Genomic DNA, 53,885 nt, shown 5'->3' with positions numbered 1-53,885 from the left:
CCTGCTCGCCGCCGCGTTTGTTTCCACTGCCTGGGCAGACGACTACCCCCACGCCCAGGAACCCATCGGCACGGTCGAGCAGATCTACGACGGCGCCATGCTCCCGGACCTGGCGGTCAGCACCTATCGCAATATCGGCCGGCTGTTTCCCACCCACACCATCCAGGCGGGCTATCATCCCTATGCACTGCCGAAGTCGGAGCGACAACTGCCCAACGTGCGCTTCACCGTCGAGGGCAAAAAGTACGACCTGTACGACTTCGTGGCGCTGGACAGTATTACCGCGATGCTGGTGATCAAGGACGGCAAGATCGTCTTCGAGACCTATCAGCGCGGCAACACCGAGAAAACCCGCTGGATGTCGATGTCGATGGCCAAATCCATCACCTCGACCCTGACCGCGGCGGCAATCAAGGATGGCCTGATCAAGGGCCTTGACGCCCAGGTGGTCGATTACGTGCCGGCCCTCAAAGGCAGCGCCTACGACGGGGTGACCGTGCGCAACGTGCTGATGATGTCCTCGGGGGTGAAGTGGAACGAGACCTACACCGATCCGGCGTCGGATCGGCGGACGTTGCTCAAGGCGCAGATTTCCCAGCAGCCCCATTCGGCCATGGCGCTGATGGCGAGCCTGCCGCGCGCAGCGGAACCCGGCACGGTAAACAACTACAGTACGGGCGAAACTCAGGTCCTCGGCGAGATTGTGCGGGGCGCGGTGAAGATGCCGCTGGCCGAGTACCTGTCGAAGAAGATCTGGCAGCCGTTCGGCATGGAAAGCGACGCGACCTGGTGGCTGGACTCCCCTGACGGCGTGGAGATCGGCGGCAGCGGCATCAGCGCCACCCTGCGGGATTACGGGCGCTTCGGCCTGTTCTTCATGAACGATGGCAAGATCAACGGCACTTCGATCCTGCCCGACGGCTGGGTCAGGGAGGCGACGCTGCCAACCACCCTCAAAGGCGGCAAGAGCCTGGATTACGGCTACATGTGGTGGACCGCCTGGACTGCGCCCTCGGTCAAAGATGGCGCCTATTCGGCAGTCGGCATCCAGGGACAGAACATTTACGTTAACCCGGCCAACAACGTGGTGATCGTCACCTTCGGCGCGCAGCCCAAGCCGGTTGACAAAGAGCCCATCGACCCGATGGCCTTCTTCGATGCGGTGGTCGCGGCGTTGAAATGATGGCAGGTAGGAGAGACTCAACCGGTCCGCTGGATCAACGCGATCCCTGTGGGACCGGCTTTAGCCGGGAAGACGCCTGTGCAAACGACATCATTTTTGCGGAGTCTTCGCCGATGCGTTCCCGGCTAAAGCCGGTCCTACCAGCCTGCTAACGCCGCCCCTGCAAGCCCTTCGACATCACCCCATATTCCCCCAGCAATTGCTCCAGCCAATCCATGAACACCCGGCACCGCTGGGGCAGGTGCCTGCGATGGGCGTAGAGCAGTGACACCGGCATCGCCGTTGGCCGGTACTCGGGGAGGATTTCGATCAAGGCGCCGCGTTGCTGCTGGTAAGCGTCAGCCAGGCGCGGAATCTGGATGATCCCCAGCCCGCCGACACACGCCGCCTCGTAGGCTTCGATGTTGTTCACCGTCACACTGCAGGGCATCGACACATGGAAATCCTTGCCCTCGCGGCAATACTCGAATAACGATTCGGCAGCGCCGAAAGCCGGTGCGTAGTTAATGAGCCGGTGCTGCTGCAGGTCTTCCAGATTCTGCGGAATCCCGAACCGCTCGGCATAGCTCTCGCTGACGCAGTTGATCATCCCGAACAGGCCGACGTTGCGTGCGATCAGCGGCGTGTCCGGCAGGGCGCCAATGCGCAGCACGCAATCAAAGCCCTCGCGGATCAGATCGACGCGCCGGTCGGTACTGCTGATCTCGAGCTCGATCAGCGGGTGCCGCTCAAGGAATTCACCTAGCCGTGGCATCACCAGGCGCCGGGCAATGGCGGTGGGCATGTCCACCCGCAGCCGTCCGCTGAGCGCCGAGTTGTCCTGGCGGAACAGGCCTTCCAGCTCGTCCATCTGACTGAGCACATCCTTGCTGCGCTCATACAGCGCCTGGCCATCGGGGGTCACTTGCACCTTGCGCGTGGTACGCAGGAGCAGTCGCGCGCCGAGCAGTTCTTCGAGGCTGCGCACATGCTCCGACACCGTCGAGCGCGGCAGGCCCAAGGCGTCGCCGGCGTGGGTGAAGCTCGACAGCTCGGCGACCCTGACGAAGGTTTTCAGCAAATCCAGCTTGTTCATTTTGACGCACCCATCTAGTGCCTGAATGTATGCCCGAGCTCATCCCCGACGTCAGCCCGTCAACCGTTGATGTAATAGATGCACAGCGACAGCGTCACCAGCGAGCCCAGCGTCGAGATCAGAATCGTGCTCGACACCACCGACGCCTCGCGCTTGTAGTACTCGGCCAGCATGAACGGGCCGGTGCCAGTGGGCAGGGCGCTCAACAACAAGGCAGAGTTCGCCCACAGCGGCGGCAGGTTGAACACCCGATACGCCAGAAACCAGGTCAGCAGCGGGTGGGCGATCAGTTTTATCAGCACCAGCAACGTCGTGCCCTCACGCGGCCCTTGCTGTTTTTGGGCGAGAAACAGGCCCAGGGAAATCAGCGCACAGGGCGTCGTCGCCGCACCCAGCAGGCTGAGAAATTTATCCACCGCGCCCGGCAATACCACGCCGGTGGACGCCCAGCAGGCGCCCAGTATCGGCGAGACCACCAGCGGGTTTTTCGCCAGTGCCAGCAGCACTTTGAGCACGATGCGGTGCACCCGGGCCTCGCTTTGCAACCCGATTTCGATGCACACCAGGGCGATGCCGAACACCACGCAGACCACCAGCAACGAGGCGATGAGCGCCGGTTCCAGGCCGTCCTGCCCCAGCACCATGACGCACAGCGGGATGCCGATGTAGCCGGTGTTGGCGTAGGAGGCGCTGAGGGCGTCGATGCTGGCATCGGCAAAATACCCGGCTTTCCGGCGCCGCAGCAGCAGGGTAATGACGAACATCGCCATAGTCGACAGGGTGAAGGTCAGCACGAAACCCGGGTGCCAGATCTGCGCCCAGGTGGCGTGGGCAGTGGCGGTGAACAGCAGTGCCGGCAAACACAGCCAGACCACCATTCGGTTGATTTCAGAGGCGGCGGTCGGTCCGAGGCGGTTGGTGCGGCGACAGAGGTAGCCCACCAGAATGAGGGCGAAGATGGGCAGCAAGACATTCAAGACGGAAGACATCGAACCCGGGCCTATGGCGCAACAGACAGGAGCCGCAGAGTAGAGGGCGCAATCGTTAGGGTGCAACCTTTCTTGTCAGCCGTTGCAAGGGGTGGCGAGCATTTGGATGAGGGGAAAAGGCAAAGCGGTGCCCGAGGGATGTCGGGCACGGTGGACGTTACGTCGGCAATTACTTTTTCAGCGGTTTGAGATTGCCCGGCGCGATGTCTAGGACTTTGCCGTCTTCCATGTTGATGAGCGCATATTTATCGCTGATCAGTACCCATTGCGTGCCTTCTTTGGGCGCGGTCAGGCCCTTGCCTTGCCAGTCCTTGACGCCGACGCGCTCGTCTTTGTAAAGGTCATGGGTGGTGTCGCCGACCTTGTACTGTTCATTGGTGTGTTCCGCCTGCACGCTTTTGGTCGCAGGGGTTTGCGCCATCGCCGTGAAGCTGGTGCCGCTCAGACAAGTGACCACTGCCGCGCAAGCCATCAGTTTTTTGATGTTCATGGGAATTCCTTTGGTCGTCCGTATAGGTTCTTTGACCTGGTGCGCGCCGCACGGACCCGACGCGCTGGGTCAGTGCCCCGGTTTATTTTTCGATCGGGACAATCTTGGTGATCTGGCCGTTGGTGGTTTGCACTTCGACGTATTTGTCGTGGATGCGCGTCCACTGGCTCATTTTGGCCGGTTCTTCCAGACCCTTGGCTTTCCAGTCCTTGATCGCGGCGTCCGGACGCTGGAATTCCTGCGGCGAACGGCTGCCGACTTCGAGCTCCCGCATATTGTCTCGGGAAGGTTGAATGGTCGGCTCCGTTGCGTTGGCGGCTTGGACCGTGAAACTTGCAACGGAAACGCTACCCAGAATCGCCAGACCGGCAATGAGCGATTTGCTGTTCATTCGAAACTCCTTGGCCAGCGCGTGGTGCGCTGTCATTGGTTTCGACCCTGAGGGGCGCAAATCATTCAGTGCCCGTGCTGGCGTGCCGCCCGCGTGCAGCTGCGAGGCGGCAGCGAAGGTTACCGGGGCAGCGCTTCGGCAATGCTCGCCGACAGCGGTGCGGTCGGCCGGCCAATCAGGCGGCTCAACTGGCGAGTGTCGTCGAACAGGGCACCCTTGGCCGCAGCGGCATCGGAGTTGGCGAGCAACTCGGCGACGAACTCCGGCAGCCCGGCGTGCAGCAACGCAGCCTTGTAATCGGCCTCGGGAAGATCGGTGTAGACGACAGGCTTGCCGGATTGCTGCGCGATTTGAGCGGCAAATTCCTTCAGCGTGTAGGACTCGTCGCCGGCCAGCTCGTAGACCTTGCCCGCCTGATCCTCAGTGGATGTCAGTACGACGGCCGCTGCCGCTGCGTAGTCTGCCCGGGCGGCAGAGCTGATCCGGCCATCACCCGCGCTGCCGTAATGGGCGCCGTTCTCTACCGCGTGGGCAACGCCGGCCGTGTAGTTTTCGTGGTACCAGCCATTGCGCAGCACCACCGCCGGAACGCCGGATTGCGCCAGGGCCGCCTCGGTCTGCTTGTGTTCTTCGGCCAGGCCCAGCGCCGAGGTGTCGGCGTGGAGCACGCTGGTGTAACCCAGCAGTTTCACGCCCGCGCGTTTGGCCGCGTCGATCACCGCCTGATGCTGAGCGACCCGCTGGCCCACTTCACTGGACGAGATCAGCAGGACTTTCTCGGCGCCTGCAAAGGCCTGGTCCAGAGTGGTCGGCTGCGCGTAATCGGCCTGGCGAACCTGCACGCCCCTGGCGGCGAGGTCAGCAACCTTTTCCGGATCACGGGCCGCCGCAACGATCTGCGAGGCAGGCACGGTTTCGAGCAGTTGAGCGATGACGAGGCGGCCCAGCTGGCCTGATGCACCGGTGATGACGATCATGATGATTCCCGAACGAAGTTGATTGAGCGATCAGCATAGTCACCGTGCTAACCTTTCGTAAGTACGTACGAAAAGGTAAGTGTCATGAACGATATTGCTTCGCCCTCGGTAGGCTCCGTCTCACTGCTCGAGCGTATTCGTACCGGTGAGGTGCTGGCCCGGGACTGCCCGTCGCGGGAAATCCTCAATCATGTGTGCAGCCGCTGGGGCGTGCTGGTGCTGGTGGCGTTGCTGGACGGCATGCACCGGTTCAGTGAACTGCGGCGCAAGATCGGCGGCGTCAGCGAAAAGATGCTGTCGCAGACGCTGCAGTGCCTGGAACAGGATGGGTTTGTCGACCGCACAGCGCTGCCGGTGGTGCCGCCCCACGTCGAATACCGTTTGACGGCGATGGGCGAGGAGGTCGCCCTGCAGATGGACGGGCTGACCACCTGGATCGAAGACAACCTGCCGCGGATTCTGGCGGCGCGGGAAGGGAAAGCGTCGTCACCTGAGTGACCGGTTCTTCTCATTGGCAGATTCGGGATGCCGCGCTCAAAAAGCGGCATCCCGATGCTGCGTGTTCTGCCTGGCAAGACAGCAACCCAACATCGCTTCACTGCCAGACCAAGTCCTTAACGCTTACGCATCATCAACAGCGCAACCACAATCGCCAGGGCGGCGATCCCGGTCGCGATCCAGCCCAGCGACCCCAGTCCGAAGTGGCCGATACCCAGCCCGCCAAAAATCGCACCCAAGCCAATGCCCGCGTTGGCCGCCGAAATGTTCATGGTCGCCGCCAGTGCCTGAGCCTTGGCACCGGCCTGCATCACGCGCACCTGGCACACCGGAAACAGCGCGGTGTACGCAACGCCCCATAAGACCAGCGCGGCGATCAGCCAGATATGGTCCGTGGCCAATGGAATGGCGGCGGCCATGCCGATACTCAGAATCACCAGGAACAGCACCATCGCGCCCAGCGGGCTGCGATCGACCAACTTTCCGCCCCATTGGTTGCCGATCATGCCGACCGCGCCGAAGCCCATCAGCCACCAGCCGACCTGATTGGTCGGAACGCCGGCCAGGGTCTGGAGGATATCGGCCAGATAGGTGTAAGCCGTGAACATCGCGGTGAACGCGAGCACCGACAGCAACACGTGGGCGAGGAAGCGTGGCTGTTTCAGGATGTCGGTCTGCTTCTCGCCGTGCTTGGCAGGGGAGGAAGGCAAGGTCGGCATGCACAGTTGCATCAGGATGGCGATCACCAGCGAGATGACGGCCAGGACCCAGAAGCTGCCGCGCCAGCCGAGGGTGTCGGCGGCGACGGTCCCCAACGGCACACCGAACACCAGGGCGGCGGAAATGCCCAGGTAGACCCGCGACACCGCCTGACCCGATTTGCCGGGTGCTGCCAGTTGCCCGGCAGTTTCGCTGGCGGTGCCCCAGAACACAGGCAGGCCCAGCGCCGGAATGAAGCGCGCGAGGGCCATGACCCAGATATTGGTGGACAGCGCCGCCAGCACGTTGGAAGCGGCGAACACCAGCAGGATGATGGTGAAGAGTTTCTTGCGCTCGACACTCGCCAGTTTTGCCGTGAGGAACGGCCCGCACAACATCACGGTAAAGGCGAACAGTGTCACCACCTGGCCAGCCACGGCGATCGATACGCCCAGGTCCTTGGCCATGGCCGGAAGCAGGCCGACGATGAGGAATTCAGTGGTGACGATGATGAATGCAGCGATCGCCATGATCAGGATTTGTATCCCTGATCGGGACGAGGCATCCGGCGCAGAGGCCGTTGCGGAATGTGAAGGTTGCATAGAAGAAGCTCCAATGGACGTTGCCATAGCCTATTGGAGATGTGAGTTCTCATCCGCGACATAAATGACTTACTATCGCGAACTCAGTTCAGCAATGGTAATCGCCGTGTTCTCATCCGAGCGTCTCAAGGGCATTGATGTATTTGTGGCCGTGGCCGATTTCGGCAGCTTCGCCAACGCCGCATTGAAGCTGAACCTGACGGCATCGGCGGTCAGCAAAAGCATCGCCCGCCTGGAGCAGCGATTGGGCCAGCGCTTGTTCAATCGCACCACGCGCCGCCTGGCCCTCACCGAAGCCGGCGTGAAGTTCTACGCCACCTGCAGCGGCGTGCTGGCTGATCTCGAAGAAGCCGAACTGGCCCTCGCATCGGAGCGGCATGAGCCCCATGGCCGGGTGCGGATCGATTTGCCGGCCTCCTACGGACGTCTCCATGTGTTGCCGCTGATCCTCAACTTCGTCAGGGAATACCCGCTGCTGCAGCCGCACATTTCGTTCTCTGACCGATTTATCGACCCGGTGCATGAAGGCATCGATATTGTGGTCAGAATCGGCGGGCGCGATGCATGGGCGGCGGGGTTGGGGCATCGTTTCATCGGCGCTCAGCGACTGGTGTTCTGCGCCGCGCCGAGTTACATCGCCGAGCACGGTCGGCCCGAGACGGACGCCGATCTTGAGCATCATCATTGCATCGCCTACGGCCAGTCCGACGGGCAGGTCGGGCCGTGGTATTTTCGCGGGCGCGTGCCGGGGGATCAGGAGCGGCGCGTCATTCATCCGCGGATCGCCGTCGGCGACGGGGAGGGCGAAGTATCGGCCACCCTGGCCGGGCATGGCGTCGCGCAATTGCCGACCTGGCTGGTGCAAACCCACCTCAACGAAGGTCGGCTGGTTGAAGTGCTGCCGGAGCTTGCCACCGATGGACTGCCGATGAATCTGGTCTGGCTGAAAACCCGAGAGGCGCTGCCGAAAGTGAGCATTCTGCTGAAATACCTGAGCGAACACCTGGCGCCCTACGGCAGCGTCGATTCTGCTACCGGGCCGGTCTGAACGGGGCACACATCGACGGGCTATAAATCTTTGCCCATGGTCATTTCACAGACAGCCATCCCCGACGTTTCGTACAGCCTCCGCGCCCCATGGTTGTCAGCAAATACGTTGAGCTCCAGACGCCGGATACCGCGCTCAATGGCCCACGCTTCGACGGCGCTCAGTGCCTGCCGGCTCAGGCCCTGACGTCGGAAGGCCTGATGAATCTCCAGGTCGTAGATGAACAGCCTGGCCGGCAACGGCGGGTCCTCGACGACGCCTACCCACAGGCTGCCCACCTCAACGCCTTCGTCGATGCATAGGCAGTAGAACCAATGCCCCTCGGTGTCCAGACCCTCCGCCAACAGGTCGTTGAAGTCAGCGCTGGCGCTTTCGAAGGCCAGCGCCTCAGACAATCCGTAGGTGCGCGCGATATCCCGGGCATACCCGGCGACCGAGCGGGCAGCAAATGCCTGAAAATCAGCGGCGGTCATCGGCATCAGCATCATGTCTGCGGCCCCGCCTGGGGCACGAGCGCTTTCCCGCGATAAGACACCAACGCCTGCTCCAGCGCGCCCATCGCCTCATAAAGGGCTGACTGCCGCTCGCCGATAGTGGCGGCCGGCGCTTCGGCCTCGCAGGCCGCTTCCAGCGCTTCGCAGCCCTCGATGACAGCCGTCGCGGAAATGATGTTCGCGGCGCCGCGCACCTTGTGGCCGATGTCTTTCAGCTGCTCCGGGTGCGTGGTCGCGTTCAGCTCGGCACGGTCCTGATGAATGCTGGCGATGAGTTGAGCGAGCAACCGCTCGTTCATGTCGGCCCTGCCGCCGGTCAGCGCTTCGATGGCGTGCGGGTCGAACACCGCCTGGGGCGGCTGAACGGGCACGGCGGGCAGCATGCCCGGCGCAGACGAGGCTCGCAGCGGCATGACCTTGCTCAAGCGGTCGTTCAGCGCGGTCAGGCTGATGGGTTTGAACAGGCAATCATCCATGCCGGCATCACGGCAGCGTTGCTTTTCCTCCGGCTGCGCATTGGCGGTGTAGCCCAGCACGGTGCAGCGCGGACGTGCCTCGGTTTGCTCCAGCTGGCGGATGGCCCGCGTCAGGTCGTAGCCGTTCATGACCGGCATGTTGCAATCGGCGATCACCAGATCGAAACGCTCTGCACGCCAGCGCTCCAGGGCTTCGGCGCCCTGGAGCGCCATGTCGCAACGGTGCCCGAGAAAGCACAGTTGCTCGAACAGCAGCAGGCGGTTGGCCGGGTGATCGTCCACGATCAGAATGTGCAGCTGGCCCGAGGCGTGGGGCGCCGCCTCGCGGGCAATGCTCTTCGCATCGAGCGGCTCCAGGGTAGTGAATTCGAAGGTCATCTCGATTCGCGTGCCATCCCCGGGACGGCTGCTCAGCGTCAGGTTTCCGCCCATCATTTCGCACAGACTGCGACAGATCACCAGACCCAGCCCTGCGCCAGTGCGCGCCAGCTGCCCTGATTGATCGACCTGGGCGAAGGGCGCAAACAACCGCTGCTGGTCCTGCTCGGTGATCCCGATGCCGCTGTCGTGAATCACCACCTGCACGCGCATTTGCTGCGGGCTGCGGCCGGCTTCGGTCTGTAGGCTGATCTTGACCTGACCCATTTCGGTGAATTTGATGGCATTGCTGATGAGATTGGAAAGGATCTGCTTGAAACGCAGCGGGTCGATCAGCACGTCCGTGTTGGTTCGCGCGTCCAGATCCAGGGCCAGCGTGAGGCTTTTTTGCCGGGCCAGGCCGTCGAACACCCGCACCACGGATTCGACCAGTTGGCGCAGATTTGCGCGCTCGGGGCTCAGGCTCAATCGGCCGGATTCGATGCGCGCGATGTCGAGAATGTCGCCGATCAGCTCCAGCAAATCCTTCGCCGAGCTGTAGGCCACTTCAATGGCCGGGCGGTCCAGATGGCCGTGGTCGGCACGCTTCAGGGCCAGCTCGAGCATGCCGATGACCGCGTTCATGGGCGTGCGGATCTCATGGCTCATGGTCGCCAGAAAGGTGCTTTTGGCGCGGTTGGCATCGTCCGCCAGCTCCTTGGCCGTCTGCAGCTGCTCGATCAATTGCCGCCGTTCGCTGATGTCGATCCAGCCGCCAATGATGCCTTGCACTTTGCCGAGGGAATCGCGGAACGGCAGGATCCAGTGGTAGATCGTCAGCTCGCGGCCGCCAATGTGCAGCGAGCGATCCAGAATCAGCGGCTCGTTTTCGGCCATGACACGCTTGTAATCCTCGACGTAGCCCAAGGCCTCTTCAGTGTCGCTCAATATGCCGTCCAGAATGCTTTCGCCGATCACCTCCTCGCGCCGCGCGGCGAAGGCGGCGAGGTAGCTTTCATTGCACATTTGCAGCAGGCCGTCGCGGTCGCGGACGTAGATCGGATGAGGCGTGCCATTGACCAGCGCGCTCATGAATTCGAACTGGTCGTTGAGCGCCCGCTCGGCTCGCTCGCGCTGTTTGATCTGCCGGCGCATCCAGGCATTCCAGGCCAGCGAGCCCAGCAGCAGCAGGCTGGCGCCGCCGATGATTTGATAGATCAACAGCTCATAGTCGTGCCACGCGCCGCTGCTTGGCGGGGTATAGGTGCGCCAGCGATTGTTGATCGCGGCCAGGTCTTCCGGGGCGATGCTCGACAGCGCCTTGTCGAGAATCGAGGTCAGCTCGGTGGCATTGCGGGACGTGGCCATGGCAATGCGCGCCGGTTCCTGCCCGACCGTCACGCGCATCTGCAGCGTGTCGTTCAACGCCCGGGAGGACAGAAAATAACTGGCGCTGAACAGCGACGTGATGGCGCCCTCTGCCCGGCCGTGGGCGAGCATGTCCAGGGCTTGGGCCGGGTTGTCGACCTCCACCGGATAAATGCCCGGGTGGTGGTCGCGCAGGAAGGGCAGGATCGGGCTGCTGAGGGCCAGCGCCACCCGCTTGCCGTCCAGTTGATCGAGATTGGAGGGGGCCGAGGTTTCCTTGCGCGTGACCAGCACGAACACATTGTCCATGTAGGGGCGGCTGAAATTGAAGCGGTTCTGGCGCTCCTCGCTGGGGATCATCGCGCCGATCAGGTCGGCCTGGCCCTGGCTCAACTGATTGGTCATGTCGTTCATGCTGGCGGCATGGCTGACTTTAAAGGTGAGCCCGGTGCGCAGGCGGATGAGTTCGAGTAAATCGGCGGTGACGCCGCTGAAATTGCCGGCCGCATCAAAGAACGTCAGCGGCGCGTAGGCTTCGTTGAACACCACGCGAACGATCGGGTGCTGGGCGATCCAGCGTTCTTCCCGTTGATTGAGCTGTAGCTTCTGGTCGGTCAGCATCAGGTCGCTGCCGGCGCCCCAGCGTTTGGAAATGGCGATGCGCTCTTCCACCGGAATGCCCTTGAGCACCCGATTGACGATGTCCAGCAGTACCGGGTTGGACGCCTCCACCGCGAAGCTGAAACCGTTTGCCTCGTGCTTGCCGAAATTGGCCATCTGCACGTTGTTCAGATAGCCCTTGTTGATCACGTAGTGAGTGGAAATCGTGTCCCCCAGAAACACGTCGGCCTGGTTGAAGGCCACGGCGTTGATCGCACTCTGGAAGGAGGGGAAGGTCTGCAGGCGCGCCTTGGGATACAGCGAGGCGATTTCCTCCGGCGGCAGGTAGTGATAAACCATGCTCAGGCGCAAACCGTTGAGGTCGCCGCTCAAAGGTCGGGTTTCTCCCGCGCGGGTCACCAGCACGGGCTGATCAACGGCGTAGGGCGTGGACAGCACGATCCCGCGCGACGCCGCCTCATAGCCGTTGGCGCTGCCCAGCAGGTCGATTTCGCCTTTGCTCAGCGCCTGCACCGCCTCGTCGCGGCTGGCGAAACGCAGGACTTTGACCGGCAGGTCGAGTACGCGCCCGAGAATGCCGACGTAATCAGCGGTAAAGCCTTCGTAGTCGTGCCCGGTCAGGGTCATGTCGAAAGGCGGGTAGTCCGGCGCGGAGGTGCCGACCACCAGTTCGCGCTTGTTGCGCACCCATTGCCACTGGGCGCGCTCCAGCGTCACGTCCATGTGCGCAGGGTTGGAGCGGCTGAGCAGCGTGTAGCGTTCCGGTGCCAGGGGATCTGCCTGGGTATCGAAGCCCACGCAGACCATCACGGCTGCTATCCAATAGTCCTTTAACGCCTTTGGCATCCTGTCTCTCACACTAGCGAATTGCGTTTTGCCATCTCGATAAGTTCTACCAGAGTCTTGGCCTTGAGTTTTTGCATCAATCGGGTTTTGTAAGTGCTGACCGTTTTGTTGCTGAGGAACATGCCTTTGGCGATTTCCTTGTTTGTCCGCCCCTGGGCAAACAGTTGCAACACCATCAGTTCACGGTCATTGACGAGTTTGAAGCGCTCAAGCTCGTTGGGGTCACCCTCTTTTTTGATCGACGCGGCAAGGGCCTGACTGGGAAAGTAATTGTAGCCGGATAATACCGCTTTTACCGAGCTGACAAGTTCGCTGAGGTCTTCCTGCTTGCACACATAACCCGAGGCCCCCGACTGCATGCATCGGATGGCGAACAGGCTCGGCGCCTGAGCGGTGAGTACGAGAATCTTCGAGGGCAGGTTCATGGCGTTGAAGCGGGCGAGGACTTCGAGCCCGTCCAGCTTGGGGATGCTGATGTCGAGGATGATCAGGTCGGGCATGCATTCACGGACCATCTGCATGGCGTCGACGCCGTTGTCGGTCTCTCCGACCACCTCGTAATTTTCGTTTTCCAGAAGCATACGTATGGCCATGCGTATGACCGGGTGGTCGTCGATAATAAAAATTGAGTTCATGATGAATCCATAACGGGTGGCAAGAAAGCGCGCACCTTATCTCAGATGTTCAAGGCGCACATAAGGAGATCATGCCCGAAGCGCTATATAGGAATGTTCCTACAGAAATAAGCGTATGTGCGTACATGGATGCACGCAGCGGTCATGAATGTTTAATACGTAACTGCAGTTACCCTTGAATTAAATGCATTTAAACGCACGTGTTTATTTCGAATCGGAATAACCCTACACATTCGCGAAACTGTGCCTACATTTTTAAATACGTCGCTTGCCGGATATCAACGGCACATCAGAAATGCGCACTCGGCATTGGCCTGGATGAGTGCTGACACAGACAGGGAAAGACCGGCCTGCAAGCGAACATTACGCGGGTGTGGACAGCAGACTGATCAGCTCCAGGGTGTTGAGCGGTTTGCTCAGGCACCCCAGCAATGGCAGGCCCATCGCTTTGGCTTCCGACTCAAGGGTGGCCAGCGGATCGGCATCGAGGCCGCTGAGCAGGACGGCACGCTGGATCAAGCCGCGCTGGTTCGCCGTCTGTATCAGCTCCAGGCCGCACATACCGGGCAGACGCTGGTCGCAGAGCAGGAGGTCATAGGGTTCGGCGCTGCGCTCCATGGCGCCGAGTGCTTCGCTGGCATTGAGCGCCGGCGTGATGCGGTACAGGCCATGGTTGTTCAGCAGGATCTGCAAGGCGATCAGTTGAAACGGATGATCCTCTACCAGCAGGATTCGGAAATCTTTAGTGAACATCGGCGGTTCCAGACGTAGGGGAAGTGAGCGCCGCTGTTTGAAGGCGGGCTGGCGGCGCGCTCGCAGGGCGAGCGGTGTCTTCGGGAGGTAATGGGTCGAGTTGTCCCAAGGCTCGGAATGGCGCGGATTATTCGGCAGGGATGTACGACCAGCGATAAGGGCATTCCGACGGTTGTGTAGGAAATATCCGAAGTTGCTGTTGGATTGCCTGAAGGCCCAACGAGAAAAGCCCGAATCCGGGCCCTGATTCAGGGTCGGATTCGGGCTTTTGCCAGCGCCTTCGAAAAGGCGCGACGGCTAAAGGCGCCGCTAGACGGGGCTGGAGTGCCCGGTCATTTCACGGGCCATTTCGCTGGCGTAGCTGTCGGTCATGCCGGCGATGAAATCGATGACCCGGAGAAAGGACGTGTGCAGCGGCCAGCTCGGGTCGGGCGCGTTATTGCCGAGCAGATCGAGAATGCGCCGGCTCTTGAACGACAGGTCATGCCCGCCGAATTGCTCCAGTGCCGCGCCGCAGAACGCATTGAGCAGGATCTCCAGCGTGGTGTAGGCGCCGATTTCGTGGAGCGTCTTGCGCTTGTCCTGAAAGATCTTCTTGCGCGCCATGTCCTTGGCGTTGAGCACGCAGCGTTTGGCCGGCCCGTGCATGTGCTCGACCAGATCACCGTGCAGTGTGCCGGCCAGCAGCGCGTCCTGCTGTTCGACGAACGCGCGGGCGGCGGCGTTGGTCAGGTGCTCGATGGCTTTGCCCCGCAGAATCGCCAGCTTGCGACGCCGCGAGTCATTCGGTCCCAACTGGCGATAGGTCTCCGGCAGGTCATCGCCCACCAGACCCAGCAGCAGCGACTCTACTTCGTCGTAGGTGAGCAACTCCATTTCCAGGCCGTCTTCGAGATCGATCAGCGCGTAGCAGATGTCGTCAGCAGCCTCCATCAGGTACACCAGCGGATGCCGGGCCCAGCGTTGGTCCTCGATCTGCGGCAGGCCGAGTTTGCCGGCGATCTGCTCCAGGATCGGCAGCTCGCTCTGGTAGCAACCGAACTTGTGTTTCTTGTAGCCCAGCGAGTCGGCGTGACGCGCCGTCCACGGGTATTTCAGGTAGGTGCCCAGGGTGGCGTAGGTCAGCCGCGTGCCGCCCTCGAACTGGTGGTATTCCAGCTGAGTCAGGACGCGGAAGCCCTGGGCATTGCCTTCGAAATTGAGGAAGTCATTGCGCTCGACCTCGCTCATCGCGTCCAGCCAGCCACGGCCGGCGGCCTGTTTGAACCAGTTGCGAATGGCGTCTTCGCCGGAGTGGCCGAACGGCGGGTTGCCGATGTCGTGGGCCAGGCAGGCCGATTGCACGACCATGCCCAGATCGCTGGGGTCACACCAGTCGGGCAGGGCGCTGCGCAGGGTTTCGCCGACGCGCATGCCCAGCGAGCGGCCGACGCAACTGACTTCCAGCGAGTGGGTCAGGCGCGTATGGATGTGGTCGTTGCTGGTGACCGGATGAACTTGAGTCTTGCGGCCGAGACGGCGAAAGGCCCCGGAGAAAATGATCCGGTCGTGATCCTTGTGGAACGGACTGCGCCCCAATTCTTCAGGGCTGTGCAGGGTCTTGCCAAGGCGCTCGCGGGTGAGCAGGGTTTGCCAATCCAAGGCCGGTACTCCGTCGGGTGATTACCGCGCTAGCTTCCCGGTTCGCCCCGCACGCTGCAAGCACAAGATCGATGAAACGACACCAGCAAGCACCGTCAAAACCCGGCCGCGTCGACATCGATCAGCAACAGACGCTCGCCGTTGTCGAAGAACTGCCCAGCGGTTAGGCAATACTGATTGCTGGTGGCGTCGCGGTAGGTGCTCGACAGCGTCAGGCGCCTCTCGTGCCATCCCTCGGCGAGCAGGTGATAGAAGTAGGGCCGCCAGGACCAGTTATGGCCCAGATACCGGGCGTCCGCCGTCCAGGCCCCGTTGCGCCATTCCAGATTGGGCGTGAGCTGCGTGCCGTGGCGGTCGCACTGATAAAAGCGCAACAGCCATGGGAAGTCCGTGACCTGGGGCAAATCACTCAGCGACGCATTGCCTTCGGCCCAGCGCTGCAGCCGGGAGATCAATTGCGTGAGTTGCCTGCGCAGGGTCATCAGCTGTTCCCGCTCGGCGACTTTCCTCATCACGTAACGATCGCGCAGGGCAGCGAAGCGGTCGACGAACGCATCGGCTGCGAAGAAATCCAGCTGCGCCGGGGCGAACAGATAGCCCTGGACATAACGCGAGCCGCATTCGAGGGCGAAGTCCAGTTCGGCTTCTGTCTCGACGCCTTCGGCGATGATCCAGCACCCGGTTTTCTCCGCCATCTGCGCGAGGGCCTTGACCACATCGCTGCTGGGGCCGCCCCGGGCTGCGGCCTGAAACAGGCGCATGTCCAGCTTGAGAATGTCGGGTTGCAACGCCAGCACCCGGTCCAGCTGCGAATAGCCGGCGCCGAAATCATCGATGGCGATGCGTGCGCCGGCGTCGCGGTAGCGGGCCACTACCTCATTGAGGCGCTGCCCGTCGCCGCTCAACTCGGTAATTTCGAAGACGATCCGTTCTGCGGGGATCCCATAGCTCTGCAGCTGTTTGAGGCTGGGTGGCGATTCATCGGGGCGCAGGCGGCTGATCCAGCGCGGGGAGATGTTCAGGCTGAGGAACCAGTCGCCGGGCGCCTCAGGGAAACGGCTCAGGGCGTTGTCGCGAACCTGCCGGTCCAGCCGACGCAATTGCACGGCCGGCCGCCGCGGATCCGCAAAAAGTGGGCCGACCGATTGCAGGCTGCCATCCGCCTGGCGCAGGCGGCCCAGGGCTTCGATGCCGGCGATGCGGCCGGTCGCGGTGTCGATGAACGGCTGAAAACAGGCGAGGGGTTGCCCATCGAACACATGGCCTCCTTAGTGGCGATTGAGTGGGGTGGCGTTGGCGAGGGAGTGGCTGCGGGTTCTCGTTCGACAAGCACCGTCGTCTCACCCGATACGCATATCGGGCAAGGCGGGGTTTGTTAGCAAGAATGCAGCCAGAAGGCGTTTAGCGACGGCGGGACGAGTTCTGCAGGGCCATTTTGATCAACGGCAAAACGGTTGCGCTGAACTTGATTAGCCGGGTGACGCTGCCGGTTTTTTTGCTGCGCGTGCCCTTGCCAGTGAGAAATCCCAGCAGGGTGACGACGCCGACGCCCCACAGCGGCCCATGCTTGATGCCGAGGGAGCCGGGCAGGTCAGAGGCCATGCCGCGCATGCGTTGCAGGGGATGCATCAATCGCGAGGATTCCTGACGGATCTCTTGACGGTGCATCTCCATGCGCAGGCGGATCAGCGCTTTGCGCAGCTCGCGACGATTGTGGGTCTGGGGCAATTGAGGTGTGCTCATGGCATCAGTCGCTCGCGGTCGTTAGCCAGTTCTTCCAGGGTCGAATGGAAGGGTGAAGACTCATCGAAAACAGCTGCCTTGAGCCGCATGGCGCAGAACAATGCCGCCAGTGTGTACAACCCGCACAAGCCGATGATTCCGTAGAGGCGATAGCTGTCCCAGACCAGAACCAGCAGCAGCGCGGACAGGCCGATGAGCAGCAGCAACGCGAAAACCAGCGCCAGGCCTGCGAACAGCAACAGCCTGACGGTACGGGCTTTCTGCTCCTGAAGCTCGATGCCGAACAGTTCGACATGGGTGTGCAACAGCCCCAGAATGGCCGCACCCAGCCGCCGTGGCGAAGAGGATTGTTCGGTCCCGGTTGGACCTGTCGGCTGCGTCATGGCCGTTAGCGCCGGGTGGCCAGCAGGCCCAGCAGAAAGCCGACGCCAGCTGCGATGCCTACCGATTGCCATGGATTGTTCTGAACATAGTCCTCAGTGACGATGACCGCTTCCTTGCCCCGTGCGCGCAGGGTTTCTTCGGTCAATTTGAGGGTCTCGCGGGCACGGAGCAGGCTTTCGCGAATCTGCTCACGCAGCTCGTCAGCCTGTTCACCGGCCAGAGAGGCCGTGTGCGCCAGCAGTTTTTCCGTATCGGCAACCAGCGTCTGGAAGTCAGACATCAAAATGTCCTGGGCTTTTTCTGCTGTAGGTCGAGCCATGGTTTTCTCCTTAGGGGATGACGATATGGGGTTTCGAGTATGGCGCATTCCTGAAGGTTCATTCCAATCGCGTGAACTGAGCCACCGTTTCGTCTGCAGCGGTTCTGCGCTGTTCCGGTGCACTCGCCGAACGTCGCGCTCCAGTGTGGGCGGGCGATTCGAAGAACATCAGGACGCGTGCGCCGACTCGACGGTATTGGCGGCCGGTTCTAGACTTGTCGATCCAACCCTTGGAATCGCAGCCACAGAGGGGCCCAGCCATGCCACCGGAATGTCAGCTGTTCGGAACGTTGGGGTGTCATTTGTGCGAGGTGGCCGAGGCCGTACTGATGCCGCTGGTGGAGCACGGCTTGATGGTGGAGCTGGTCGACATCGCCGAGCGCGAGGCGGACTACGAAACCTATGGTCTGAGGATTCCCGTGCTGAGGCGGACAGACACCGGTGCCGAACTGGACTGGCCGTTCGACACCGATCAGGTCGTGCTGTTTCTGAGCGGCTGAAGCACACGTGATCAGGGCATGAATCCCCGCTTCAGCATCGGCTTCAGAGATTGCGGGTCAGAGATATTGCGTGTCGACCACCATGGCTTGAGCGACGGCGGCTTTCTGCTCTTCGGTCATGCCGTCCCAGACGTGCACTTTGGCGTAGTAGCCCAGGCCGGCGACGATATACAGGCTCAGGGTGAGCACGATGAACACCGACATGAACGTCCAGCGACCCACGTCATGGTCTTCGTTGGAAAAGGACTGAGAGTAGTTTTCATCGTTCTGCGATGAAGTCCCGGTGGAGAGACGTTTGATCCATTGGAAGAATTGAACCAGCATGGGCGTAACCTCAAAAGTTGCGAAAGGAAATCTGTGGCCGGCAGCAGCGCTCAATGCGCGGTACAAATCCTGAAAACGAAAAAAGCCCGTCGATGACGGGCTTTCTTTTTATGAGTTTCAGGTCTGGCAGGCGTTTTCGATTTCGATCACGAGGGTGTTCGTGTCCGCTCGGATTCGCGCCTGCGTGCCGATTTCGAAACATTTTAGGACAAATCAATTTGCGCATCCAGCGCTGACCTGTGGTTGTCAGACAACTGGCGCCGGATTTCCGTGCGACATAACGTCGCGCACTTCCGTGTGGCGCGTGCTAGAGCCTCCCGGCAAAACTGTTATTTGCCCGGTCGCGCAAAGATTCTTCGGCGTAGATAATGCCAGCCTTGCCGCCATCACCCTTTTTATTCTGAGCCGTTTATGCCCGCACCTGTGTTTACCGCCGCCCACCGTCAAGCCAGCACGTTGTATCTGCCGCCCGGGCCTTGGCTGACGGTGCTCGATTGCCTGTGCGAGCGCTTCAGTGCCATCAGCCGCGAGCAGTGGCTGGACCGCATCGCGCGGGGCAAGGTGCTCGACGCTGACGGCCAGCCGATCGCGGTGGACCTTGGTTACCGCGAAGGCTTGCGCATCCATTACTTTCGCGAAGTGCCCAACGAAACGCCGATCCCGGTGCAGGAGTCGATCCTGTACGCCAACGAGCATCTGGTGGTCGCCGACAAGCCGCATTTTTTGCCCGTCACCCCGGCGGGCGAGTACGTCGAGCAGACCCTGCTGCGGCGATTGATTCGCACCCTCGACAATCCCGAACTGGTGCCCTTGCACCGCATCGACCGGCACACGGCGGGGTTGGTGCTGTTCTCGGCCAATAAGCAAACACGGTCGGCGTATCAGGCGCTGTTTCCGACCCGGCGAATTGAAAAGCGCTACGAAGCGATCGCGCCTGCGCTGCCCGACATGGCGTTCCCGCGCGTTCACAAAAGCCGGCTGGTCGACGGTGAACCGTTCTTCCGCATGCAGGAGGGAGAGGGGCCGAGCAACACGGAGACCCGCGTCGAAGTCAGCGAACAAAATGGCGGGCTCTGGCGCTACGCGCTGTACCCGGTGACCGGCAAAAAACATCAGCTGCGCGTGCACATGGCCGCTCTGGGCGCCGGCATCTGCAACGACCCGTTCTACCCCGATGTGCTCAAGGATGCCGTGGACGACTACGCCAATCCGCTCAAACTGCTCGCCCAGGGACTGCGTTTCATTGATCCGGTGACCGGAGAGGAAAGGGTTTTCGAGAGCCGGATCACACTGGATTGGTAACGCGGCTCAGGCGCAGCGTGGCCCGGTTATTCCAGGCAAAAAAAGACCCGCTCGATTGGCGGGTCTTTCGCTTTCAGCGGCGGTCTTTTCAAACCCTCGCGATCAAGCGGAGATCACAGTTCTTTAACGGTACGAACCTGATCTTTGTTGATGCGGGTTTCTTTACCGTCCAGCTGCTTGAACTCGTAGAAGCCCGACTCTTCGTCGTACTTCGGCTCGTCGGTTGCCTGGATTTCACGGCCGTCGTTCAGCGTGATCACCGTAGGCGAAGAGCAACCGGCCAAAGAGGCGAGGCTCAGTGCGAGCAGGAAGGCGGCAGGAAGAGTCCGTTGTTTCATTGCTGTGTCTCCGGGGTATTTTGTTTAGTGATGTGTCTGACGCAGAGTGTAACGGCAAAGTTCCATGAAACCTGCCTGCTGCGCTCAGGGCTTGATCTCGGTCAATAGATCCGGCGTGTTCAGGTTGGCGAGACGGGGGTCGTCGGCCTCGCATTGCAACCCGACGGCGCGCAATTCTGCCATGGTCCGGCGCGGGCTGCGCTGTCCTTCCTGCCAATGCTGTTCGAACACCTGCGCGTGACAGGTGGGAATGCAACACAGGAGCGGCTCCCACTGCTCGCCCTGACGGACCATCACCGGCACGCCGGGGTTTGCAGCAGCGGCCTGGCGCAGGCCATCAAGAAGGGGGCGATCCAGCAGCGGCATGTCGCAGGGAATCACCAGCAGATAATCATGTTTCGCCACGGCGAGGCCTGCGCGAATACCTGCGTAGGGGCCGGGGAAATCCTGTTGCTCATCCTCGACCAGGCGGTCGGCGTAGCGCGCGTATTGTTCGCGGTTGCGGTTGCACGAAACGATCAGGTCGTCCGTGAGCGGTCGCACCAGCCCGTACAAATGCTCGATAAAAGGCTTGTCGCGCCACGTGATCAGGCCTTTATCACGCCCGCCCATGCGCCGGCCCTGGCCACCGGCGAGCAGCAGGAGGGAGCAGGGCGGCAGGGTTTCGGAAGGGGTCATGATCAGCTCGGTCGGCGGGGTAAAAAAACAGGTGCTGTGATATAACACCGCCCTGTTTCCTCTACAACCGGACCTCGCCATGAAAGCCAAGGCAGACTCGCCTTTCGTACCCCTGAATATCGCTGTTCTGACTGTCAGCGACACTCGCACCTTTGAAACCGATACCTCCGGCCAGATGTTCGTCGACCGCCTGACCGCTGCAGGTCATGGCCTGATCGAGCGCGTGCTGCTCAAGGATGACCTGTACAAGATTCGCGCCCAGGTGGCGACCTGGATCGCCGATGATGAAGTGCAGGTCGTGCTGATCACCGGCGGCACCGGTTTTACCGGCCGCGACAGCACCCCGGAAGCCGTGGCGTGCCTGCTGGACAAACAGGTGGACGGTTTTGGCGAGTTGTTCCGCCAGATATCCCTGCCTGATATCGGCACCTCGACCATTCAGTCCCGCGCCCTTGCCGGTCTGGCCAATGGCACGCTGGTGTGCTGCCTGCCGGGCTCGACCAACGCCGTGCGCACCGGCTGGGACGGCATTCTCGCCGACCAGTTGAACAACAGCTTTCGCCCGTGCAACTTCGTGCCGCACCTGAAGAAGGCCGAACCCTGCGCGACGCGCGGGTGAGCTGCCATGAGCGCACCTGAAATGAGTGGCCTGATGCCCGTCGAAGAGGCCATGCAGCGATTGATGGACCTCGCCGCCGCCGCCGCACCGATCACCGAGCGTGTAACTGTGGCGCTGGCCGATGCCCAAGGGCGCGTGCTGGCCGAGGATCTGGTCTCGACGCTGGATTTGCCGCCGTGGCCGAACAGCGCCATGGACGGTTATGCGATGCGCCTCGCGGACTGGACCGGCGAGCCGCTGCCGGTGAGCCAGCGCATTTTCGCCGGGCAGGCACCTGAGCCTTTGCAGCCGGGCACCTGCGCGCGAATCTTCACCGGCGCTCCGGTTCCTGAGGGGGCTGACTGCGTCGAAATGCAGGAGAACGCCGAGGTCCAGGCGGACGCGACAGTGCGCTTTCTCGAGCCGTTGAGCACCGGTCAGAACATTCGCCCCAAAGGGCAGGAAACCACCGTCGGCGACAAGGTACTGGACGCCGGTACGGTCATGAACCCGATCGAACTGGGCCTGGCCGCGACCATGGGTTTCGGCCGTGTGCAGGTCGTGCGCCGCGCCCGGGTGGCTGTTCTGTCCACGGGTGACGAGTTGATCGAGCCGGGGCAGCCCCTGGGCCCGGGGCAGATCTACAACAGCAATCGCGTGTTGCTGTGCAGCTGGCTGACGCGACTGGGCTGCGAAGTGGTCGATGCGGGCATCCTTCCCGACAACCTCGAGAAAACCCGCGCAGCGCTGGGCAGCCTGAACAATGTCGACCTGATCCTCTCCACGGGCGGCGTGTCCGTCGGCGAAGCGGATTTCCTCGGCCACGCGCTGCGGGAAGAAGGCGAGATTGCGCTGTGGAAACTGGCGATCAAACCCGGCAAACCGCTGACCTTCGGCCATTTCCGTGGCGTGCCGGTGATCGGTCTGCCCGGCAATCCGGCGTCGACGCTGGTGACCTTCGCGTTGCTGGCACGGCCCTATCTGCTCAGACGCCTGGGCGTGCAGGCCGTCAAGCCGCTGCAGTTTCAGGTGCCTGCTGCATTTAGCTGGACCAAACCGGGGAACCGGCGCGAGTACCTGCGCGGACGCCTTGAGCAGGGCAGGCTGGTTGCCTACCGCAATCAGAGCTCGGGTGTGCTGCGCAGCGCCGCCTGGGCCGACGGGCTGATCGAGATTGTGGAAGGCACAACGGTGGCGGAGGGCGACCTGCTCAACTTTATTCCGCTGAGCGAAGTCATGGGCTGAAGAGCTGAGCGTTCTTCAGAAGGCTCAACCACACAAGCGGGCAGTGGCCGGGAGTTTTCACCCGCACCGCATAACGTGTGGGAGCGAGCTTGCTCGCGAAAGGGCCGGTGTTCGCTCCACATTTCCGGCGGCCAAAACACTGCCTTCGTGAGCAAGCTCACTCCCACAAGGTCCCATGCGCCGGTGATCGTGGCATGGGCCTGATCTTGCACGTCGAAATTCCGCTTGGTCTACTTCTTGACCTTCACCGCAGGCTGCGCATCACTCGCCTCTTCGTCCATCCGGTCAGACTCAAACAGCTCGGACAATTCAGTCCGGGCTTCCAGCGCGCTTTGCATGACCTTCGCGGCGTCGTCGTAGATCAGGTGCTGGCGATTCAGCACTTGTTCGTCATGACGTTTGAATCGATCGATGCGGGCGGCCGCCTGAGCTTCACTCAGGCCCAGCCCGATCAGCGTACGGCGGGTCATTTCCAGGCTTGAATAGAACGTCTCCCGCACCGCTTCGGCGTCCAGATCCAGCAGCCGGTGAACGTGCTGCCGGTTACGGGCCCGGGCGATGATCTTCATGTGCGGGTACAACCTGCGCACCAGCTCGGCGGTCTTGATGTTGGTGTCCGGGTCGTCGGTGGCGATGACGAAATATTCGGCCTGGTCGACCTTCGCGGCGCGCAGGATTTCCGGACGCAGCGGGTCGCCGTAGAACACCGGCACATTACCGAAACTGCGGGTGAACTCGATGGTTTCCACCGAGGTGTCCAGCGCAATGAACGGGATGTTCTGCGCGCGCAGGATACGCGCAACGATCTGCCCCATCCGGCCCATGCCGGCGATGACTACGCGCGGGTTGTCCGATTCGATTTCCTTGTACTCTGCCGGCACTTCCTTGATCACCGTCTTGGGCTTGAGCCAGCGCGACAGGGCCAGCAGCAGCAATGGCGTCAGCGCCATCGACAAGGTGATCGTCAGCACCAGCGTGTCGTACAACGCGGCATCGAACAGGCCCTGGTCGCGGCCGATCTTGAACACCACAAACGCAAATTCACCGCCCGCCGCCAGGACCAGCCCGAGACGCAGCGCACTTTGCTTGCCGAGCCCGCCCGCCAGACGACCGACGAAAAACAGCAGCGGCAACTTCAAGCCGATCAGCAGTAGCGTCAGGCCCAGCACCGTCAGCGGCGAGTTGATCAGCAGGCCGATGTTGGCGCCCATGCCGACGCTGATGAAGAACAACCCTAGCAGCAGGCCCTTGAACGGCTCGATCTGCGCTTCCAGTTCGTGGCGGTACTCAGAGTCCGCCAGCAGCAGACCGGCAAGAAACGCCCCCAGCGCCATGGACACGCCCACCAGGTCCATCAGCCACGCCGTGCCGATCACCACCAGCAGCGCGGTCGCCGTGGAGACTTCCTGCAGCTTGGTTTTGGCGACGATGCGGAATACCGGCCGCAGCAGGTAACGACCGCCGACCACCACAATGGCGATGCCGCCGAGCACTTGCAGGCCGTGACGCAGGGAATCGCCGGAACTGGCATCGTGGGAGCCGCCGGCCAGCATCGGCACCAGGGCAATCAGCGGGATGGCCGCGATGTCCTGAAACAGCAGAATAGCGAAGGCCAGGCGACCGTGGGGCGCGTTGAGCTCCTTGCGTTCGGCCAGGCTTTGCAGGCCAAAGGCGGTCGACGACAGCGCCAGCCCCAGGCCGAGCACCACGGCGCTGTTGAGCGGCTGATTGAAGCCCAGCAGCGCGACGGCGCCAATCACCACCCCGGTCAGCAGCACTTGTGCCATGCCGACACCGAACACCGATTTGCGCATGGTCCAGAGGCGTCGCGGCGACAACTCCAGGCCAATGATGAACAACAGCAGCACCACGCCCAGTTCGGAGATGTGCGCGACGCTTTGCGGATCGCCGATCAGGCCCAGGCAAGACGGGCCGATGATCACACCCGCGATCAGATAGCCAATCACGGCGCCCAGTTGCAGGCGTTTGGCCAGAGGAACCGTGAGAACGGCGGCGAGCAGGAACACGACTGCGGCCTGCAACAGGCTGCCTTCATGGGGCATTGGGAACTCCTTGTTGAAAGAGGGCAGAGGAAGGATTCTGCGTTTGTTGCAGACCCGTCCTACCGCCCTGAAAACGCTTGAGCGACTGAAAAGTGCGCGTATTAAACCACGTGAAAGTGACGGACATCAGCGGCCGAGACGCTTCGCCGCAGGCCTGGCGCGGGCGGTGGCGTGTCAGCGTCGACGTGAGCAGGTACCATGTCCGCACATTCGTACCGCGCCCCACATCTCGACCGGTTTTCAGGAATCCCGCAATGACCAACAAACAGCGTCTTATTTATTCGATCATCATCGCCTTGAGCGTTCTGGCGATCATGCTTGGCCTGTCCCATTTGCAGACCACCGGCGTGCTCAGCGAAAAGACCTTTCAATACATCGCGATCTTTGTCGCTGTCGTTGTCGTGGTCCTGAACGGCGTGCTGCGGCGCAAGGTCAAGCGCTGATCCACATTGGTGCTTTTTTAGCAGTGTCAGCGCTGCGACTTCATATGGCAGCATCAAGCGGTTACAAACCCCGGCTGAACTATTTTTCCGGTCACGAACTCCAAAAAATCGCATTCAAAAAGCCCGTACAGGGAAATGGAGTTCAATCATGATCAAGAAACTTACCGCTGCCGTTCTCGCCACCGCTGCCCTGACCACCGCACAGTTCGCCCTGGCGGACAAACCGGGCGCTGGCTGGATCACCATCGAAAAAGCGATCGAAAAAGCCAAGTCGGCAGGTTACACCGAGATCTACAAGATCGAAGCCGACGACAATGGCTACTGGGAAGGCGAAGGTCGCAAGGCGGACAGCCTGACCTACGAATTCCGCATCGACGGCACCTCCGGCAACGTCCTGCGCGATCAGAAAGACTGATCAATCCGGCGCTTGCGCGCGTGTGGGAGCCCCCGGGCTTCCACATCCATCCTCACCGCATCCCTCGCACTTCTTCTTCGCTTTAACCCCTTCTCGGCTTTACTCCCGCCTGTATATCCGACAACCTTGCCGTCCCCATTTCCGTCAGCAGGAAGCGACGCATGAGTGTCCGGATCGAATTCAAATCCAACCCCTCCGAAGAAGAACGCCTGCAGATCCTCGAGCCATTGAAGGATTACAACGCAGCCATGGCCGGCGACGGCAAGTCAGAAAAATTTGCGCTATTTGTCCGCGACGAGCACACCGATGCCGTGCTCGGTGGCCTGCACGGCCGAATCCTCTACAGCTGGCTGTTCATCGAACTGCTCGTGGTGCCTGAACAGGCCCGGGGGCAGCGCATGGGCAGCCAGTTGATGAAGATGGGCGAAGACCTCGCCCGCGAACGGGGTTGCCTTGGCGTGTGGCTCGACACCTTTGATTTCCAGGCACCCGAGTTCTATCGCAAGCATGGCTATGAGCAGTTTGGTCAGCTGGATGACTATCCGCCCGGGCACCAGCGGCTGTTCTTCCAGAAGCGCTTGCAGGCAGAGTAGTCAACGGTGTGATGAGGTCTACTTGAACCGGCCCGGGCTGTAAGGCGCGGGATCGATGAACGGCGTGGCGCCCGTCATCATTTCCGCCAGCAGTCGGCCTGTGACCGGGCCGAGGGTCAGGCCATGGTGGGCGTGCCCGAAGTTGAACCACAGCCCTTTGTGGGAAGCCGCAGGCCCAACGACCGGGCGCATGTCTGGCAAACACGGTCGGCGCCCCAGCCAGGGTTCATCGTCCAGCCGCTCGCCTAACGGATAGAGCCTTCGGGCGATGGCTTCGCAGCGGCGCAGCTGGATCTCGTTGATCGGCGCGTCCGGTGCGGCGAATTCGACGCCGGTGGTGAGACGAATCCCCCGCGCCATGGGCGCCAGCGCATACCCCACCTGGGCGTCGATGATCGAGTGCTGCAACGGCGCATCCGGGTTTGCCGCGTAATGCATGTGATAACCGCGCTTGATCCCCAGAGGAATAGGGTACCCAAGGCGAACGGTCACCTCTGTCGATTGCGGGCCCAACGCCACGACTGCGTTTTGCGCCTGCACCTGTCCCTCGCGTGTTTCCACCCGCCAGCCGTCGTTGTGCTGACAAAGACTGCGCGCGTCACCCTTGAGCAACAGGCCGCCACGTTCGACGAACAGCGCGGCGTAACCGCGGACCAGTGCACCGGGATCGCTCACGCTTTTCGGATCGAGCCAGTGAATGGCGCCCAGCGCTCCATTCAGGTGAGGTTCACGCTCGCGCAATTGGCCCGCATCCAGCACCTCATAACGCAGGCCGTGACGGTCATAAGTGCGGGCGTCGGCCACGGCCAGATCAAATTCCCCCTGGTCGCGATAGAACTCGATCCAGCCCCTGGAACGGATCAGCGAGGTCATGCCTGAGGCCTCGGCCAGCCGGTCGTGCTCGCTGACGCAGCGTTCGATCAGCGGCAGCATTGCGCGGCTGGCGCTGGCCAGATTGGCGGGCGAAGAGTTTTGCCAGTACTGAAACAGCCAGGGCGCGATCTTTGGCAGCCAGGTCGGGCTGAAACGCATGGAGGATTGCCGGTTCAGTGCATAGCGCGCCAGCCGCGACCACTCGCGCGGAAAGGCGTAGGGGACGATGCTGGACCGTTCGATCAAGCCGGCATTGCCGTGGCTGGTACCAGCGCCGGGTTCATCGCGGTCCAGCAAGACGACCTGCTGGCCTGCCGCTTGCAGGTGCAGTGCAGAACAGACGCCGACGATACCGGCGCCGAGGACGACGGTTTGGCAATCCACGATCGGGCTATCAGCGGTGAGCGAATCCATTGAGCGGTCCTCGTTCGGTTGAGGGCAGGGCGGCCATTGCGCGAGGCCTGCAGTTTACCCGCTGGTTGCTGCGCATTACTCTTCAGAACAAGCGTCTCCGGACGCCTGCCCTCTCTGTTCTGCTTCCACTTCCAATAATCACAACGGAGCTTCAGATGCCTTCCACCCACGGTCGCCAGGCCACCCGGACGATTTCCTTTACTGATCTCACGGAGCTGCTGCGGCAGATCTTTGTGCGTCACGGCACCTCGCCAGAAGTAGCGCGGGTGCTGGCCGCCAATTGCGCGGCGGCTGAGCGCGACGGTTCCCACAGCCACGGCATCTTCCGCATCAAGGGCTATCTGTCGTCGCTGGCAGCGGGTTGGGTGGACGGCCAGGCCGAGCCAAATGTCGAGGACGTCGGCGCAGCGTTTGTGCGCGTCGATGCCATGGGCGGTTTTGCCCAGCCGGCGATGCAGGCCGCCAAGGCCCTGGTGATCGAGAAAGCACGCAGCGCCGGGATCGCCATTCTGGCCATCCGCAACTCCCATCACTTCGCCGCGCTGTGGCCGGACGTCGAGCCGTTCGCCCAGGAGGGGTTGGTGGCCTTGAGCGTGGTCAACAGCATGACCTGCGTCGTGCCCCACGATGCGCAAAAACCCTTGTTTGGCACCAATCCCATCGCGTTCGCCGCGCCACGGGCTGACGGTCAGCCCATCGTCTTTGACATGGCCACCAGCGCCATCGCCCATGGCGACGTGCAGATCGCCGCCCGAGAGGGGCGCCTGCTGCCGCCGGGGATGGGCGTCGACCGTAACGGCAATACGACCGAAGACCCGAAAGCCATTCTCGACGGCGGCGCGTTGCTGCCTTTTGGCGGTTACAAAGGATCGGCGCTGTCGATGATGGTGGAGCTGCTGTCCGCCGCGCTCACCGGCGGCAATTTCTCCTTCGAGTTCGACATGTCGAAGTCACCCGGTGCGCAAACCCCCTGGACCGGCCAGGTGATCATCGTTATTGATCCTGACAAGGGCAGCGGTCAGGCATTCGCCGAACGCAGCGAAGAACTGGTCCGACAGATGCACGGCGTCGGCCAGCAGCGCATGCCGGGCGATCGCCGCTATCGTCAGCGCGAGCGTTCCTTGAAAGACGGGATTGCAGTGTCGGCAGAGGATCTCGATCGGCTGGAAGCGCTGGCTAAAGGTTAACGGCTGGATGCTGAATGACGTATAGGGACGGCGCGGAGGCTGCCTGAGTGAGCCCAAAACTCAGGCTCATCCCCATGACCATTCGTCGCGACAGGACTTGCGCTCGAGGGGCGTTGAAAATACTGTATGTTTAAACAGTATCGAGAAGAAGAGAGCGGCCATGCAAACCAATCAAGTCAACACCCGTCAGGAATTCGCTGCGCAGAAAAACGAGTCGTCATTCAGCAGCGTGTGGGGCAACGAGATGCAGCGTGAGGATTTTCTTGCTCTGGCGTCGGGACTTCGCCAGTTCAGCGCCAGTCAGGCCGATATCGCATTTGTGCCATCAAGCGCCGGTTACGCCACGGGCAACGCCAATGTCTATGGGGCTGAACAGGGTCAGCTCGTAGGGGAATGATGTCAGGAGCGTGCTCCCGGCAAGACAGCCGGGATTGATTCAGGGCTTGAATCGCACCAGCACCGGGACGGGCGTCTGACCGTTCACCGGGCCGTCTGCGTCAGGCTGGCGCATTTTACCGGTGCGAATCATCGCCAGGGCAATCAATGTGCCCACGGCCGATAGCGCCAACCAACCCAGTAAGAAAGAAATCATTGTCTGGTTCTCCGAACTACAGAAATCGGGCTGCCATTCAAAAAGAATAGCGGTACATCAGAACCTATCGGCCACGAAGGTGATTCCTTGAGCCGTCAATTCGGAAGATTGACCAAATGAGCCCAAGGGCGCAACTCCCTCGGACCAATGGGGTCTTGCTCTTTGAACACAGTCAACTTCAGGACCCTCGTTTATGAAAGATCTCGGCTCACGTCTGAAAGAAGAACGCAAACGGCTCGGGCTGTCGCAACAGGACTTCGGCTCCATCGGTGGCGTTGAGGCCAACGCCCAAGGCAAATACGAAAGCGGTGAACGCATCCCGCGTTCGGATTACCTGGCGGCGCTGGGCAAAAAAGGCATCGACGTCATGTACGTGCTGTCAGGCGAGAGGACCCCGATCGCCACCGACACGCTGAACGACGCAGAGCGGGCAGTTATTACTCATTACCGGGCGCTCAGCGAAGATGACCGCGAGGCGATTTCGCAATTGGCTACGTCGCTTTCAGAGTGCGCGACCGAGTTTTCCCGCTCTGCATAAAAAGGCACGCTCTGCGCGGAGGAATCACGAGGGCCGGTTGCAAGAAAATATATGGAACGTATATGCTCCGTATATTCTTCGAGAGGTCGGTATGGGACTGGTAAAAATTTCCGAACAGATGCACGCCAACATACGTTGCGCCAGCGCGGCCCTGAGTCGCTCGATCAATGCTCAGGCCGAGCACTGGATGCGGGTGGGCATGCTAGCCGAGCTACACCCCGGTCTGAATTACAGCGAGATATGCCAGTTGCTGATCCGCGCTGAAACGTCTGGCGGCGCCGTATTGAGTCTTCAGCCCTGCGACCTGGTACCGGATCTGGCCCCGGCCCGGGCGGTGTCCCAATGAGCATCAGTCTCAAGACCGAAGCCGATCTGGTCGGGTTGCGTGTGGCGGGGCGCCTTGCCGCAGATGTGTTGGCGATGATCGCAGAGCACGTCAAGCCGGGCATTAGCACTGAAGCGCTGGACGACATTTGCAACGCCTACATTGTCAACGAGCTCAAAGTGATCCCTGCCAACGTGGGCTACCACGGGTTTACCAAAACCACCTGCATCTCGCCCAACACGGTCGTCTGCCATGGCATCCCGTCAGCGGATGACGTGCTTAAGGACGGCGATATCGTCAATATCGACGTCGCGGTCATCAAGGATGGCTGGTACGGCGATACCAGCCGCATGTACTACGTCGGGGAGGTCAGCCCGCTCGCCCGGCGTCTGGTTGAAACCACGTACGAAGCCACGCTGGCGGGGATACACGCCGTGAGACCCGGTGCGACACTGGGCGACATCGGCCATGCCATCCAGAGCGTGGCCTATCGCGAAGGCTTCAGCGTAGTGCGTGAGTACTGCGGGCATGGCATCGGTCGCAAATACCACGAAGAACCTCAAGTCCTGCATTACGGCGCAGCGGGCAAGGGGTTGAAGCTCAAGACCGGCATGGTCTTCACCATCGAGCCGATGATCAACGCCGGTAAACCGGGCACTTACGTGCTGGATGATGGCTGGACCGTGCTCACCCGCGATCAGTCACTGTCGGCGCAGTGGGAACACATGGTGGCGGTGACCGAGACGGGCTTCGAGCTGCTAACCCCGTGGCCGGACGGCACGGGCGACTACCCGGCGGTCTGAGTGCGGGCGTTGAGCAAGGTTGAGCAAGGTTGAGCAAGTGGGTCTGGACGCATGAAGTCACAATAGCGAGCGTGACGAAAACGGGACTGAGCTTGTAGGCTCCTTCTCGTTCCCCTGTGGTGCTGCTTCCTGGCAGGCTTTGGATGATCAGTGCAGGTAGCACCAGGGGAGAACACCACTTATCGGACACAAAAAAACCGGCCTTGGCCGGTTTTTTGTTGCCTGCTTAAACCTTAATGTCTGGATGGCTCAGCTTCCAGCTGCCTGGCAGCCACGACTCCGGAAGAACTGAGTTTAACGGGGTACTTCAACGTGCGATCCCCTTCAGCAGGGCGATTAACGCACCCGTCGTGAATCAATCCGGCCTCCTGCAAATGCTCAAGGGTGTCTGCAACCGCATTCTCACCTCGGTAGTTGTCCAGAACTTCCTTGCCCAGGCCTGCCGGGTGGGCATGTAGCAACCGGGTCAGGACTTCCTGCTTCAGTGCGTTATCGATGGTCATGTTTACCTCGCTTTGCTGGTGTGATGAGCGCTGCTTGTAAATTCCGACCGCATGAATCCGGGTTTGTTTGCAGTTTTCCTCGATCAGGTACGTTTCCATTGCACCTGCGTGACGCCCAGGCCTTCGGCGTAAAGCAGCGCGCGTTTCACCGGCCCCGCGCAGATGTGGCCCTCGACGGCGCCCACCCCTGCGTGCAAGGTCGCAAAATGCAGCGCGTCACTTTCGCAGAGATGATTGCCTTGATGATTGAAGTGCCGCGGCTCACCTTGAAACCGGTAATGAATTTCAAAATCCTTATAGTCATTCATGGTGCTGGCCTGTAGGGGCGTGCGTTAACGCCGGCTGAATGAGGGGGGGCTTGCTTCATGTACCTGACAGCCTGCACGTCGACTGCATCGGCATTGCTGTCACTTCATTTCGAGATCGATACAGGCTGATCAACTCTCGGTGGCCTTGGACCGTAATGCATCTCTACCTGAGACGGGCCATCCGCAATCGGGTTGCGAAGCGGCCGACCGGCGCAGAATTGCATACCTTCATGAGGGTTTAACATCGCCGGCCGATGGGCGGCCATGTGCCATATCGATATGAATATTCGCCATACATCCAGACGCGTTGACTAGGGATAACAGGGCGTTTTCGAGGGGATGCCGGGGATCAAACCCGCCCGCGAAGGTGAATGCTGGAGGGGTCGAAAATGTTTTGTGCGGAAAAGGCAAATTGATGGCCCGCTCCGGCCGGCTTTTCTGAAAAAATCCTTTTTTATCAATTGATTCCGGGATGAACCTGTATGCGCAGTGTGGGCTTGGCGGTAGTGGCGGTTTTTCTGGCAGCGGTGTCCGTGACCGCGCACGCCAAAGACCTCAGCAAGAACGATCTGCAGGTCTGCAAATGGGGAGCAGGTGTTGCGGGGGCGGCGCAGCAGTCAAAGCTCTCTGGCACCACCCTCTACAGCGCGCGCAAGAAACTGCAGAGCCGTAAGTTCGCCAAACCGTGGATGAGCAAGATGGCGCTGGGCATCACGGAACAGACCTACAAAAGCCCATCGAAGCTGAAACCTGCCGCGGTGAAGCAAACTTACTACGAGGGCTGCATCCAGCACGACCTGGCGCGTAAATAACTGGGGGGTTATTCGGCGTTGGGCAGCCAATCAAGTCGCCTTTCACGGCGTGGCAGGCGACTTGAGCAGGGATCGGCGCGCGCCGCTGCGGATCAATGGCAGTTGCCGGCCAAATGATAATGCTGCGCTTCGGCAGCCGCCGGGCTGTTGAACTCCACCCGGTTTTTCTCGGCAATCGCGTTGTACGAAGGGCAGTCCGGACGGTGGTACACCATGGTCTTCTTGTTGCCGCGAATCGCCAGCGTCAGGTTTGCCGGGTTCCCGCCGCCACTCGCAGCAGGCTTCATCGGATTGCTTGCAGTGGGCGGTGCCTTGGCGGTCACGGCAGACGCCCCGGCAGCTCCGTTGCCACCGCTCAAATTGGCGCTGAGGAAAATCGGTGCGTGGTCGGACACGCTGTCACGGCCCTTGGCGTGGGTCACGCCGAGGAATGTCGGGTAATCGAACACCTCGACCTTGTTCACCCGGATCGCCGACTGCTTGCTGATAAAGATGTTGTCGTAGAGGTTGGCGAATTTGCCGTCCTTCGTCGACAGCGTGCTCGCGCCATCAAGTACCAGCGGCCTGGCGCTGCTGTCGAGCTTGTCCCACGCGGGCGAGTTGGGCGGGGTGTTGAAGTCGCCCATCAACATGATCTGGTTGTTGCCCGGGTAGGTTTCCTGCAGCCAGGTCCAGTAATTGGACAGCGCGACGATTTCCGAAGCGCGGTCCGCCTGGTTCTTGCCATACAGGATGTGCACGGTGGCCACGACAAAGGTCTTGCCGTCCTTGAGCGAGCGGAACTGCGCAGAGTAGGGCTCGCGTTCGAAGGTGTCGCTGCGGTCCAGGTAGCTCACGGCGCCGTCTTCATAGGCAACGGCATCATCCCGCCAGACGAATCCGTACATTTCCTTGTAGGAAGAGCGGCCCACGGCATGGGACGCCATTGAGCTCCAGTGCTTGCCGGTTTGCCGGGTCAGCTCCTTGGCCAGCGCCTCCAGCGCGTCTTCGCTCATCAGCTCCTGAACCGCGAGAAAGTCCACCTTCTGCGCGACTTTGGCGATGCCCTGAAAGTCCTTGTTCGGGCGCACGCTCAGGTGCTCCAGGTTCCAGGTGCCAATGTTGACGTCAGCGGATGCGGTTTGCAGGAAAGTGAAAGACAAAAGCAGAGCGACACAAAATCTGAGCATGTTTATCCAACTGGGTTATTCATCGAGGGAGATTGATTCGGGGTGAAGCGGTGACGAGTCGATGGCCGTGAGCTGTGCGCCTGCGGCCATCACTGTCGTAGCGGGGATGTCTGGCCATGACCTCGGCCTCAAGGACGCCGGCAGGTCAATCTTCCTTGGGCACGGTCCAGAAAATCTGCACGCCGCCGTCGTCCCGCCAGGCCAGGGTCACGTTGTCGTTCTCGTCGATCTCTTCCAGCAACTGTTTCCAGTCGTCTTCGAGTTCGTCCGCAAGCCGGAAAATCAGCGCCGCGCGGGCTTTCTGTGCGCTCTGCGAGTTGATGATTTTCTGAACCCGCACGGCCATGCGCTCGTAGTGCCCTGGCGATGCTGCGGTTGATGCGTTGGTGTCAGACACGACGTGACCCTCCTGTTCGCTGTATGCGCATACAGTATTTGAGTGTCGGACGTTTCGCAACAGCGGATCGGACAAAAACCTCCTCCGACCCAAGTCGCTGATTTTTCGGTTGATTGTCCGGGATCGCGAACCAAAGTCGATGGCGCTGATCTGATCTGCTAGATGACGATTCAGCGTTCGAGCGCATGACGCTTGAGCCCTACACACCAGGAGGCTTTTATGAAGATTCAATCATTGCTGATGCCGGTCGCGTTCGCCTGTTGTGCAGCGTTGTCGGGTTGCTCTACTTCGACCGTGGTCACCTTGCAGAACGGCACGCAGTACGTGACTAAGGATGCGCCGAAGACCAAGAGCAAAGACGGCTTTTATGAGTTCGAGGACATCTCCGGCAAAACCATCCGCGTGCGCGCTGACGAGGTAGCCACCGTCAAAGAAGAGGACTGAGCCACTCCAGGGCCCGGCTGGCATGGCCGCCGGGCCCGCGCTGTATGCAAACTCGTCCCGATCTGAATGGAACGTCCTCGCATTGCCGTCGCTCTAAGCGAGGCTTTCTGCTCACGATATTTCCTCTCAGGCCCTAATTATGGATACCCCACCCAACACCGGGTTCAGCGCAGCACCCCTGCGTTTCCTTGCCAACGGCGGTGCGGTCGGTGATCTGCTTCAGTCCCCATTGATGGACGGCTCGCCCCTCGGCGCTCCCTCCGACTGGCCGGACAGTCTGAAGGCCCTCATGGGTACGATTCTCCCTGTGCAGGCGCAGATTGTGCTCTTTTGGGGACCTGAATTCGTGGCGCTCTACAACGACGCCTATGCGCCGAGCATCGGCGAGAAACATCCCCGTGCCCTTGGCCGGCCTGCGGTCGAGAACTGGCGCGAGTTGTGGGACGACCTCGAGCCGCTGCTGCGCGGCGTGCGTGAAACCGGGAAAACCTTTGCTGCCAAGGACCGTGCTTTTTATATCGAACGCCACGGCTACGGCGAAACCGTTTACTTTGACGTCTCCTATTCTGCGGTACACCAGGGCGACGGGGCCGTGGGCGGCGTGCTCTGCGTTGTGACCGAAACCACCGAGCGCGTGCATTTCGAACGTCGTCAGGCGCTGCTGCTTGAGGTGGGGCAGGCCTTGCCTTCCATTCGCGACCCCGAGCAGATCGAAGCGGACGTCATCCGGCGTATCGGGCGCGAGCTGGGCGCCACCCGAGTCCACCTCGCGGAGGCTGACGAGCAGGGCGACTTCGTCATTCGCCGTGAATACCGGCAGGGTGACGTGACGACCCGATCAGGGCTGATCGCCGTCAGCGATGACAGCTGTACTGCGTTGCGCCAGGGCTTTACCGTGCAAGCGGCGATTAAGGCTGACGCCGTTCTGGCTGACCCTCACGGCGTTGCTCTTCAGCAAGACCGTACAACGAGTCTGGCCGTGCATGTGCCGTTGATGCGCCATGACGTCCTGGCCGGCGTGTTCACTGTTGAGTTCGACGGGCAACGGGTCTGCAGCCCCCATGACATTCACATCATCGAAGAAACAGCCAAGCTGGGCTGGCAATGGATCAACCACACGCGGGCTGAATCGGCGCTGCACGCCAGTTCCGCGCAACTGGCCGGGATGTTCGAGCAGGCAGGCGCCGGGATTGCGCTGTGTGATCACCGAGGCGTGTTTCAGCAGGTCAATGATCGCTACTGCGACATCATGGGGCTGCAGCGCCGGGCCATCGACGGCCGCTCAATCCTCGATCTACAGAACGACCTCGCACCTGACACGCAGTCGATGTTCCATGAGAACTTCCTGACCGCCGAAGCGCCCTTCGAGCTGACTCAGCACCATGTGCGCGCCAATGGCTCCGTCGTATGGGTGCAGACCCACGTGACGCCGCTGCTCGACGCGCAACAACACCTCAGCGGCTTGCTGTTTGTTTGCGTTGACATCACCGCGCGTGTGGGTGCCGAACATCAACTGATCGAGCTCAACGAAAGCCTCGAACAGCGCGTCGCGACCATGGTGGCCGAGCGCGAGGCGGCCATTTCGCTGCTGCACGAGTCGCGCAAGATCGAGATGGTCGGTCAGCTCGGCGGCGGCATCGCCCATGACTTCAATAACCTGCTGACGCCGATCATGACCTCGCTGGAGTTGCTGCGGCGCCAGCCGGTCAGCAATGACCGCTCCCATCGCTTGATCGATGCCGCACTGCAGGCCGCAGATCGCGCGAGAATTCTGGTCGGCCGCTTGCTGACCTTCGCTCGCAGGCAGACGCTCAAGCCTCAGGTGGTGGCGCTGGACAGCCTGGTCAACGACATGCGTGACCTTATCCAGCGCTCGCTGGGTCCGACCATCGAAGTAATCGTCGAGATTCCCGCAGATCTGCCCAACATACTCATCGACCCCCATCAGCTTGAACTGGGCGTGCTCAATCTCGCGGTCAATGCCCGGGACGCGATCGCCGAACGCGGCTACCTGAAAATCAGCGCGCGTCCCGAGGTGATTGCCGACAGTCCGGGGTTGGGCCCGGCGCCGGCGCAGGGTTGCTACGTCAGGCTGACAGTGTCGGATAACGGCAGCGGCATGACCGAGGAAGTGCTGCAACGCTGCGTCGAGCCGTTCTACTCAACCAAAGGCGTCGGCAAGGGCACCGGTCTTGGATTGTCGATGGTGCAGGGGCTGGCCCTGCAATCGGGCGGTGGTTTTGATGTTCAGTCGGCGCCGGGTCTCGGCACGCGCGTTGACATCTGGCTGCCCGTGTCGAGCGCGGATGTGCTGACACCGGCAGAAGGCGAGGGCGACTCGGCGCCCGCCGCGGATCACCCTTTTCACGTGCTGGTGGTGGATGATGAGGAACTGGTCCGCTACACCGTTGCGCTGCAACTGCGTGACCTGGGCTACCGGGTGACCGAAGCGGCGTCGCCGTCCGCTGCCGAGCAGATGGTCAGCGCCGGGTTGCGGCCGGACGTGCTGATCACCGATCAGTTGATGGCCGAAAAAAGCGGTACCCAGCTCGCCTTGAGTCTGCGCGAAGTCCTGCCTGCGCTGCCTGTGTTGGTCGTCACGGGGTACACCAGCGATTCGTCGACGCAGATTGCCGGTTTCGAGATGCTGGCCAAGCCCTTCAGCCGCGCTGACATTGCGTCGAAAGTGGCGCAGGTGATCAACGACCGGAAAGCACCGGCATTGATCAGCGAGCAGGCCGGTCACGCCTCTTGATGGGGTGAGCCCTTCACGCCGTACCCTTCATGCCAGGTGCTGCAACGGCATGAAGAGTGGCTGCTTCGCCTAAACGGCTCGGCCGATGGCCTGTTCGTAGCACGACAGGAAATACTGCCACTGGGATTCGTCCCAGAATGAGTGCCTTCTAAGCTGCGGAATGTCGTGACGCGCCGCGCCCAGGGTGGTGATCCGGCCGTGGGATTTTTCCAGATCCAGCAGCGCTAGCTCAAAATCAAAACGCGTCTCGGTGACCGTCGCCTTGATGAAGATGTGCTTGGAGCGCATGCAGCCATGCTGCCACTTGCCCAGGTGCATCTTTGCCAGGGTCTCGGCCAGGCGCTTGAAGAGTCGCTGATGTTGCTCGACGCTCAAGGTGCTGGCACCGCCCTGGGCATACCAGGTATCAAGATCGATGAAACCGCCCAGATCCTTGGTCACCAGAACGCCTTGCCATACACCCGCAACCTTGCGTGCGCCATAAAAAACAGGTCGTGGTGCGTTGACGCCCAGTTCCTCGAGTTTTGTCAGCGCAATGCCCTCACGCAGTGCAGTCGGGCGACCTGTCGGGTAACGGAAGCTGCGAAACAGGTGGCCCGTCTGGCGTTTCACGTAAAGCGTCTTGCCGTCATGCACAACGCGTTGCACACCGCTGGTGCCGTTGCGGCGCACGTTTGGTGGCTCGACCCAAGGCCCCGACGTGCCCCACCAGAACTCAAACTCGTTGTTTGCCCGACCCATCATGCGCTCCGAATACTTTAGAAATCTTGCTTGTGCAGCGACTGCCGTGTTGCAGTGCGAGCCCCTCTGGCCGTCGCGGGCCAGATTAGTTCACTGCCGCTCAAGGATATTGGCGAATGGCCATTTTGAAGGCGCCCAGCTTACTGGCTTGACGCGTTCATTAACCAGTCAAACCCGCGGCATTTACGCCATCCAGCAGGTCGTATACGCAGCGTTTGTCTGATTACGAGGCCAGGCAATCCCGTTGAATGACCCTTGGGACGTGTCCCTCGTGAGCCAAGTCATGCCCGTTCGTCCCATTCCTGTGAAACTCGCGGAATTGATGGAACCTGGCGACATCCACCGTGCATAACTAAATAAGGAAATTTGCCATGATCTCTACACTTGAACTCTGCCATATCGTCGAATCAGGTTTTCTGCCTGCCAAGTGCAAATGCACCATCGATGCCAACGACCAAATAATGGTGCAGATTTTTGACCGCGAGCGGGGCCACGCCGATCTCTTGGCCGGGGGTATTCCGGTCAGCTCGCTCAACTCCAGCCGCGCCATCGCCAACCTCATAGCCACGCTCAAAGAAGACTTGAAGCTCCACTCAGCCAGCCGACGTACGACCGCCTATCAGGAACGCGCGTAATTCCTCAGTAAGGCTCACGACAACCGAGGCACGATTCACCCTTCCTTTCTATCCTCCGATTCAGGGTGCAGGCCGCCAGCGCTGCAACGGTGATCGGAGGAGCAGGGCAACACACGGCCCGCCTCTTTTCACCGCTTTGCACAGTTGACAAATCCTTGAACGGTTCCCATAGTTTCGCTCACGCAAACGTTTGCGATTTCGTCGATGCCTCCCCCGACGCGTAAACGCTGCCGATAACAACAATCATAATGTCGGAGTGATTCCATGAAGCTGCCCTTCGCTGCACGCCTTCTTGCTGTTGCCATGCTCACCGCTTCCGCTGCAACCCTGCCTCTCTCATCCGCCTTTGCCGACGACGCTAAAAAGCCGACCGTCGCGCTGGTGATGAAATCCCTCGCCAACGAATTCTTCCTGACCATGGAAGACGGCGCCAAGGTCTATCAAAAAGAACATTCCGCTGACTTTGACCTGATTTCCAACGGCATCAAGAACGAGTCCGACACGGCCGCGCAGATCGACATCGTCAACCAGATGATCGTCAAGAAAGTCGACGCGCTGGTCATCGCCCCGGCCGATTCCAAGGCCTTGGCGTCGGTCCTGAAGAAGGCCATGGACGCGGGCATCAAAGTCGTCAACATCGACAACCAGCTTGACGCCGACGTGCTGAAAAGCAAGGGCATGGAAGTGCCGTTCGTAGGCCCGAACAACCGCAAGGGCGCCAAGCTGGTGGGTGACTACCTGGCCAAGCAACTGACGGCAGGTGATGAAGTCGGGATCATCGAAGGCGTTCCGACCACCACCAACGCGCAGCAACGCACCGCGGGTTTCAAGGACGCGATGGACGCTGCGCAGATGAAAATCGTTTCCACGCAGTCGGGTAACTGGGAAATCGACAAGGGCAACGCTGTTGCGTCCGCCATGCTCAACGAATACCCGAACCTGAAAGCGCTGCTGGCCGGCAACGACAGCATGGCGCTGGGCGCTGTCTCGGCAGTACGTGCGGCAGGCAAGGCGGGCAAGGTTCAGGTGGTCGGCTACGACAACATCAATGCCATCAAGCCGATGCTGAAAGACGGCCGCATTCTGGCCACCGCTGACCAGTTCGCGGCGCGTCAGGCCGTGTTCGGTATCGACACCGCCCTGAAGATGGTCAAGGGCGAGAAGCTCGAGATCACCAACGGCGTGATCGAAACCCCGGTCGAGCTGGTAACCAAGCCGCAGTAAGCCGGCCTGGTTGCTCAGTCAACACATTCCAAACCCGCAGTTGTCCAAATATGTACCGCCTGCCCGTGAGGGCAGGTGCGTGGAGATCGTTATGTCAGCGTCTGCTCAGGCCGCTGTTCTATCTGTCAGTGGTATTGGCAAAACCTACGCCCAACCTGTACTCGGTGACATCGACCTGACGCTGATGCGCGGGGAAGTGCTGGCCTTGACCGGGGAAAACGGCGCCGGCAAAAGCACGCTGTCGAAAATCATCGGCGGGCTGGTCACACCGACCACCGGCCAGATGCAGTTTCAGGGGCACCCCTACCAGCCTGGCAGTCGCACCCAGGCCGAAAAGCTCGGCGTGCGCATGGTCATGCAAGAACTCAATCTGCTGCCGACGCTTTCGGTGGCGGAAAACCTGTTTCTCGACAACCTGCCCAGCCGCGCCGGTTTCATCAATCGCCGCAAGCTGCGCGAAGATGCGATCAAGGCCATGGCCCAGGTCGGCCTTGAGGCCATTGACCCGGACACGCTGGTCAGCGAACTGGGCATTGGCCATCAACAGATGGTCGAAATCGCCCGCAACCTGATTGGCGACTGCCATGTGTTGATCCTCGACGAGCCAACGGCGATGCTCACGGCGCGCGAGGTGGAAATGCTCTTCGAGCAGATCACGCGTCTTCAGGACCGTGGCGTTTCCATCATCTACATCTCTCACCGCCTGGAAGAACTCGCCCGCGTTGCCCAGCGCATCGCCGTGCTGCGTGACGGCAAGCTGGTCTGCGTCGACTTCATGGCCAATTACAACAGCGAGCAACTGGTCACGCTGATGGTGGGCCGTGAACTGGGCGAGAAGATTGATCTGGGCGAGCGCAAGATCGGCGCGGTGGCGCTGTCGGTCAGAGGCTTGAGCCGCACCGACAAGGTCCGCGACGTTTCCTTCGATGTCCGGGCCGGTGAAATTTTCGGCATATCCGGGCTGATCGGCGCCGGACGTACCGAGTTGCTGCGGCTGATCTACGGCGCGGACGTGGCCGACAGCGGCAGCATCGAAGTCGGCAGCCCGCTGCGCAGCGTGCAGATCAAGTCGCCGGTGGACGCCGTGGGTCATGGCATTGCCTTGATCACCGAAGACCGCAAGGGCGAGGGGTTGCTGCTGTCGCAATCGATCAGCGCCAACATTGCACTGGGCAACATGGAAGCCATTTCCAGTGCCGGCGTGGTCAACGGCAACTCGGAGATCGCTCTGGCTCAGCGTCAGGTGGGCGCCATGCGCATTCGCAGTTCCAGTCCGACGCAACTGGTGTCGGAGCTGTCGGGCGGCAACCAGCAGAAGGTCGTGATCGGCCGCTGGCTGGAGCGCGATTGCCAGGTGATGTTGTTCGACGAGCCCACCCGCGGCATCGACGTCGGCGCCAAGTTCGACATCTACGCGCTGCTGGGTGAACTGACCCGTCAGGGCAGGGCGTTGGTGGTGGTGTCCAGTGATCTGCGCGAGCTGATGCTGATCTGCGACCGCATCGGCGTGCTGTCTGCCGGGCGCCTGATCGACACCTTCGAGCGTGACACCTGGACCCAAGACGAACTGCTTGCCGCTGCCTTCGCGGGCTATCAAAAACGTGACGCGCTGCTGTCTGAAGCCGCGCCCAGGATCGACTGATGAAAACTTCTACTTCTCCTGCCGCGCTGCCGTCTCCGAGCAAGCGCAGCGGCAACTACTTCGGCCTGGGCACTTACCTGGGGCTGGCGGGCGCATTGCTGGCGATGATCGTGTTGTTCTCGTTGCTCAGCGATCATTTCCTGTCGTACGAAACCTTCAGCACTCTGGCCAACCAGATTCCCGACCTGATGGTGCTGGCGGTCGGCATGACCTTCATCCTGATCATCGGTGGCATCGACCTGTCGGTGGGGTCGGTGCTGGCGCTGGCTGCGTCGGCGGTCAGTGTGGCCATGCTCGGCTGGGGCTGGGGCGTGTTTCCGTCGGCGTTGCTGGGCATCGCCTGCGCAACGGCGGCCGGTACCCTGACCGGCTCGATCACCGTGGCGTGGCGCATTCCCTCGTTCATCGTGTCCCTCGGCGTGCTGGAAATGGCCCGCGGCGTGGCGTATCAGCTGACCGACTCGCGCACCGCGTACATAGGCGACTCCTTTGCGTGGCTGTCCAACCCCTTTGCCTTTGGCATCTCGCCGTCGTTCGTCATCGCGCTGATCGTCATCTTCGCCGCCCAGGCCGTGCTGACGCGCACCGTGTTTGGCCGCTACCTGATCGGCATCGGCACCAACGAGGAAGCCGTGCGTCTGGCGGGCATCAATCCCAAGCCCTACAAGATCCTGGTGTTCTCGCTGATGGGCCTGCTGGCGGGCGTTGCCGCGCTGTTCCAGATTTCGCGCCTGGAAGCCGCTGACCCTAACGCCGGTTCCGGGCTCGAACTGCAAGTGATTGCGGCGGTGGTCATCGGCGGCACCAGCCTGATGGGCGGGCGCGGTTCGGTGATCAGCACCTTCTTCGGCGTGCTGATCATCTCGGTCCTGGCTGCAGGGCTGGCGCAGATCGGCGCGACCGAGCCAACCAAACGCATCATCACCGGTGCTGTAATCGTCGTTGCAGTGGTCCTCGACACCTACCGCAGCAATCGCGCGCGGCGGCGCGGCTGACATGGCAACCATCAAGGACGTAGCGGCGATTGCCGGGATTTCCTACACCACGGTGTCCCATGTCCTTAACCGCACCCGACCGGTCAGCGAAGAAGTACGAAAGAAGGTCGAAGCCGCCATCGTGCAGCTGGACTATGTGCCCAGCGCCGTTGCGCGGTCGCTCAAGGCCAAGGCCACGGCGACCATCGGCCTGTTGATTCCCAACGGCATCAACCCGTACTTCGCCGAACTGGCACGGGGCATCGAGGATTACTGCGAGCGCAACGGTTTCTGCGTGATCCTCTGCAACTCCGATGACAACCCCGACAAGCAGCGCAGCTACCTGCGCGTGCTGCTGGAAAAACGCGTCGACGGCCTGATCGTGTCGTCGGTGGGCGGCGGAGACAGCCTCGTCGAGGGCTTGTCCGCAGTACGCACGCCGCTGGTCATCGTCGACCGCGATCTGGATGGCGTAACGGCTGACTTGGTGCGCATCGACCATGAGCTGGGCGCGTATCTGGCGACGTCGCATTTGCTGTCCCTGGGCCACCGGAAAATCGCCTGTATCTGCGGCCCGGCGCAGACCAGCGTGGCGAAGATGCGTCTGGCGGGCTATCACCGGGCGATGCAGGAAGCGTCGGTCGACGTGCCGGAAAGCTGGGTGGTAGAAAGCGATTTCACCGGCCCCAGTGGCTATCTTGCTGCGGTGAAACTGCTGGAGCAGGATCCGCCGACGGCGATTTTTGCGGCCAACGACATGGTCGGCATCGGCGTGTTGCGCGCTGCTGCCGAGCGGAACGTGCGGGTCCCGGCGGACCTATCGGTCATCGGCTTCGACGACATCCAGATGAGCCAATACGTTTACCCGGCCCTGACCACCGTCGGCCAATCCATTCTGCAACTGGGCGAGCGCGCTGCCGAGATGCTGCTGCGGCGGATCTCCTCGCGGGGCGAAACCGCTGTCGAACACCTGGTCGTTGCGCCGAGTATCGTGCTGCGCGAATCCACAGCGCCTCCACCCCAGGTATTTACCGAATTTCGTTAAGCCGAGCGCTCCGCCCGGTCTAGAAAGCGTTCTGAAGAGTAGACGTCATGCAAGCAAAAGTAGTGATAGTGGGCAGCCTGAACATGGACCTGGTGACGCGCGCGCCGCGTTTGCCCCGGGCCGGAGAAACCCTGGCCGGGCAGTCGTTCGTCACCGTGCCGGGCGGCAAGGGCGCCAATCAGGCGGTAGCGGCGGCACGACTGGGCGCCAGTGTCGCCATGATCGGGTGCGTCGGCGATGATGCCTACGGCGAACAGCTTCGCACCGCGCTGCTGGCCGAAGGCATCGATTGCCAGGCAGTGACCCCGGTCTCCTGCGAGTCCACCGGCGTTGCGCTGATCGTCGTCGATGACAGCAGCCAGAACGCTATCGTGATCGTGGCCGGCGGCAACGGCCACGTCACCGCGTCCGTGGTGGACAGCTTCGATGCGTTGTTGTCCGGGGCCGAAGTCATCATCTGCCAGCTTGAAGTGCCGCTCGACACCGTCGGCCACGTGCTCAAGCGCGGCCACGAACTGGGCAAGACCGTCATCCTCAACCCGGCGCCGGCCAGTGGCCCGCTGCCGGCCGAGTGGTTCGCCTGGATCGATTACCTGATCCCGAATGAAAGCGAGGCCACCGCGCTGACCGGTTTGCCCGTCGACAGCACCGCCAGCGCAGACGCCGCTGCATCAGCACTGCTTAAAGCCGGCGTCAGCAAGGTGATCGTGACGCTGGGCGAGCAGGGCGCCTTGTTCGCCAGCGCGTCGCGCTCCGAGCACTTCCCGGCACCCAAAGTGCAGCCCGTTGACACCACGGCGGCAGGCGATACCTTTGTCGGCGGCTTCGCGGCGGCGCTGGCCGATGGCAAATCCGAGTCGGACGCCATTCGCTTCGGTCAGGTCGCAGCGGCGCTGTCCGTGACCCGTTCCGGCGCCCAACCTTCCATTCCGACATTTGCCGAGGTTCAGGCCTCTGCAGCACAAGGGCATTCATCATGAAAAAAAACCCACTGCTCAACATTGCCTTGTCCCGCGCCATCGCGTCTCTCGGCCACGGCGACATCCTGATGATCGTCGACGCGGGCATGCCCGTCCCGGCTGGCGTGGAGCTGATCGATCTGGCCCTGACCCATGGTGTGCCCGATTTTCTCAGCGTGCTGAATGTGGTGCTGACTGAAATGCAGGTCGAGAGTCACGTCCTCGCCGAAGAGATGCTGTCGAAACAACCGCCAGCGTTGGCCACCGTTTCGAGCTTGCAGGCCTCGGGCAGCCTCGGTGAGCAACGCCTGGTGAGTCATGAGGCATTGAAACAGCTCAGCCGCGGCGCTCGGGCTATCATCCGCACCGGCGAATGCCAGCCCTACACCAACATCGCGCTCGTGGCGGGCGTGGTTTTTTAGCGCCGGTTTTTTATTTTCAGCCGTCAGGAACAAGGAGTTCCCATGAATACAACCCGTCATTTTTTCACCGGACTGATCAGGAGTGCCGCGCTGTTGGCCATTTTATCCGCCACGTCGGTGCATGCCGCCGAGAAGCGCGACGTGATCATCGACACCGACCCGGGCGCCGATGACGTCGTCGCACTGCTCCTGGCGCTGGCGTCGCCGCAAGAACTCAACGTCATGGCGATCACCACCGTGGCGGGCAACGTGCGCATCGACAAGACGTCGCGTAATGCCCGGCTGGCTCGGGAATGGGCTGGCCGGGAAGAAGTGCCGGTGTACGCCGGTGCCGGCAAGCCACTGGTGCGCACGCCGATCTACGCCGAGAACATCCACGGCAAGGAAGGACTGCCGGGCGTGGAAGTGCATGAGCCGAAGAAGCCGTTGGCTGAAGGCAATGCCGTGCAGTACCTGGTCGACACCCTGAAGAAAGCTGCGCCCCACAGCATCACCATCGCCATGCTCGGGCCGCAGACCAATCTGGCGCTCGCGCTGAGTCAGGCGCCGGAGATCACCCAGGGCATCAAGGAAGTCGTGGTGATGGGCGGCGCCCACTTCAACGGTGGCAACATCACTCCAGTGGCCGAATTCAATATCTACGCCGACCCCGATGCGGCGAAGGTTGTCCTGGACAGCGGCGTGAAGCTGACCTACGTGCCGCTGGATGTCACCCACAAGATCCTCACCAGCGAAGCGCGCATCGAGCAGATCGACGGTCTGAACAATCAGGCTGGCAAGCTGGTCAGCGGTATCCTCAACGAGTACGTCAAGGCTGATATGGTCCATTACGGCCTGCCCGGCGGGCCGGTACATGATGCGAGCGTGATTGCCTGGCTGATCAAGCCGGAGCTGTTTAGCGGCAGACAGGTCAATCTGGCGATCGATAACCGTGAGGGTGTGACCCACGGCCAGACCATTGCCGACTGGTACGACACCCTCGCTCAGAACAAAAATGTGTTCTGGGTCGAAAACGGCGATGCCCAGGGCTTTTTTGACCTGTTGACTCAGCGCCTTGGTCTTTTGAAGTAAATCTGCAGTGCTGCGCCGCGTGGCATCCCGCTGCGGGGCGCAGAGCAATCAAGGTGCAAAACTGTGTCTATCGACCTCAATAGTCCCGATTCCTTTACCCACGACGCTGTCCGGCAAATGATCGCGGCGGCGCGGGATGGCGTGCACAACCAGCTGCGCGTCGGTCGCGACGGCCGTGCGTGGGTTTCCAGTGACGCGGTGGGCGGCGTCGACATCCGCGGACTGCTGTTTCGTCTGGAGACCTGGGCGGCCGGTTCCGGGTGCGTGGGCCCGGTGGCTGCCAGCGATGCCGTATGGGTGACGCAGATCTACAACGCCCTGCGGGACAACTGGGCCAATCCCACCACCGATTACGTCGACGTCTATTGACTCGCGCCCGCCTGTTTAGCCCGTCCTGCGGGCGTGCCTTAAACGTTTTGTCACGATTGAATGCGCCGGGCAGGCGATGCCTCGGGCAGACTCCTGCGCTGTACTCGACATGCCTTGGCTTGCGCGTGGCGAAACGAAGCCGCTGGACCGCTGTCGCAGAGGTTCTGCTTTAGTTAAACGTTAGGAGGTTGTATGCCCTGGAAATACGCATCATCGGGTCTGGTGCTCGCCGTAGCGCTGCTGGCCGGTTGCAGCAGCACGTCGGAGTCTTCGAGCCAGCCTGAGGAGAGCGTCGCCAGTTCCCCGGCCAGTTCCGCTGATGGTTATGCCCGTTGTGACACGGCAGCGGTGCAGTTCGCTGTCGGCAAGCCGGCGTCAGCGGCATTGCTGGACCAGGCGAAGGCCAAGGCAGGCGCGCAGACCGCCAGAGTGCTCGGGCCCAACGACATCGTGACACTGGAATACCGCTCGGACCGTCTGAACCTGAACACCGATGATTCAGGGAAAGTGAACCGCGTCAATTGCGGTTAACGTCAGCGCATTACGGAACTGCAGGCATAAAAAAACCCCGTCAGTGACGGGGTTTTTTCAGATCGCTGGGATTACTCCGCGCGAACCTGAGCAGCTTGCATGCCCTTTTGGCCTTTCTCAGCCACGAAGGAAACAGTCTGGCCTTCTTTCAAGCTTTTGAAACCGTCGGATTCAATGGCTTTGAAATGTACAAAAAGGTCGTCGCCGCCACCCTGTGGGGTGATGAAGCCGAAGCCTTTTTCATCGTTGAACCATTTTACGGTGCCGGATTGGCGATTAGACATGGTGTATCTCCAGGAACATAATTTTCAGTAGTGCTGTGTTGCTCAGGCCAACTGGGCACACGAGCGCTATCATAGTCGAATTGTGTGAATGCTGGACTTTTTCGATTAGAACTTTGCGTCAGCATCTTCGATATAACGCCCCAAATGGGCCCCGTAGGCCTGTTTAGCCCGGTCGGCGCGTTCAGCGGCGAACCCTTCTTCAACTCCTGAAACCCGCTGAATTCGCGGGCTTCAGGGTGTCGGTCGATAGGTCCTTCTTTACGCCCCGGTCTGGGGCATCAAGGAAATGTAAATTTTTTATTTTTTGCCATTCAGGCAATTTTTGCTCACCGCCGCCTGCAGACGAGAGGTCATATCGGTACTGGGAGGCGTCGTTTTGTCATTGAGCGACGCGATCTCCTTGTCCGAGAAGTTCTGGTTGATTTGTTGAGCGCCGCACTCGCAATGCGCCTTCACTGCACTGGCGTCCATCGATGGATTGCTCTGGGTGGCTGCGGTGGTGCATTCGTTCATGTAGCTGGTCTTGGTTTTCGCATCCATCGCGGCATGAGCGCTGAGGGGCAGTGTCAGGGCAAGCGGGGCGAGAAGGGCGGCAACGCGTAGAAGCTTCATGGTGGATTCCTTTTTGTCGGTGGCCGTCGAGGTGTCAGGCCTTGAACAGGTACTACCGATAATCTGAGGCCCCTGAAGCGCACCAGTTCCGTGGCGCCGCTGCGTCTCGGTTCATTTGCCGATCCCCGTGCAGCGCCCACCACCGTTTAGCTGACCCTGCGGTAACGCTGTGATAGCATGCGCGCCTGCAGATTAGCTCGCATCTCGCGGGGCCCCGTTGCCCTGCTGCAAGTTCTGTCGATTTCGTAAGTTCCAGTCACTCTGGTTCGGTCTTCAGGTTGGCCTTCGGGCTCCTGCCACTGTGAGGCAGGCATACCACCGAATCGCGTACTGGCTCTATCCCACCCACGTGACCTTTGGTAGGGGTCACCACTAGGAGAGGAGGCGCCATGCCAACTATTACTCTTCCCGACGGCAGTCAACGTTCTTTCGATCACCCGGTATCCGTTGCCGAGGTCGCAGCATCCATTGGTGCGGGCCTGGCCAAAGCCACCGTGGCCGGCAAGGTCAACGGTCAACTGGTTGACGCCAGCGACATCATCGATACCGATGCGAGCCTGCAAATCATCACCCCCAAGGATCAGGAAGGCCTGGAGATCATTCGTCACTCATGCGCGCACCTGGTCGGCCATGCCGTCAAGCAGCTCTATCCGACTGCAAAGATGGTGATCGGCCCGGTCATCGATGATGGCTTCTATTACGACATCGCTTATGAGCGTCCTTTCACGCCGGACGACATGGCGGCGATCGAGCAGCGCATGCAGCAGCTGATCGAAAAGTATTACGACGTCATCAAGAAGGTCACGCCGCGCGCGGAAGTGATCGAAGTGTTCACGGCCCGTGGCGAAGACTACAAGCTGCGTCTGGTCGAAGACATGCCGAACGAGCAGGCCATGGGCCTGTACTACCACGAAGAATACGTCGACATGTGCCGCGGTCCGCACGTGCCGAACACCCGTTTTCTGAAGTCATTCAAATTGACCAAGCTGTCCGGTGCGTACTGGCGCGGCGATGCCAAGAACGAGCAGTTGCAGCGCGTTTACGGCACGGCGTGGGCGGACAAGAAGCAGCTGGCGGCTTACATCCAGCGCATCGAAGAAGCCGAAAAACGCGATCACCGCAAGATCGGCAAGCGCCTGGGCCTGTTCCATACCCAGGAAGAAGCGCCGGGCATGGTGTTCTGGCACCCGAACGGCTGGACGCTCTACCAGGTTCTTGAGCAATACATGCGCAAGACCCAGCGCGAAAACGGCTACCTCGAGATCAAGACGCCGCAGGTTGTCGACCGCTCCCTGTGGGAGAAGTCCGGGCACTGGGCGAACTACGCCGAGAACATGTTCACCACCGAGTCGGAAAACCGCGACTACGCCATCAAGCCGATGAATTGCCCGTGCCACGTGCAGGTGTTCAATCAGGGCCTGAAAAGCTACCGCGAGTTGCCGCTGCGTCTGGCCGAATTCGGCGCCTGCCACCGCAACGAACCTTCGGGTGCGCTGCACGGCATCATGCGCGTGCGGGCGTTCACCCAGGATGACGCGCATATCTTCTGCACCGAAGAACAGATGCAGGCTGAATCAGCCGCATTCATCAAGCTGACCATGGCCGTCTACGCCGATTTCGGTTTCAAAGACATCGAAATGAAGCTGTCGACCCGTCCTGAGAAGCGTGTCGGTTCCGATGAATTGTGGGATCGCGCCGAGTCTGCACTGGCTGCAGCCCTTGACAGCGCGGGTCTGCCGTACGATCTGCAACCGGGCGAGGGCGCGTTCTACGGTCCGAAGATCGAATTTTCTCTCAAGGATTGCTTGGGTCGCGTCTGGCAATGCGGTACTCTGCAGCTCGATTTCAACCTGCCGATCCGTCTGGGCGCCGAATTCGTGTCGGAAGACAACGGTCGCAAGCACCCGGTCATGTTGCACCGCGCAATCCTTGGCTCCTTCGAGCGCTTCATCGGAATCCTGATCGAGCATTACGAAGGCGCCTTCCCTGCGTGGCTTGCTCCAACTCAAGCAGTGATCATGAATATCACTGATAAACAGGCTGATTTTGCCCTTGAGGTGGAAAAAACATTGGCGCAAAGCGGATTCCGTGCCAAGTCCGACTTGAGAAATGAAAAGATCGGCTTTAAAATCCGCGAGCATACGTTGCTCAAAATTCCGTATCTCCTGGTGATTGGGGATCGGGAGGTTGAAACACAAACTGTCGCTGTGCGTACACGTGAAGGCGCAGACCTTGGCTCGATGACGGTCGCCCAGTTCTCGGAGTTCCTTGCACAAGCGGTTTCCCGGCGTGGTCGCCAAGATTCGGAGTAATTATTATTAAGCGTGAAATGAGACAAGATAAACGAGCTGCACCGAAAGCCCCGATCAACGAGAATATCTCGGCACGTGAGGTTCGTTTAATTGGGGCTGAGGGTGAGCAGCTTGGGATTGTGTCAATTGAAGACGCGCTTCTTAAGGCTGAAGAGGCCAAACTGGATCTGGTGGAAATTTCCGCCGATGCAGTACCCCCTGTTTGCAAACTGATGGACTACGGCAAATCGATCTTCGAGAAGAAGAAACAGGTTGCTGCCGCCAAGAAAAATCAGAAGCAGATCCAGGTTAAAGAAATCAAGTTTCGTCCAGGGACGGAGGAAGGGGATTACCAGGTAAAACTACGCAACCTGGTACGTTTCCTGAGTGACGGGGACAGGGCCAAGATTTCCTTGAGATTTCGCGGTCGTGAGATGGCCCACCAGGAGCTGGGGATGGAGCTGTTGAAGCGGGTTGAAGCTGACCTGCTCGAATACGGTTCGGTCGAACAGCATCCTAAGATGGAAGGACGCCAGCTGATCATGGTCATCGCCCCGAAAAAGAAGAAATAACCACCAGGGCACGGCAGGCCTTGCGGTTATGTTTATCAACTGAATGCGGAGTATCCGAACATGCCAAAGATGAAGACTAAAAGTGGTGCAGCTAAACGGTTTTTGAAAACCGCGAATGGCATCAAGCACAAGCACGCTTTCAAGAGCCACATCCTGACCAAAATGTCGACAAAGCGTAAGCGTCAATTGCGTGGAAGCAGCTTGCTGCATCCGTCCGACGTGGCAAAAGTCAAGCGCATGCTGCGCCTTTGCTAATTTTGATCAAGAACAGAGGAATTAACTCATGGCTCGTGTAAAGCGTGGCGTCATTGCCCGTAAGCGTCACAAAAAAATTCTGAAACTTGCTAAAGGCTACTACGGCGCGCGTTCACGCGTATTCCGTGTTGCCAAGCAAGCGGTAATCAAGGCTGGCCAATACGCCTACCGTGACCGTCGTCAGAAAAAACGTCAGTTCCGCGCTCTGTGGATCGCTCGTATCAACGCTGGTGCGCGTATCAACGGTCTGTCCTACAGCCGTTTCATCGCTGGCCTGAAAAAAGCGTCGATCGAGATCGACCGCAAGGTTCTGGCTGATCTGGCAGTGAACGAAAAAGCGGCGTTTGCTGCGATTGTCGAGAAAGCTAAAGCCACTTTGGCCTAAGTCCCCGGCAATCACCGGACCCCGCTCGGGGTTCGGTGTTAAACGTCATAAATAGGGGAAGAGCCTTGTAAGCTCTTCCCCTATTTTGTATCTGGAGTCTGTACATGGAAAACCTGGACGCGCTGGTCTCTCAAGCACTTGAGGCTGTGCAAAGCGCCGAAGATATCAATGCCCTGGAGCAAATCCGGGTTCTGTACCTTGGCAAGAAGGGCGAATTGACTCAGGTGATGAAGACCCTGGGGAATCTGCCTGCTGATGAGCGTCCGAAGGTCGGCGCGCTGATCAACGAAGCCAAGGAGCGTGTCACAGAGGTTCTCAATGCGCGCAAGGCGTCGTTCGAGGAGGCCGATCTTGCGGTCAAGCTCGCGGCCGAATCCATTGATGTGACCCTGCCTGGCCGTGGCCAGACCACTGGCGGTCTGCACCCGGTCACCCGCACTCTGGAACGAATCGAGCAGTTCTTCACCCACATCGGCTACGGCATCGCCGAAGGCCCTGAGGTCGAAGACGATTACCACAACTTCGAAGCGCTCAACATCCCAGGCCATCACCCGGCCCGGTCGATGCACGACACTTTCTATTTCAATGCGAACATGCTGCTGCGCACCCATACCTCGCCGGTTCAGGTCCGCACCATGGAATCGCAGAAGCCTCCGATCCGCATCGTCTGCCCGGGCCGTGTGTATCGCAGTGACTCCGATATCACCCATTCCCCGATGTTCCATCAGGTCGAAGGCCTGCTGGTCGACCGCGATATCAACTTCGCCGACCTGAAAGGCACCATCGAGGAATTTCTGCGCGTGTTCTTTGAAAAAGAGCTGGCAGTGCGTTTCCGTCCTTCGTATTTCCCGTTCACCGAGCCTTCGGCTGAAGTCGACATGGAATGCGTGATGTGCAGCGGCAAAGGCTGCCGCGTGTGCAAGCAGACCGGCTGGCTTGAAGTCATGGGCTGCGGCATGGTCCACCCGAACGTGCTGCGCATGTCGGGCATCGATCCGGAAGAATTCCAGGGCTTCGCCTTCGGCATGGGCGTAGAGCGTCTGGCGATGCTGCGTTATGGCGTCAACGACTTGCGCCTGTTCTTCGACAACGACTTGCGGTTCCTCGCGCAATTTCGCTAGGTCGCCCGTAACGAATTCTTTAGGAGAGCAGGATGAAATTCAGTGAACAATGGCTGCGTGGCTGGGTAAGCCCGCAAGTGTCCCGCGACGAGCTGGTTGCTCGTCTGTCGATGGCCGGCCTTGAAGTAGACAGCGTCACCCCGGCAGCGGGCGTCTTCAGCGGTGTTGTGGTGGGCGAGGTGTTGAGCACCGAGCAACACCCGGACGCTGACAAGCTGCGCGTTTGCCAGGTCAGCAATGGCGCCGAAACCTTTCAGGTTGTGTGTGGCGCGCCAAACGTACGTCCCGGTCTGAAGATTCCATTCGCCATGATCGGCGCCGAATTGCCGGGCGATTTCAAGATCAAGAAGGCCAAGCTGCGGGGCGTCGAGTCCAACGGCATGCTGTGCTCCCAAGCCGAGCTGCAGGTGGGCGAGGGCAATGACGGCCTGATGGAGCTGCCGGCCGACGCGCCGGTGGGCCAAGACGTGCGATTTTATCTCGAGCTGGACGACGCAAGCATCGAAGTCGACCTGACGCCCAACCGTGGTGACTGCCTGTCCGTGGCCGGTCTGGCCCGTGAAGTGGGGGCGCTCTATGACGCAGTCGTCACGCGTCCACAGGTGGCAGTGGTTCCGGCCGTGCACGATGAAGTGCGTCCTGTAGACGTGATCGCGTCTGCGGCATGCCCACGTTATCTGGGTCGCGTCATCCGCAATGTCGACCTGTCGCGTCCTACGCCGTTGTGGATGGTTGAGCGCCTGCGTCGCTCGGACGTCCGCAGCATCGACGCCGCAGTCGACATCACCAACTACGTGATGCTTGAGCTGGGTCAGCCGCTGCACGCGTTCGACCTTGCCGAGATCAACGGCGGCATTCGTGTGCGCATGGCGGAAGAGGGCGAAAAGCTCGTGCTTCTGGATGGACAGGAAGTCAGCCTGCGCGCTGATACTCTGGTCATCGCCGATCACCAGCGTGCCCTGGCCATCGCCGGTGTCATGGGTGGCGAGCACAGCGGCGTGTCCGCGACCACTCGCGATATTTTCCTTGAGAGCGCTTTTTTCGATCAAATTGCCGTTGCCGGCAAGGCACGGTCCTATGGCCTGCACACCGACGCGTCCCATCGCTATGAGCGCGGCGTTAACTGGCAGCTCGCTCGTGAAGCCATGGAGCGTGCCACTGGCCTGCTTCTGGAGATCACGGGCGGTGAAGCTGGTCCGGTCATCGAAACCGTCAGCGATCAGCACCTGCCTTCGGTTGAGCCGATCATTCTGCGTGCCGAGCGTATCGAGCAGATGCTGGGCATGAAGATGGACGCAGCGGAAATCGAGCGTCTGCTCACAGCGCTCGGTCTCACCGTCGCGCCTCACGCCATCGAGCAGTGGCGCGTCGAAGTGCCGAGCCACCGCTTCGATATCACCCTCGAAGTCGATCTGATTGAAGAGCTGGCCCGCCTCCATGGTTACAACCGTCTGCCGGTTCGTTACCCGCAGGCGCGTCTGGCACCGCAACCGCGTGCCGAGGCTCGGAGTGATCTGCCAGCGTTGCGTCGTCTGCTGGTGGCT

General features: G+C 60.8%; 62 protein-coding genes (2 of these 62 cut by a window edge). 34 read left to right on the top strand and 28 right to left on the bottom strand.

Annotated elements, in window-relative coordinates; translation table 11 throughout:
- On the top strand, positions 1-1,183 hold the 3' portion of the coding sequence (locus IFT47_RS05765; protein WP_192172025.1) for a serine hydrolase domain-containing protein. Its footprint begins 59 nt before the window's first position; 1,183 of the gene's 1,242 nt are visible here — the last part of the coding sequence; the start codon falls outside the window, past its left edge; its stop codon occupies positions 1,181-1,183.
- 148 nt (positions 1,184-1,331) lie between these two features.
- Here the strand turns inward: IFT47_RS05765 and IFT47_RS05760 are convergent, their stop codons facing one another.
- The 5 genes from IFT47_RS05760 to IFT47_RS05740 all read right to left on the bottom strand — a co-directional run bounded on the left by IFT47_RS05760 (position 1,332) and on the right by IFT47_RS05740 (position 5,105).
- A complete protein-coding gene (locus IFT47_RS05760) occupies positions 1,332-2,258 on the bottom strand; it encodes a LysR family transcriptional regulator (protein WP_192172024.1) in 927 nt (308 codons plus the stop codon).
- 59 nt (positions 2,259-2,317) lie between these two features.
- Positions 2,318-3,247 (bottom strand): AEC family transporter, encoded by a 930-nt coding sequence (locus tag IFT47_RS05755; RefSeq protein WP_192172023.1) that lies wholly within the window; start codon positions 3,245-3,247, stop codon positions 2,318-2,320.
- 169 nt (positions 3,248-3,416) lie between these two features.
- Positions 3,417-3,737 (bottom strand): RcnB family protein, encoded by a 321-nt coding sequence (locus IFT47_RS05750; RefSeq protein ID WP_192172022.1) that lies wholly within the window; start codon positions 3,735-3,737, stop codon positions 3,417-3,419.
- Between the two features lie 82 nt (positions 3,738-3,819).
- Positions 3,820-4,128, bottom strand: a complete 309-nt coding sequence (locus IFT47_RS05745; RefSeq protein WP_192172021.1) for an RcnB family protein — start codon at positions 4,126-4,128, stop codon at positions 3,820-3,822.
- 119 nt (positions 4,129-4,247) lie between these two features.
- On the bottom strand, positions 4,248-5,105 hold the full coding sequence (locus tag IFT47_RS05740) for an SDR family oxidoreductase (RefSeq protein ID WP_192172020.1): 858 nt from the start codon (positions 5,103-5,105) through the stop codon (positions 4,248-4,250).
- A gap of 84 nt (positions 5,106-5,189) precedes the next feature.
- On the opposite strand from IFT47_RS05740, the gene IFT47_RS05735 reads away from it, so the two are divergent.
- Positions 5,190-5,603 (top strand): winged helix-turn-helix transcriptional regulator, encoded by a 414-nt coding sequence (locus IFT47_RS05735; protein ID WP_192172019.1) that lies wholly within the window; start codon positions 5,190-5,192, stop codon positions 5,601-5,603.
- Positions 5,604-5,719: 116 nt separating this feature from the next.
- Here IFT47_RS05735 and IFT47_RS05730 read toward each other — a convergent pair whose 3' ends face one another.
- Positions 5,720-6,904 carry an MFS transporter gene (locus IFT47_RS05730; protein WP_192172018.1) on the bottom strand — a complete coding sequence of 395 codons (1,185 nt, stop codon included), beginning with the start codon at positions 6,902-6,904 and terminating at the stop codon, positions 5,720-5,722.
- 106 nt (positions 6,905-7,010) lie between these two features.
- Between IFT47_RS05730 and IFT47_RS05725 the strand changes: the two genes are divergently transcribed.
- Positions 7,011-7,952 carry a LysR substrate-binding domain-containing protein gene (locus IFT47_RS05725; RefSeq protein WP_192172287.1) on the top strand — a complete coding sequence of 314 codons (942 nt, stop codon included), beginning with the start codon at positions 7,011-7,013 and terminating at the stop codon, positions 7,950-7,952.
- A gap of 20 nt (positions 7,953-7,972) precedes the next feature.
- On the opposite strand, the gene IFT47_RS05720 is transcribed toward IFT47_RS05725, so the two are convergent.
- From IFT47_RS05720 to IFT47_RS05680, 9 genes are all read right to left on the bottom strand, one after another.
- On the bottom strand, positions 7,973-8,440 hold the full coding sequence (locus tag IFT47_RS05720) for a GNAT family N-acetyltransferase (protein WP_192172017.1): 468 nt from the start codon (positions 8,438-8,440) through the stop codon (positions 7,973-7,975).
- Positions 8,437-12,114 carry a transporter substrate-binding domain-containing protein gene (locus IFT47_RS05715; RefSeq protein WP_192172016.1) on the bottom strand — a complete coding sequence of 1,226 codons (3,678 nt, stop codon included), beginning with the start codon at positions 12,112-12,114 and terminating at the stop codon, positions 8,437-8,439. The genes IFT47_RS05720 and IFT47_RS05715 overlap by 4 nt, the downstream gene beginning before the upstream one ends.
- An 8-nt stretch (positions 12,115-12,122) precedes the next feature.
- Positions 12,123-12,749 (bottom strand): response regulator transcription factor, encoded by a 627-nt coding sequence (locus IFT47_RS05710; RefSeq protein WP_065991486.1) that lies wholly within the window; start codon positions 12,747-12,749, stop codon positions 12,123-12,125.
- A 363-nt stretch (positions 12,750-13,112) separates the two neighbouring features.
- Complete coding sequence (locus tag IFT47_RS05705) at positions 13,113-13,502, bottom strand: response regulator (RefSeq protein ID WP_192172015.1); 390 nt, start codon at positions 13,500-13,502, stop codon at positions 13,113-13,115.
- 309 nt (positions 13,503-13,811) lie between these two features.
- Positions 13,812-15,143 (bottom strand): deoxyguanosinetriphosphate triphosphohydrolase, encoded by a 1,332-nt coding sequence (locus IFT47_RS05700; RefSeq protein WP_192172014.1) that lies wholly within the window; start codon positions 15,141-15,143, stop codon positions 13,812-13,814.
- 95 nt (positions 15,144-15,238) lie between these two features.
- Positions 15,239-16,402, bottom strand: a complete 1,164-nt coding sequence (locus IFT47_RS05695; protein ID WP_192172013.1) for an EAL domain-containing protein — start codon at positions 16,400-16,402, stop codon at positions 15,239-15,241.
- A 142-nt stretch (positions 16,403-16,544) separates the two neighbouring features.
- Positions 16,545-16,886: a hypothetical protein gene (locus IFT47_RS05690; protein WP_192172012.1), complete on the bottom strand. Its 342-nt coding sequence runs from the start codon at positions 16,884-16,886 to the stop codon at positions 16,545-16,547.
- Positions 16,883-17,269: a phage holin family protein gene (locus tag IFT47_RS05685; protein ID WP_192172011.1), complete on the bottom strand. Its 387-nt coding sequence runs from the start codon at positions 17,267-17,269 to the stop codon at positions 16,883-16,885. Before IFT47_RS05685 ends, IFT47_RS05690 begins: the two co-directional genes overlap by 4 nt.
- Before the next feature lie 5 nt (positions 17,270-17,274).
- The gene (locus IFT47_RS05680; protein ID WP_065991492.1) at positions 17,275-17,589 is read right to left on the bottom strand and encodes a DUF883 family protein; all 315 of its coding nucleotides are present in this window, start codon (positions 17,587-17,589) and stop codon (positions 17,275-17,277) included.
- 260 nt (positions 17,590-17,849) lie between these two features.
- On the opposite strand from IFT47_RS05680, the gene IFT47_RS05675 reads away from it, so the two are divergent.
- Positions 17,850-18,089 (top strand): glutaredoxin family protein, encoded by a 240-nt coding sequence (locus IFT47_RS05675; RefSeq protein ID WP_192172010.1) that lies wholly within the window; start codon positions 17,850-17,852, stop codon positions 18,087-18,089.
- 57 nt (positions 18,090-18,146) lie between these two features.
- Here the strand turns inward: IFT47_RS05675 and IFT47_RS05670 are convergent, their stop codons facing one another.
- Positions 18,147-18,413: a hypothetical protein gene (locus IFT47_RS05670; RefSeq protein ID WP_192172009.1), complete on the bottom strand. Its 267-nt coding sequence runs from the start codon at positions 18,411-18,413 to the stop codon at positions 18,147-18,149.
- Between the two features lie 411 nt (positions 18,414-18,824).
- On the opposite strand from IFT47_RS05670, the gene IFT47_RS05665 reads away from it, so the two are divergent.
- Positions 18,825-19,715, top strand: coding sequence for a pseudouridine synthase (locus IFT47_RS05665; protein WP_192172008.1), 891 nt, complete (start codon positions 18,825-18,827; stop codon positions 19,713-19,715).
- A 113-nt stretch (positions 19,716-19,828) separates the two neighbouring features.
- On the opposite strand, the gene IFT47_RS05660 is transcribed toward IFT47_RS05665, so the two are convergent.
- Together IFT47_RS05660 and mobA are read right to left on the bottom strand one after the other, a co-directional pair.
- Positions 19,829-20,053, bottom strand: a complete 225-nt coding sequence (locus IFT47_RS05660; RefSeq protein ID WP_074887297.1) for a YgdI/YgdR family lipoprotein — start codon at positions 20,051-20,053, stop codon at positions 19,829-19,831.
- 84 nt (positions 20,054-20,137) lie between these two features.
- Positions 20,138-20,731, bottom strand: coding sequence for a molybdenum cofactor guanylyltransferase MobA (gene mobA / locus IFT47_RS05655; protein ID WP_192172007.1), 594 nt, complete (start codon positions 20,729-20,731; stop codon positions 20,138-20,140).
- Positions 20,732-20,810: 79 nt separating this feature from the next.
- On the opposite strand from mobA, the gene moaB reads away from it, so the two are divergent.
- On the top strand, positions 20,811-21,350 hold the full coding sequence (gene moaB / locus IFT47_RS05650) for a molybdenum cofactor biosynthesis protein B (protein WP_122538205.1): 540 nt from the start codon (positions 20,811-20,813) through the stop codon (positions 21,348-21,350).
- A 6-nt stretch (positions 21,351-21,356) separates the two neighbouring features.
- The gene (locus IFT47_RS05645) at positions 21,357-22,574 is read left to right on the top strand and encodes a molybdopterin molybdotransferase MoeA (protein ID WP_192172006.1); all 1,218 of its coding nucleotides are present in this window, start codon (positions 21,357-21,359) and stop codon (positions 22,572-22,574) included.
- Between the two features lie 230 nt (positions 22,575-22,804).
- On the opposite strand, the gene IFT47_RS05640 is transcribed toward IFT47_RS05645, so the two are convergent.
- Positions 22,805-24,637 (bottom strand): monovalent cation:proton antiporter-2 (CPA2) family protein, encoded by a 1,833-nt coding sequence (locus tag IFT47_RS05640; protein WP_192172005.1) that lies wholly within the window; start codon positions 24,635-24,637, stop codon positions 22,805-22,807.
- A gap of 254 nt (positions 24,638-24,891) precedes the next feature.
- On the opposite strand from IFT47_RS05640, the gene IFT47_RS05635 reads away from it, so the two are divergent.
- The 3 genes from IFT47_RS05635 (at position 24,892) to IFT47_RS05625 (ending at position 26,088) form a co-directional block, all read left to right on the top strand.
- Positions 24,892-25,080 carry a hypothetical protein gene (locus IFT47_RS05635; protein ID WP_122538211.1) on the top strand — a complete coding sequence of 63 codons (189 nt, stop codon included), beginning with the start codon at positions 24,892-24,894 and terminating at the stop codon, positions 25,078-25,080.
- Positions 25,081-25,228: 148 nt separating this feature from the next.
- Positions 25,229-25,495: a PepSY domain-containing protein gene (locus tag IFT47_RS05630; protein ID WP_037010913.1), complete on the top strand. Its 267-nt coding sequence runs from the start codon at positions 25,229-25,231 to the stop codon at positions 25,493-25,495.
- Between the two features lie 161 nt (positions 25,496-25,656).
- Positions 25,657-26,088 (top strand): GNAT family N-acetyltransferase, encoded by a 432-nt coding sequence (locus tag IFT47_RS05625; protein ID WP_192172004.1) that lies wholly within the window; start codon positions 25,657-25,659, stop codon positions 26,086-26,088.
- An 18-nt stretch (positions 26,089-26,106) separates the two neighbouring features.
- Here the strand turns inward: IFT47_RS05625 and IFT47_RS05620 are convergent, their stop codons facing one another.
- A complete protein-coding gene (locus IFT47_RS05620; protein WP_192172286.1) occupies positions 26,107-27,345 on the bottom strand; it encodes an FAD-dependent oxidoreductase in 1,239 nt (412 codons plus the stop codon).
- Between the two features lie 185 nt (positions 27,346-27,530).
- Here IFT47_RS05620 and IFT47_RS05615 point away from each other — a divergent pair, with 185 nt between their 5' ends.
- Together IFT47_RS05615 and IFT47_RS05610 are read left to right on the top strand one after the other, a co-directional pair.
- Positions 27,531-28,562, top strand: coding sequence for an Ldh family oxidoreductase (locus tag IFT47_RS05615; RefSeq protein ID WP_192172003.1), 1,032 nt, complete (start codon positions 27,531-27,533; stop codon positions 28,560-28,562).
- Positions 28,563-28,722: 160 nt separating this feature from the next.
- Positions 28,723-28,959, top strand: coding sequence for a hypothetical protein (locus tag IFT47_RS05610; protein ID WP_192172002.1), 237 nt, complete (start codon positions 28,723-28,725; stop codon positions 28,957-28,959).
- Between the two features lie 39 nt (positions 28,960-28,998).
- Here the strand turns inward: IFT47_RS05610 and IFT47_RS05605 are convergent, their stop codons facing one another.
- Positions 28,999-29,154 carry a hypothetical protein gene (locus IFT47_RS05605; protein WP_192172001.1) on the bottom strand — a complete coding sequence of 52 codons (156 nt, stop codon included), beginning with the start codon at positions 29,152-29,154 and terminating at the stop codon, positions 28,999-29,001.
- Positions 29,155-29,347: 193 nt separating this feature from the next.
- Here IFT47_RS05605 and IFT47_RS05600 point away from each other — a divergent pair, with 193 nt between their 5' ends.
- The 3 genes from IFT47_RS05600 (at position 29,348) to map (ending at position 30,820) form a co-directional block, all read left to right on the top strand.
- On the top strand, positions 29,348-29,692 hold the full coding sequence (locus IFT47_RS05600) for a helix-turn-helix domain-containing protein (RefSeq protein WP_192172000.1): 345 nt from the start codon (positions 29,348-29,350) through the stop codon (positions 29,690-29,692).
- A gap of 91 nt (positions 29,693-29,783) precedes the next feature.
- Positions 29,784-30,038 (top strand): ParD-like family protein, encoded by a 255-nt coding sequence (locus IFT47_RS05595; protein ID WP_108120136.1) that lies wholly within the window; start codon positions 29,784-29,786, stop codon positions 30,036-30,038.
- Positions 30,035-30,820 (top strand): type I methionyl aminopeptidase, encoded by a 786-nt coding sequence (map, locus tag IFT47_RS05590; RefSeq protein WP_192171999.1) that lies wholly within the window; start codon positions 30,035-30,037, stop codon positions 30,818-30,820. Before IFT47_RS05595 ends, map begins: the two co-directional genes overlap by 4 nt.
- A 233-nt stretch (positions 30,821-31,053) precedes the next feature.
- On the opposite strand, the gene IFT47_RS05585 is transcribed toward map, so the two are convergent.
- Entirely contained in the window at positions 31,054-31,323 is a 270-nt protein-coding gene (locus IFT47_RS05585; protein ID WP_192172285.1) for a hypothetical protein, read from the bottom strand.
- A gap of 83 nt (positions 31,324-31,406) precedes the next feature.
- Positions 31,407-31,631 (bottom strand): DUF6555 family protein, encoded by a 225-nt coding sequence (locus IFT47_RS05580; RefSeq protein ID WP_192171998.1) that lies wholly within the window; start codon positions 31,629-31,631, stop codon positions 31,407-31,409.
- Between the two features lie 482 nt (positions 31,632-32,113).
- On the opposite strand from IFT47_RS05580, the gene IFT47_RS05575 reads away from it, so the two are divergent.
- Positions 32,114-32,443: a hypothetical protein gene (locus IFT47_RS05575; protein WP_192171997.1), complete on the top strand. Its 330-nt coding sequence runs from the start codon at positions 32,114-32,116 to the stop codon at positions 32,441-32,443.
- A 92-nt stretch (positions 32,444-32,535) separates the two neighbouring features.
- Here IFT47_RS05575 and IFT47_RS05570 read toward each other — a convergent pair whose 3' ends face one another.
- Both IFT47_RS05570 and IFT47_RS05565 read right to left on the bottom strand, forming a co-directional pair.
- A complete protein-coding gene (locus IFT47_RS05570; RefSeq protein WP_192171996.1) occupies positions 32,536-33,585 on the bottom strand; it encodes an endonuclease/exonuclease/phosphatase family protein in 1,050 nt (349 codons plus the stop codon).
- Positions 33,586-33,757: 172 nt separating this feature from the next.
- Positions 33,758-33,958 carry a DUF1654 domain-containing protein gene (locus IFT47_RS05565; protein ID WP_074887522.1) on the bottom strand — a complete coding sequence of 67 codons (201 nt, stop codon included), beginning with the start codon at positions 33,956-33,958 and terminating at the stop codon, positions 33,758-33,760.
- Positions 33,959-34,228: 270 nt separating this feature from the next.
- On the opposite strand from IFT47_RS05565, the gene IFT47_RS05560 reads away from it, so the two are divergent.
- Complete coding sequence (locus IFT47_RS05560) at positions 34,229-34,453, top strand: YgdI/YgdR family lipoprotein (RefSeq protein WP_192171995.1); 225 nt, start codon at positions 34,229-34,231, stop codon at positions 34,451-34,453.
- Positions 34,454-34,592: 139 nt separating this feature from the next.
- Positions 34,593-37,208, top strand: coding sequence for a PAS domain-containing protein (locus IFT47_RS05555; RefSeq protein ID WP_192171994.1), 2,616 nt, complete (start codon positions 34,593-34,595; stop codon positions 37,206-37,208).
- A gap of 69 nt (positions 37,209-37,277) precedes the next feature.
- Here the strand turns inward: IFT47_RS05555 and IFT47_RS05550 are convergent, their stop codons facing one another.
- Positions 37,278-37,949 carry a lipopolysaccharide kinase InaA family protein gene (locus IFT47_RS05550; RefSeq protein WP_192171993.1) on the bottom strand — a complete coding sequence of 224 codons (672 nt, stop codon included), beginning with the start codon at positions 37,947-37,949 and terminating at the stop codon, positions 37,278-37,280.
- Positions 37,950-38,320: 371 nt separating this feature from the next.
- Between IFT47_RS05550 and IFT47_RS05545 the strand changes: the two genes are divergently transcribed.
- The 10 genes from IFT47_RS05545 (at position 38,321) to IFT47_RS05500 (ending at position 46,821) form a co-directional block, all read left to right on the top strand.
- On the top strand, positions 38,321-38,584 hold the full coding sequence (locus tag IFT47_RS05545; RefSeq protein ID WP_192171992.1) for a DUF1652 domain-containing protein: 264 nt from the start codon (positions 38,321-38,323) through the stop codon (positions 38,582-38,584).
- Between the two features lie 264 nt (positions 38,585-38,848).
- On the top strand, positions 38,849-39,808 hold the full coding sequence (locus IFT47_RS05540) for a sugar ABC transporter substrate-binding protein (protein ID WP_192171991.1): 960 nt from the start codon (positions 38,849-38,851) through the stop codon (positions 39,806-39,808).
- 91 nt (positions 39,809-39,899) lie between these two features.
- Complete coding sequence (locus IFT47_RS05535) at positions 39,900-41,450, top strand: sugar ABC transporter ATP-binding protein (RefSeq protein ID WP_192171990.1); 1,551 nt, start codon at positions 39,900-39,902, stop codon at positions 41,448-41,450.
- Positions 41,450-42,445, top strand: coding sequence for an ABC transporter permease (locus IFT47_RS05530; protein ID WP_407073218.1), 996 nt, complete (start codon positions 41,450-41,452; stop codon positions 42,443-42,445). Before IFT47_RS05535 ends, IFT47_RS05530 begins: the two co-directional genes overlap by 1 nt.
- A gap of 1 nt (position 42,446) precedes the next feature.
- Positions 42,447-43,469 (top strand): LacI family DNA-binding transcriptional regulator, encoded by a 1,023-nt coding sequence (locus tag IFT47_RS05525; RefSeq protein WP_192171989.1) that lies wholly within the window; start codon positions 42,447-42,449, stop codon positions 43,467-43,469.
- Positions 43,470-43,516: 47 nt separating this feature from the next.
- Positions 43,517-44,449, top strand: a complete 933-nt coding sequence (gene rbsK / locus IFT47_RS05520) for a ribokinase (RefSeq protein ID WP_192171988.1) — start codon at positions 43,517-43,519, stop codon at positions 44,447-44,449.
- Complete coding sequence (gene rbsD, locus IFT47_RS05515) at positions 44,446-44,850, top strand: D-ribose pyranase (RefSeq protein WP_192171987.1); 405 nt, start codon at positions 44,446-44,448, stop codon at positions 44,848-44,850. The genes rbsK and rbsD overlap by 4 nt, the downstream gene beginning before the upstream one ends.
- A gap of 42 nt (positions 44,851-44,892) precedes the next feature.
- Positions 44,893-45,921 (top strand): nucleoside hydrolase, encoded by a 1,029-nt coding sequence (locus tag IFT47_RS05510; RefSeq protein WP_192171986.1) that lies wholly within the window; start codon positions 44,893-44,895, stop codon positions 45,919-45,921.
- A gap of 63 nt (positions 45,922-45,984) precedes the next feature.
- Entirely contained in the window at positions 45,985-46,290 is a 306-nt protein-coding gene (locus IFT47_RS05505) for a hypothetical protein (RefSeq protein WP_192171985.1), read from the top strand.
- Positions 46,291-46,482: 192 nt separating this feature from the next.
- Complete coding sequence (locus tag IFT47_RS05500) at positions 46,483-46,821, top strand: I78 family peptidase inhibitor (RefSeq protein ID WP_192171984.1); 339 nt, start codon at positions 46,483-46,485, stop codon at positions 46,819-46,821.
- Between the two features lie 71 nt (positions 46,822-46,892).
- On the opposite strand, the gene IFT47_RS05495 is transcribed toward IFT47_RS05500, so the two are convergent.
- On the bottom strand, positions 46,893-47,105 hold the full coding sequence (locus IFT47_RS05495) for a cold-shock protein (protein ID WP_065991529.1): 213 nt from the start codon (positions 47,103-47,105) through the stop codon (positions 46,893-46,895).
- Between the two features lie 297 nt (positions 47,106-47,402).
- The gene (locus IFT47_RS05490) at positions 47,403-47,717 is read right to left on the bottom strand and encodes a hypothetical protein (RefSeq protein ID WP_133771120.1); all 315 of its coding nucleotides are present in this window, start codon (positions 47,715-47,717) and stop codon (positions 47,403-47,405) included.
- A gap of 389 nt (positions 47,718-48,106) precedes the next feature.
- On the opposite strand from IFT47_RS05490, the gene thrS reads away from it, so the two are divergent.
- The 6 genes from thrS to pheT form a co-directional block, all read left to right on the top strand.
- Positions 48,107-50,029 (top strand): threonine--tRNA ligase, encoded by a 1,923-nt coding sequence (gene thrS / locus IFT47_RS05485; RefSeq protein WP_192171983.1) that lies wholly within the window; start codon positions 48,107-48,109, stop codon positions 50,027-50,029.
- Positions 50,029-50,580, top strand: a complete 552-nt coding sequence (gene infC / locus IFT47_RS05480; RefSeq protein ID WP_172613086.1) for a translation initiation factor IF-3 — start codon at positions 50,029-50,031, stop codon at positions 50,578-50,580. Before thrS ends, infC begins: the two co-directional genes overlap by 1 nt.
- Before the next feature lie 60 nt (positions 50,581-50,640).
- A complete protein-coding gene (rpmI, locus tag IFT47_RS05475; RefSeq protein WP_003442181.1) occupies positions 50,641-50,835 on the top strand; it encodes a 50S ribosomal protein L35 in 195 nt (64 codons plus the stop codon).
- Between the two features lie 28 nt (positions 50,836-50,863).
- Positions 50,864-51,220, top strand: coding sequence for a 50S ribosomal protein L20 (gene rplT / locus IFT47_RS05470; protein WP_007905879.1), 357 nt, complete (start codon positions 50,864-50,866; stop codon positions 51,218-51,220).
- A gap of 104 nt (positions 51,221-51,324) precedes the next feature.
- Positions 51,325-52,341, top strand: coding sequence for a phenylalanine--tRNA ligase subunit alpha (gene pheS / locus IFT47_RS05465; protein ID WP_192171982.1), 1,017 nt, complete (start codon positions 51,325-51,327; stop codon positions 52,339-52,341).
- Positions 52,342-52,373: 32 nt separating this feature from the next.
- Positions 52,374-53,885 carry the 5' portion of a phenylalanine--tRNA ligase subunit beta gene (gene pheT, locus IFT47_RS05460; protein ID WP_192171981.1) on the top strand. It continues 867 nt past the right edge of the window, so the window shows 1,512 of its 2,379 coding nt (coding positions 1-1,512); its start codon is at positions 52,374-52,376; the stop codon falls past the right edge of the window.

This window comes from Pseudomonas sp. CFBP 13711 (assembly GCF_014842265.1).
Classification (GTDB): domain Bacteria; phylum Pseudomonadota; class Gammaproteobacteria; order Pseudomonadales; family Pseudomonadaceae; genus Aquipseudomonas.
Note: the sequence above shows the minus strand (reverse complement) of the source record. Positions and strands in the feature narration are given on the sequence as shown.

What these genes read in the sequence shown, in the direction of transcription:
- IFT47_RS05760 (WP_192172024.1), bottom strand. Translation starts at nt 2,258, where the DNA reads ATGAACAAGCTGGATTTGCTGAAAACCTTCGTCAGGGTCGCCGAGCTG.
- IFT47_RS05755 (WP_192172023.1), bottom strand. Translation starts at nt 3,247, where the DNA reads ATGTCTTCCGTCTTGAATGTCTTGCTGCCCATCTTCGCCCTCATTCTG.
- IFT47_RS05750 (WP_192172022.1), bottom strand. Translation starts at nt 3,737, where the DNA reads ATGAACATCAAAAAACTGATGGCTTGCGCGGCAGTGGTCACTTGTCTG.
- IFT47_RS05745 (WP_192172021.1), bottom strand. Translation starts at nt 4,128, where the DNA reads ATGAACAGCAAATCGCTCATTGCCGGTCTGGCGATTCTGGGTAGCGTT.
- IFT47_RS05740 (WP_192172020.1), bottom strand. Translation starts at nt 5,105, where the DNA reads ATGATCGTCATCACCGGTGCATCAGGCCAGCTGGGCCGCCTCGTCATC.
- IFT47_RS05735 (WP_192172019.1), top strand. Translation starts at nt 5,190, where the DNA reads ATGAACGATATTGCTTCGCCCTCGGTAGGCTCCGTCTCACTGCTCGAG.
- IFT47_RS05730 (WP_192172018.1), bottom strand. Translation starts at nt 6,904, where the DNA reads ATGCAACCTTCACATTCCGCAACGGCCTCTGCGCCGGATGCCTCGTCC.
- IFT47_RS05720 (WP_192172017.1), bottom strand. Translation starts at nt 8,440, where the DNA reads ATGATGCTGATGCCGATGACCGCCGCTGATTTTCAGGCATTTGCTGCC.
- IFT47_RS05715 (WP_192172016.1), bottom strand. Translation starts at nt 12,114, where the DNA reads ATGCCAAAGGCGTTAAAGGACTATTGGATAGCAGCCGTGATGGTCTGC.
- IFT47_RS05710 (WP_065991486.1), bottom strand. Translation starts at nt 12,749, where the DNA reads ATGAACTCAATTTTTATTATCGACGACCACCCGGTCATACGCATGGCC.
- IFT47_RS05705 (WP_192172015.1), bottom strand. Translation starts at nt 13,502, where the DNA reads ATGTTCACTAAAGATTTCCGAATCCTGCTGGTAGAGGATCATCCGTTT.
- IFT47_RS05690 (WP_192172012.1), bottom strand. Translation starts at nt 16,886, where the DNA reads ATGAGCACACCTCAATTGCCCCAGACCCACAATCGTCGCGAGCTGCGC.
- IFT47_RS05685 (WP_192172011.1), bottom strand. Translation starts at nt 17,269, where the DNA reads ATGACGCAGCCGACAGGTCCAACCGGGACCGAACAATCCTCTTCGCCA.
- IFT47_RS05680 (WP_065991492.1), bottom strand. Translation starts at nt 17,589, where the DNA reads ATGGCTCGACCTACAGCAGAAAAAGCCCAGGACATTTTGATGTCTGAC.
- IFT47_RS05675 (WP_192172010.1), top strand. Translation starts at nt 17,850, where the DNA reads ATGCCACCGGAATGTCAGCTGTTCGGAACGTTGGGGTGTCATTTGTGC.
- IFT47_RS05670 (WP_192172009.1), bottom strand. Translation starts at nt 18,413, where the DNA reads ATGCTGGTTCAATTCTTCCAATGGATCAAACGTCTCTCCACCGGGACT.
- IFT47_RS05665 (WP_192172008.1), top strand. Translation starts at nt 18,825, where the DNA reads ATGCCCGCACCTGTGTTTACCGCCGCCCACCGTCAAGCCAGCACGTTG.
- IFT47_RS05660 (WP_074887297.1), bottom strand. Translation starts at nt 20,053, where the DNA reads ATGAAACAACGGACTCTTCCTGCCGCCTTCCTGCTCGCACTGAGCCTC.
- mobA (WP_192172007.1), bottom strand. Translation starts at nt 20,731, where the DNA reads ATGACCCCTTCCGAAACCCTGCCGCCCTGCTCCCTCCTGCTGCTCGCC.
- moaB (WP_122538205.1), top strand. Translation starts at nt 20,811, where the DNA reads ATGAAAGCCAAGGCAGACTCGCCTTTCGTACCCCTGAATATCGCTGTT.
- IFT47_RS05645 (WP_192172006.1), top strand. Translation starts at nt 21,357, where the DNA reads ATGAGCGCACCTGAAATGAGTGGCCTGATGCCCGTCGAAGAGGCCATG.
- IFT47_RS05640 (WP_192172005.1), bottom strand. Translation starts at nt 24,637, where the DNA reads ATGCCCCATGAAGGCAGCCTGTTGCAGGCCGCAGTCGTGTTCCTGCTC.
- IFT47_RS05635 (WP_122538211.1), top strand. Translation starts at nt 24,892, where the DNA reads ATGACCAACAAACAGCGTCTTATTTATTCGATCATCATCGCCTTGAGC.
- IFT47_RS05630 (WP_037010913.1), top strand. Translation starts at nt 25,229, where the DNA reads ATGATCAAGAAACTTACCGCTGCCGTTCTCGCCACCGCTGCCCTGACC.
- IFT47_RS05625 (WP_192172004.1), top strand. Translation starts at nt 25,657, where the DNA reads ATGAGTGTCCGGATCGAATTCAAATCCAACCCCTCCGAAGAAGAACGC.
- IFT47_RS05615 (WP_192172003.1), top strand. Translation starts at nt 27,531, where the DNA reads ATGCCTTCCACCCACGGTCGCCAGGCCACCCGGACGATTTCCTTTACT.
- IFT47_RS05610 (WP_192172002.1), top strand. Translation starts at nt 28,723, where the DNA reads ATGCAAACCAATCAAGTCAACACCCGTCAGGAATTCGCTGCGCAGAAA.
- IFT47_RS05605 (WP_192172001.1), bottom strand. Translation starts at nt 29,154, where the DNA reads ATGATTTCTTTCTTACTGGGTTGGTTGGCGCTATCGGCCGTGGGCACA.
- IFT47_RS05600 (WP_192172000.1), top strand. Translation starts at nt 29,348, where the DNA reads ATGAAAGATCTCGGCTCACGTCTGAAAGAAGAACGCAAACGGCTCGGG.
- IFT47_RS05595 (WP_108120136.1), top strand. Translation starts at nt 29,784, where the DNA reads ATGGGACTGGTAAAAATTTCCGAACAGATGCACGCCAACATACGTTGC.
- map (WP_192171999.1), top strand. Translation starts at nt 30,035, where the DNA reads ATGAGCATCAGTCTCAAGACCGAAGCCGATCTGGTCGGGTTGCGTGTG.
- IFT47_RS05585 (WP_192172285.1), bottom strand. Translation starts at nt 31,323, where the DNA reads ATGACCATCGATAACGCACTGAAGCAGGAAGTCCTGACCCGGTTGCTA.
- IFT47_RS05580 (WP_192171998.1), bottom strand. Translation starts at nt 31,631, where the DNA reads ATGAATGACTATAAGGATTTTGAAATTCATTACCGGTTTCAAGGTGAG.
- IFT47_RS05575 (WP_192171997.1), top strand. Translation starts at nt 32,114, where the DNA reads ATGCGCAGTGTGGGCTTGGCGGTAGTGGCGGTTTTTCTGGCAGCGGTG.
- IFT47_RS05565 (WP_074887522.1), bottom strand. Translation starts at nt 33,958, where the DNA reads ATGGCCGTGCGGGTTCAGAAAATCATCAACTCGCAGAGCGCACAGAAA.
- IFT47_RS05560 (WP_192171995.1), top strand. Translation starts at nt 34,229, where the DNA reads ATGAAGATTCAATCATTGCTGATGCCGGTCGCGTTCGCCTGTTGTGCA.
- IFT47_RS05555 (WP_192171994.1), top strand. Translation starts at nt 34,593, where the DNA reads ATGGATACCCCACCCAACACCGGGTTCAGCGCAGCACCCCTGCGTTTC.
- IFT47_RS05550 (WP_192171993.1), bottom strand. Translation starts at nt 37,949, where the DNA reads ATGGGTCGGGCAAACAACGAGTTTGAGTTCTGGTGGGGCACGTCGGGG.
- IFT47_RS05545 (WP_192171992.1), top strand. Translation starts at nt 38,321, where the DNA reads ATGATCTCTACACTTGAACTCTGCCATATCGTCGAATCAGGTTTTCTG.
- IFT47_RS05540 (WP_192171991.1), top strand. Translation starts at nt 38,849, where the DNA reads ATGAAGCTGCCCTTCGCTGCACGCCTTCTTGCTGTTGCCATGCTCACC.
- IFT47_RS05535 (WP_192171990.1), top strand. Translation starts at nt 39,900, where the DNA reads ATGTCAGCGTCTGCTCAGGCCGCTGTTCTATCTGTCAGTGGTATTGGC.
- IFT47_RS05530 (WP_407073218.1), top strand. Translation starts at nt 41,450, where the DNA reads ATGAAAACTTCTACTTCTCCTGCCGCGCTGCCGTCTCCGAGCAAGCGC.
- IFT47_RS05525 (WP_192171989.1), top strand. Translation starts at nt 42,447, where the DNA reads ATGGCAACCATCAAGGACGTAGCGGCGATTGCCGGGATTTCCTACACC.
- rbsK (WP_192171988.1), top strand. Translation starts at nt 43,517, where the DNA reads ATGCAAGCAAAAGTAGTGATAGTGGGCAGCCTGAACATGGACCTGGTG.
- rbsD (WP_192171987.1), top strand. Translation starts at nt 44,446, where the DNA reads ATGAAAAAAAACCCACTGCTCAACATTGCCTTGTCCCGCGCCATCGCG.
- IFT47_RS05510 (WP_192171986.1), top strand. Translation starts at nt 44,893, where the DNA reads ATGAATACAACCCGTCATTTTTTCACCGGACTGATCAGGAGTGCCGCG.
- IFT47_RS05500 (WP_192171984.1), top strand. Translation starts at nt 46,483, where the DNA reads ATGCCCTGGAAATACGCATCATCGGGTCTGGTGCTCGCCGTAGCGCTG.
- IFT47_RS05495 (WP_065991529.1), bottom strand. Translation starts at nt 47,105, where the DNA reads ATGTCTAATCGCCAATCCGGCACCGTAAAATGGTTCAACGATGAAAAA.
- IFT47_RS05490 (WP_133771120.1), bottom strand. Translation starts at nt 47,717, where the DNA reads ATGAAGCTTCTACGCGTTGCCGCCCTTCTCGCCCCGCTTGCCCTGACA.
- thrS (WP_192171983.1), top strand. Translation starts at nt 48,107, where the DNA reads ATGCCAACTATTACTCTTCCCGACGGCAGTCAACGTTCTTTCGATCAC.
- rpmI (WP_003442181.1), top strand. Translation starts at nt 50,641, where the DNA reads ATGCCAAAGATGAAGACTAAAAGTGGTGCAGCTAAACGGTTTTTGAAA.
- rplT (WP_007905879.1), top strand. Translation starts at nt 50,864, where the DNA reads ATGGCTCGTGTAAAGCGTGGCGTCATTGCCCGTAAGCGTCACAAAAAA.
- pheS (WP_192171982.1), top strand. Translation starts at nt 51,325, where the DNA reads ATGGAAAACCTGGACGCGCTGGTCTCTCAAGCACTTGAGGCTGTGCAA.